45 protein-coding genes, 4 tRNA genes and 1 pseudogene are annotated in these 57,671 nt (G+C 38.9%); 28 read left to right on the forward strand and 22 right to left on the reverse strand.

Features of this window, described 5'->3' with window-relative positions; translation table 11 throughout:
• Positions 1 to 178: 178 nt before the first annotated feature.
• The 8 genes from tuf to murB form a co-directional block, all read right to left on the reverse strand.
• Positions 179 to 1,363 (reverse strand): elongation factor Tu, encoded by a 1,185-nt coding sequence (tuf, locus tag QL995_RS11610; protein WP_024589451.1) that lies wholly within the window; start codon positions 1,361 to 1,363, stop codon positions 179 to 181.
• Between the two features lie 128 nt (positions 1,364 to 1,491).
• Positions 1,492 to 1,567, reverse strand: a tRNA-Thr gene (locus tag QL995_RS11615).
• Positions 1,568 to 1,578: 11 nt separating this feature from the next.
• Positions 1,579 to 1,653, reverse strand: a tRNA-Gly gene (locus tag QL995_RS11620).
• 44 nt (positions 1,654 to 1,697) lie between these two features.
• Positions 1,698 to 1,782 (reverse strand) — tRNA-Tyr (locus QL995_RS11625).
• 40 nt (positions 1,783 to 1,822) lie between these two features.
• Positions 1,823 to 1,898 (reverse strand) — tRNA-Thr (locus QL995_RS11630).
• Between the two features lie 126 nt (positions 1,899 to 2,024).
• Positions 2,025 to 2,735, reverse strand: coding sequence for a type III pantothenate kinase (locus QL995_RS11635; RefSeq protein WP_290294220.1), 711 nt, complete (start codon positions 2,733 to 2,735; stop codon positions 2,025 to 2,027).
• Positions 2,732 to 3,724, reverse strand: a complete 993-nt coding sequence (gene birA, locus QL995_RS11640; protein ID WP_290294221.1) for a bifunctional biotin--[acetyl-CoA-carboxylase] ligase/biotin operon repressor BirA — start codon at positions 3,722 to 3,724, stop codon at positions 2,732 to 2,734. The genes QL995_RS11635 and birA overlap by 4 nt, the downstream gene beginning before the upstream one ends.
• Positions 3,721 to 4,731, reverse strand: coding sequence for a UDP-N-acetylmuramate dehydrogenase (murB, locus tag QL995_RS11645; protein ID WP_169061283.1), 1,011 nt, complete (start codon positions 4,729 to 4,731; stop codon positions 3,721 to 3,723). The genes birA and murB overlap by 4 nt, the downstream gene beginning before the upstream one ends.
• A gap of 143 nt (positions 4,732 to 4,874) precedes the next feature.
• Between murB and QL995_RS11650 the strand changes: the two genes are divergently transcribed.
• Positions 4,875 to 6,716 (forward strand): M1 family metallopeptidase, encoded by a 1,842-nt coding sequence (locus tag QL995_RS11650; RefSeq protein WP_165729507.1) that lies wholly within the window; start codon positions 4,875 to 4,877, stop codon positions 6,714 to 6,716.
• 59 nt (positions 6,717 to 6,775) lie between these two features.
• Here QL995_RS11650 and QL995_RS11655 read toward each other — a convergent pair whose 3' ends face one another.
• Positions 6,776 to 7,375: a DUF2057 domain-containing protein gene (locus QL995_RS11655; protein ID WP_282115063.1), complete on the reverse strand. Its 600-nt coding sequence runs from the start codon at positions 7,373 to 7,375 to the stop codon at positions 6,776 to 6,778.
• Positions 7,376 to 7,467: 92 nt separating this feature from the next.
• Here QL995_RS11655 and QL995_RS11660 point away from each other — a divergent pair, with 92 nt between their 5' ends.
• From QL995_RS11660 to QL995_RS11670, 3 genes are all read left to right on the forward strand, one after another.
• Positions 7,468 to 7,836, forward strand: coding sequence for a histidine triad nucleotide-binding protein (locus tag QL995_RS11660; RefSeq protein WP_007579887.1), 369 nt, complete (start codon positions 7,468 to 7,470; stop codon positions 7,834 to 7,836).
• 220 nt (positions 7,837 to 8,056) lie between these two features.
• A complete protein-coding gene (locus QL995_RS11665; RefSeq protein ID WP_004334929.1) occupies positions 8,057 to 8,713 on the forward strand; it encodes a response regulator transcription factor in 657 nt (218 codons plus the stop codon).
• A 167-nt stretch (positions 8,714 to 8,880) separates the two neighbouring features.
• A complete protein-coding gene (locus tag QL995_RS11670; protein WP_290294223.1) occupies positions 8,881 to 11,037 on the forward strand; it encodes a response regulator in 2,157 nt (718 codons plus the stop codon).
• 30 nt (positions 11,038 to 11,067) lie between these two features.
• On the opposite strand, the gene QL995_RS11675 is transcribed toward QL995_RS11670, so the two are convergent.
• The 3 genes from QL995_RS11675 to QL995_RS11685 all read right to left on the reverse strand — a co-directional run bounded on the left by QL995_RS11675 (position 11,068) and on the right by QL995_RS11685 (position 14,462).
• The gene (locus QL995_RS11675) at positions 11,068 to 12,483 is read right to left on the reverse strand and encodes a mannose-1-phosphate guanylyltransferase/mannose-6-phosphate isomerase (protein ID WP_290294224.1); all 1,416 of its coding nucleotides are present in this window, start codon (positions 12,481 to 12,483) and stop codon (positions 11,068 to 11,070) included.
• Positions 12,484 to 12,558: 75 nt separating this feature from the next.
• Complete coding sequence (locus QL995_RS11680; protein WP_290294225.1) at positions 12,559 to 13,332, reverse strand: amidohydrolase; 774 nt, start codon at positions 13,330 to 13,332, stop codon at positions 12,559 to 12,561.
• Complete coding sequence (locus tag QL995_RS11685; protein ID WP_290294226.1) at positions 13,320 to 14,462, reverse strand: methionine aminotransferase; 1,143 nt, start codon at positions 14,460 to 14,462, stop codon at positions 13,320 to 13,322. Before QL995_RS11685 ends, QL995_RS11680 begins: the two co-directional genes overlap by 13 nt.
• A gap of 108 nt (positions 14,463 to 14,570) precedes the next feature.
• On the opposite strand from QL995_RS11685, the gene QL995_RS11690 reads away from it, so the two are divergent.
• The 4 genes from QL995_RS11690 to QL995_RS11705 all read left to right on the forward strand — a co-directional run bounded on the left by QL995_RS11690 (position 14,571) and on the right by QL995_RS11705 (position 17,616).
• Positions 14,571 to 15,200, forward strand: a complete 630-nt coding sequence (locus QL995_RS11690; protein ID WP_007579878.1) for a methylthioribulose 1-phosphate dehydratase — start codon at positions 14,571 to 14,573, stop codon at positions 15,198 to 15,200.
• Complete coding sequence (gene mtnC / locus QL995_RS11695) at positions 15,197 to 15,883, forward strand: acireductone synthase (RefSeq protein ID WP_290294227.1); 687 nt, start codon at positions 15,197 to 15,199, stop codon at positions 15,881 to 15,883. The genes QL995_RS11690 and mtnC overlap by 4 nt, the downstream gene beginning before the upstream one ends.
• Complete coding sequence (locus QL995_RS11700; RefSeq protein ID WP_290294229.1) at positions 15,880 to 16,422, forward strand: acireductone dioxygenase; 543 nt, start codon at positions 15,880 to 15,882, stop codon at positions 16,420 to 16,422. The genes mtnC and QL995_RS11700 overlap by 4 nt, the downstream gene beginning before the upstream one ends.
• Before the next feature lie 129 nt (positions 16,423 to 16,551).
• A complete protein-coding gene (locus QL995_RS11705) occupies positions 16,552 to 17,616 on the forward strand; it encodes a RelA/SpoT domain-containing protein (RefSeq protein ID WP_007579871.1) in 1,065 nt (354 codons plus the stop codon).
• On the opposite strand, the gene mtnA is transcribed toward QL995_RS11705, so the two are convergent.
• The gene (gene mtnA, locus QL995_RS11710) at positions 17,605 to 18,633 is read right to left on the reverse strand and encodes an S-methyl-5-thioribose-1-phosphate isomerase (protein ID WP_290294230.1); all 1,029 of its coding nucleotides are present in this window, start codon (positions 18,631 to 18,633) and stop codon (positions 17,605 to 17,607) included. The two genes, QL995_RS11705 and mtnA, sit on opposite strands and share 12 nt — an antisense overlap.
• Before the next feature lie 129 nt (positions 18,634 to 18,762).
• Between mtnA and mtnK the strand changes: the two genes are divergently transcribed.
• A complete protein-coding gene (gene mtnK, locus QL995_RS11715; protein WP_290294231.1) occupies positions 18,763 to 19,980 on the forward strand; it encodes an S-methyl-5-thioribose kinase in 1,218 nt (405 codons plus the stop codon).
• 49 nt (positions 19,981 to 20,029) lie between these two features.
• Here mtnK and QL995_RS11720 read toward each other — a convergent pair whose 3' ends face one another.
• Positions 20,030 to 21,496: an FMN-binding glutamate synthase family protein gene (locus QL995_RS11720; protein WP_198551148.1), complete on the reverse strand. Its 1,467-nt coding sequence runs from the start codon at positions 21,494 to 21,496 to the stop codon at positions 20,030 to 20,032.
• Between the two features lie 112 nt (positions 21,497 to 21,608).
• The gene (locus tag QL995_RS11725) at positions 21,609 to 23,387 is read right to left on the reverse strand and encodes a DUF885 domain-containing protein (protein WP_290294232.1); all 1,779 of its coding nucleotides are present in this window, start codon (positions 23,385 to 23,387) and stop codon (positions 21,609 to 21,611) included.
• 358 nt (positions 23,388 to 23,745) lie between these two features.
• On the opposite strand from QL995_RS11725, the gene QL995_RS11730 reads away from it, so the two are divergent.
• The 14 genes from QL995_RS11730 (at position 23,746) to mdoH (ending at position 40,257) form a co-directional block, all read left to right on the forward strand.
• Entirely contained in the window at positions 23,746 to 24,732 is a 987-nt protein-coding gene (locus tag QL995_RS11730) for a GGDEF domain-containing protein (protein ID WP_007579862.1), read from the forward strand.
• An 83-nt stretch (positions 24,733 to 24,815) separates the two neighbouring features.
• Positions 24,816 to 25,571, forward strand: coding sequence for a bifunctional demethylmenaquinone methyltransferase/2-methoxy-6-polyprenyl-1,4-benzoquinol methylase UbiE (gene ubiE, locus QL995_RS11735; RefSeq protein ID WP_024589468.1), 756 nt, complete (start codon positions 24,816 to 24,818; stop codon positions 25,569 to 25,571).
• Between the two features lie 11 nt (positions 25,572 to 25,582).
• Positions 25,583 to 26,266: an SCP2 sterol-binding domain-containing protein gene (locus tag QL995_RS11740; RefSeq protein ID WP_290294233.1), complete on the forward strand. Its 684-nt coding sequence runs from the start codon at positions 25,583 to 25,585 to the stop codon at positions 26,264 to 26,266.
• A gap of 9 nt (positions 26,267 to 26,275) precedes the next feature.
• The gene (ubiB, locus tag QL995_RS11745) at positions 26,276 to 27,880 is read left to right on the forward strand and encodes a ubiquinone biosynthesis regulatory protein kinase UbiB (RefSeq protein ID WP_290294234.1); all 1,605 of its coding nucleotides are present in this window, start codon (positions 26,276 to 26,278) and stop codon (positions 27,878 to 27,880) included.
• A gap of 80 nt (positions 27,881 to 27,960) precedes the next feature.
• Positions 27,961 to 28,209 carry a Sec-independent protein translocase subunit TatA gene (gene tatA, locus QL995_RS11750; protein ID WP_007579853.1) on the forward strand — a complete coding sequence of 83 codons (249 nt, stop codon included), beginning with the start codon at positions 27,961 to 27,963 and terminating at the stop codon, positions 28,207 to 28,209.
• Between the two features lie 5 nt (positions 28,210 to 28,214).
• Positions 28,215 to 28,547 (forward strand): Sec-independent protein translocase protein TatB, encoded by a 333-nt coding sequence (gene tatB, locus QL995_RS11755; RefSeq protein WP_010554869.1) that lies wholly within the window; start codon positions 28,215 to 28,217, stop codon positions 28,545 to 28,547.
• A gap of 48 nt (positions 28,548 to 28,595) precedes the next feature.
• A complete protein-coding gene (gene tatC / locus QL995_RS11760) occupies positions 28,596 to 29,336 on the forward strand; it encodes a twin-arginine translocase subunit TatC (RefSeq protein ID WP_290294235.1) in 741 nt (246 codons plus the stop codon).
• A 1-nt stretch (position 29,337) separates the two neighbouring features.
• A complete protein-coding gene (locus QL995_RS11765) occupies positions 29,338 to 29,853 on the forward strand; it encodes a hypothetical protein (protein WP_290294236.1) in 516 nt (171 codons plus the stop codon).
• Positions 29,853 to 30,638 (forward strand): TatD family hydrolase, encoded by a 786-nt coding sequence (locus QL995_RS11770; protein ID WP_024593821.1) that lies wholly within the window; start codon positions 29,853 to 29,855, stop codon positions 30,636 to 30,638. Before QL995_RS11765 ends, QL995_RS11770 begins: the two co-directional genes overlap by 1 nt.
• A complete protein-coding gene (locus QL995_RS11775; RefSeq protein WP_290294237.1) occupies positions 30,638 to 32,491 on the forward strand; it encodes a diguanylate cyclase in 1,854 nt (617 codons plus the stop codon). The genes QL995_RS11770 and QL995_RS11775 overlap by 1 nt, the downstream gene beginning before the upstream one ends.
• A gap of 12 nt (positions 32,492 to 32,503) precedes the next feature.
• Positions 32,504 to 33,514 (forward strand): porphobilinogen synthase, encoded by a 1,011-nt coding sequence (hemB, locus tag QL995_RS11780; protein WP_007579839.1) that lies wholly within the window; start codon positions 32,504 to 32,506, stop codon positions 33,512 to 33,514.
• 128 nt (positions 33,515 to 33,642) lie between these two features.
• On the forward strand, positions 33,643 to 36,375 hold the full coding sequence (locus QL995_RS11785; protein ID WP_165736334.1) for an ExeM/NucH family extracellular endonuclease: 2,733 nt from the start codon (positions 33,643 to 33,645) through the stop codon (positions 36,373 to 36,375).
• A gap of 329 nt (positions 36,376 to 36,704) precedes the next feature.
• The gene (locus QL995_RS11790; protein ID WP_290294239.1) at positions 36,705 to 38,324 is read left to right on the forward strand and encodes a glucan biosynthesis protein G; all 1,620 of its coding nucleotides are present in this window, start codon (positions 36,705 to 36,707) and stop codon (positions 38,322 to 38,324) included.
• Entirely contained in the window at positions 38,296 to 40,257 is a 1,962-nt protein-coding gene (gene mdoH / locus QL995_RS11795) for a glucans biosynthesis glucosyltransferase MdoH (RefSeq protein WP_024593824.1), read from the forward strand. Before QL995_RS11790 ends, mdoH begins: the two co-directional genes overlap by 29 nt.
• An 855-nt stretch (positions 40,258 to 41,112) precedes the next feature.
• On the opposite strand, the gene fusA is transcribed toward mdoH, so the two are convergent.
• Together fusA and QL995_RS11805 are read right to left on the reverse strand one after the other, a co-directional pair.
• Positions 41,113 to 43,197 carry an elongation factor G gene (fusA, locus tag QL995_RS11800; RefSeq protein ID WP_010554859.1) on the reverse strand — a complete coding sequence of 695 codons (2,085 nt, stop codon included), beginning with the start codon at positions 43,195 to 43,197 and terminating at the stop codon, positions 41,113 to 41,115.
• Between the two features lie 206 nt (positions 43,198 to 43,403).
• Positions 43,404 to 43,552: pseudogene (locus QL995_RS11805) on the reverse strand (two-component system response regulator); the annotation flags it as partial.
• A 299-nt stretch (positions 43,553 to 43,851) separates the two neighbouring features.
• On the opposite strand from QL995_RS11805, the gene QL995_RS11810 reads away from it, so the two are divergent.
• Entirely contained in the window at positions 43,852 to 46,830 is a 2,979-nt protein-coding gene (locus QL995_RS11810) for a DUF3857 domain-containing transglutaminase family protein (RefSeq protein WP_290294242.1), read from the forward strand.
• 657 nt (positions 46,831 to 47,487) lie between these two features.
• Here the strand turns inward: QL995_RS11810 and ylqF are convergent.
• Positions 47,488 to 48,432 (reverse strand): ribosome biogenesis GTPase YlqF, encoded by a 945-nt coding sequence (gene ylqF, locus QL995_RS11815; RefSeq protein ID WP_024589485.1) that lies wholly within the window; start codon positions 48,430 to 48,432, stop codon positions 47,488 to 47,490.
• A 91-nt stretch (positions 48,433 to 48,523) separates the two neighbouring features.
• Between ylqF and QL995_RS11820 the strand changes: the two genes are divergently transcribed.
• Positions 48,524 to 49,060 (forward strand): YaeQ family protein, encoded by a 537-nt coding sequence (locus QL995_RS11820; RefSeq protein ID WP_165729128.1) that lies wholly within the window; start codon positions 48,524 to 48,526, stop codon positions 49,058 to 49,060.
• Between the two features lie 183 nt (positions 49,061 to 49,243).
• Entirely contained in the window at positions 49,244 to 49,849 is a 606-nt protein-coding gene (locus QL995_RS11825) for an alpha/beta fold hydrolase (RefSeq protein ID WP_010554854.1), read from the forward strand.
• Here the strand turns inward: QL995_RS11825 and QL995_RS11830 are convergent.
• The gene (locus tag QL995_RS11830; RefSeq protein WP_007579816.1) at positions 49,846 to 50,055 is read right to left on the reverse strand and encodes a hypothetical protein; all 210 of its coding nucleotides are present in this window, start codon (positions 50,053 to 50,055) and stop codon (positions 49,846 to 49,848) included. The genes QL995_RS11825 and QL995_RS11830 overlap by 4 nt on opposite strands.
• Before the next feature lie 334 nt (positions 50,056 to 50,389).
• Here QL995_RS11830 and QL995_RS11835 point away from each other — a divergent pair, with 334 nt between their 5' ends.
• Complete coding sequence (locus QL995_RS11835) at positions 50,390 to 50,863, forward strand: Dps family protein (protein ID WP_004334993.1); 474 nt, start codon at positions 50,390 to 50,392, stop codon at positions 50,861 to 50,863.
• Between the two features lie 283 nt (positions 50,864 to 51,146).
• On the opposite strand, the gene QL995_RS11840 is transcribed toward QL995_RS11835, so the two are convergent.
• On the reverse strand, positions 51,147 to 54,089 hold the full coding sequence (locus QL995_RS11840; RefSeq protein WP_007579812.1) for a TonB-dependent receptor: 2,943 nt from the start codon (positions 54,087 to 54,089) through the stop codon (positions 51,147 to 51,149).
• A 238-nt stretch (positions 54,090 to 54,327) separates the two neighbouring features.
• Between QL995_RS11840 and QL995_RS11845 the strand changes: the two genes are divergently transcribed.
• Positions 54,328 to 55,080 (forward strand): response regulator transcription factor, encoded by a 753-nt coding sequence (locus QL995_RS11845; RefSeq protein WP_007579810.1) that lies wholly within the window; start codon positions 54,328 to 54,330, stop codon positions 55,078 to 55,080.
• Between the two features lie 22 nt (positions 55,081 to 55,102).
• Here QL995_RS11845 and QL995_RS11850 read toward each other — a convergent pair whose 3' ends face one another.
• A complete protein-coding gene (locus QL995_RS11850) occupies positions 55,103 to 55,501 on the reverse strand; it encodes a hypothetical protein (protein WP_007579808.1) in 399 nt (132 codons plus the stop codon).
• 60 nt (positions 55,502 to 55,561) lie between these two features.
• Positions 55,562 to 57,637 carry a S9 family peptidase gene (locus tag QL995_RS11855; protein WP_290294243.1) on the reverse strand — a complete coding sequence of 692 codons (2,076 nt, stop codon included), beginning with the start codon at positions 57,635 to 57,637 and terminating at the stop codon, positions 55,562 to 55,564.
• Between the last annotated feature and the right edge of the window lie 34 nt (positions 57,638 to 57,671).

Below are 57,671 nucleotides of genomic sequence, written 5' to 3' on the forward strand. Positions count from 1 at the left end.
ATGCCCAAAGCCGCCTTATTTGGCAAATAATACCACAAAGAACTTTCCCTCGGGTTTCGTAAAACTCCACCCAAGCTACGGCAATAAAGCTATACCTAGGAGCAAATCACTTTTCTCCAGGCATTAAAAAAGGCCACCTGAGTGACCTTTTTCTAACAATTAACTTTAAAGTTAATTATTACGCTACGATAGTTGCTACAACACCAGCACCTACAGTACGACCACCTTCACGGATAGCAAAACGAAGACCTTCATCCATCGCGATTGGTGCGATTAGAGTTACTGTCATCTTGATGTTATCACCAGGCATTACCATTTCTACGCCATCTGGTAACTGTACGTCACCAGTTACGTCAGTTGTACGGAAGTAGAACTGTGGACGGTAACCTTTGAAGAATGGAGTATGACGACCACCTTCATCTTTCGAAAGTACGTATACTTCTGAAGTGAATGTAGTATGTGGGTTGATTGAACCAGGCTTAGCTAGTACTTGACCACGTTCAACGTCTTCACGTTTAGTACCACGTAGAAGTGCGCCGATGTTTTCGCCAGCACGACCTTCGTCTAGAAGCTTACGGAACATTTCAACACCAGTACAAGTAGAACGAGTTGTATCATTGATACCAACAATTTCTACTTCGTCATTGATTCGGATGATACCAGCTTCAACACGACCAGTTACAACTGTACCACGACCCTGGATTGAGAAAACGTCTTCGATAGGCATGATGAATGGCTTATCAATGTCACGCTCTGGCTCTGGGATGTAAGTATCAAGTGCGTTTGCAAGCTCAACAATCTTATCTTCCCACTCTTTCTCGCCTTCTAACGCTTTAAGCGCAGAACCAGCAATTAGAGGTAAGTCATCACCTGGGAAATCGTATTCTGAAAGAAGTTCACGAACTTCCATTTCTACTAGTTCAAGTAGCTCTTCGTCATCTACCATGTCACATTTGTTCATGAACACGATGATGTAAGGAACGCCAACTTGACGAGAAAGAAGGATGTGCTCACGCGTTTGTGGCATAGGGCCATCAGTCGCAGCAACTACTAAGATCGCGCCGTCCATTTGAGCAGCACCAGTGATCATGTTTTTAACATAATCGGCGTGACCAGGACAATCTACGTGTGCGTAGTGACGTGAAGGAGTATCGTATTCAACGTGAGACGTTGAAATAGTGATACCACGTTCGCGCTCTTCAGGAGCGTTGTCGATTGATGCGAAATCTTTAGCAACACCGCCGTATACTTTTGCAAGTACGTTAGTGATTGCTGCAGTTAGTGTAGTTTTACCGTGGTCAACGTGGCCGATTGTACCAACGTTTACGTGCGGTTTTACGCGTTCAAACTTTTCTTTTGCCATGACGGAACCTATCAGTTTTGTGTATCTAAATTACATATGAAAATAATCCACCAGAGGTAGATTAAGTTAATTTTTTCAAATAGTATTTTCTGACAGATAAAGGAAGTAATCAAGGAGATTCTTAGGACTGGTGCTGATAGGCAGAGTCGAACTGCCGACCTCACCCTTACCAAGGGTGCGCTCTACCAACTGAGCTATATCAGCAACACAAGAACTGGAGCGGGCAGCGGGAATCGAACCCGCATCATCAGCTTGGAAGGCTGAGGTAATAGCCATTATACGATGCCCGCATAAAAATCTGTTCTTAAACTACCTCTAACCGTCAAGAATAAAGTGGTGGAGGGAGCTGGATTCGAACCAGCGAAGGCTGAGCCGTCAGATTTACAGTCTGATCCCTTTGGCCGCTCGGGAACCCCTCCACGATAATTCTCTACTAATTCACTTCCGGTAAAAGGAAAGTGGTGCCGACTAACCGAGTCGAACGGTTGACCTACTGATTACAAGTCAGTTGCTCTACCAGCTGAGCTAAGTCGGCACTGCTTTAGTACGGGGCGAGATATTAGAGTAAGGTTTATTGGGATGCAACAATAAAATTAAAAAAAGTGTAAATTTTTAGTTTAAATGCTCAATATTCACGCGAAAACGCGTTTTTTGCACTTTTTTATACTATTTCGGTTAATTCGTACCAATAATTCAATCCCTTCATTACGAGCAATGAATCAAAAATACTTCCTGCAAATTGCTGCTGCAATAGTGAGCCATAGCCACCAGCAAAAATAATTTGTGTTGCTTGTTCTGTTTTTTGAGCCGTTAAATTCAGCTTAGCTTGCTCAATTGCCCCGATGGTTGCCACTAAGGCACCGTTTTTTAAACCATTTGGCGTGTTTTTACCCAATTCATTAGTAAACGGTGTTTTACCGTCATCAAAAACACGCTGAGTATTTTGTGTGAGTGATGAGGTCATTAAATCAAGGCCAGGTAAAATCCAGCCACCCAAATGTAGGCCTTCACTATCAAGCACATCAATTGTTGTCGCAGTACCCGCATCAACAACAATACATGCTTTATTTGGATATAACGTAAAGCCTGCAATAAGCGCAAGCCACCTGTCTATGCCTAAGTTACCCACATGCTCGTAAGCGCATACAAGATCTCCGAGCGTTTTGGTTACCTTGGCTTCAAAGCAAGTAATATTATTGCTAGCCGCTTGCGCAAGAATATCGTTTAGTAAATCACTGCGCCCTACGCACGCATAAATCACTTCGGTTATTTGCAACCAAGGTAGGTTATTTATATCTGCTGGTTGTGCTTGCTCGTTATGCCACAGCACAGCTTTTAGTGATGTATTTCCTACGTCGATCAGTAATCTCATACTTGCGCCTTTCTGAGGGAGACTTCCCCACCGTAATAACTTTTTACTTCACCATCTTGGCGAATTCGTATTCCACCTTGTGGGTCAATACCTTCGCATATTCCACGCCAGCTTCGGTGTCCTGTATTTAGCTCAACATAATCGCCAGCAAACGCATTAAGCGAATTCCATTGCTCATACATAGTTTGTAAACCAGTTTGACGATACTTCACTAAACGCTGCTCTAAATGATAAGTAAGTGACGCCACCAGCTGGTTTTTATCAAGCTTTTGAGTATGTTGATTTAAGTCGGTCCACGCTTGGTCTATATGTTGGCTAAAACTCTCAGGCATTTGTAAATTAATACCTATACCAATCACTAACTGACAAGGTCCTTGCGGTTGACCATCTAATTCAACCAATACACCTGCAAGTTTTTGTTTATTTATATAAATATCGTTAGGCCATTTAAGCTCTACGTCAATTTGATATAACGCTTTAATTGCATCATAAACAGCAAGGCCTACCGCAATTGATACACCCATTGCAGCTTGAAGCCCGTCATCTAAACGCCAAAAGTAACTGTAATACAAATTAGCGCCAAATGGGGATTGCCAAACACGGCCGCGTCGGCCACGCCCTGCTTGCTGCATTTCAGCAACAATAACAGTGCCAGACTCAAGCGCTGTTTTAGCCTGTATACGGCGCATAAGCTCGCTGTTGGTCGAATCAATAATAGGGTGCACTTCTACATCGGCAGTATTAGCACCTAGCGCTTTGTAGTGCTGATCAATTTGCGTTTTATTTAAAAGGCCCACTTGGTTATTTAAGCTATAGCCTTTGCCAGTCACTTTAAAAATGTCCAAGCCCATTTCTTGTAACGTTTTGATATGTTTACTCACCGCAGCTCGGCTAATTCCTAGCTTTTCACCCAAGGCTTGGCCAGATACAAAGCCCCCTTGGTTAAGTGCATTTAAAATAGCGAGTTTGTTTCCATCAGGTGCTTTCATTGCTCAGGCTCCGCGTTAATATGGCATTCGCTACGCGCATCTATTAAACGCACTTCGTGCTCTAACATAATGCTGTAACGCGTATAAACCACTTGCTGAATGTGTTTAATCATTCTTATTAGGTCAATACCTTCACTATTTCCGTGATTAACAAGTACTAATGCTTGTTGTTGATGCACTTCTATACCGGCCTCGCGGTGCCCTTTTAAACCACTTTGATCGATTAGCCAACCTGCCGCGACCTTGTGATGACTTTGCCCATATTCGTAATGAGGTAAATCCGCAAATTGCTTTAATAGTTCAGCTAACTGCTGGTTGGTTATTATTGGGTTTTTAAAAAAGCTACCCGCATTGGCAAGTGTATATGGGTTAGGTAATTTGCTATTGCGCGTTTTTATAACCTGATCGAATACTGCTTGCGGAGTAATAATATCTAGCTGCTGCAAAGGGCCATAACTTAATACTGGTTGCCATTTTTTTGGGAGCGCTAAATGCACTTGCGTGATCACTGCTTTATTTTTGAGAGCATTTTTAAATATTGAGTCTCTGTAAGCAAATTCACATTGCTCGTTATTCAATGAATGCATAGTTTTAGTGGTTATATCAAAGTACTCTACCAACTCAACAAATTTAGCTATCTCAACGCCATAAGCACCAATATTTTGTACCGGCGATGCGCCAACAGTGCCCGGTATAAGTGCTAGATTTTCAAGCCCGGGTATATTTTCCTTTAATAAATAACTGACTAGTTGATGCCAGTTTTCGCCTGCAGCAATACTTATTAGTGTGTCGCTCTCACGCTCGGTGATTTTAATACCTTTTAAGGCTATTTTTATAACCGTACCCATGTAGTCATTTAAAAATACGGTATTACTGCCCTCGCCTAGCAAACAAAACGGTGCACTAAAACTTTGCGTTTTAAGTTGCTCAAGCTGAGTAATTTCAACAAAATTTTGGCATTGGCTGTTTAATGCGAATGTATGTAAGGAGTGTAATGAATGCGCCACAAAGCTCTCTAAAAATACCGGTAACTAATCGCAATAGTTTACCTCATCGTCGCAAATGTGGCACTAGATTGTAAAAATCACTCAACCCACCGTGTCAATCGTGATATAAAACCAGCACTTTTTTATTTGTGTTCAGAGTAATGATGAAAATTAAACCTCTTTTTTTAAGCCTCGCTATGGCGGGTATGTGTTCGCAAGCAATGGCTAATGCGATTGACCAAAACTCGTATGCTAACCTTGATGATGTTGTTACTACTCACTTAAACCTTGATTTAGATGTCGACTTTGCCGACAAGCAGTTAGAAGGTTTTGTGGAGCATACTCTTCAGTGGAACAACAGCAAAAGTAGAACTCTCGTACTTGATACCCGCGACTTAGACATTGATAAAGTAATGTACAAAGATCAAAGTGGTAACTGGAAAAAGGCGACTTTTGATTTAGCTAAGCGAGATGACGTTAAAGGTTCAAAGCTTACTATTGTGTTTAAAAACCAAGCTGAATTAGTTCGTATTTACTACAACAGTCGTCCAGAAGCATCTGGCCTGCAATGGTTAACACCAGAGCAAACGGCAAGTAAAACGCATCCATTTATGTACAGCCAATCGCAAGCAATTCATGCACGTAGTTGGATCCCAGTGCAAGATACACCCGCAATGCGTGTAACTTACTCTGCACGAATTCATACACCAAAAGATATACGTGCTGTAATGAGTGCCGACAACAAAGATGCGCTTTATAAAGATGGTGACTACATTTTTGATATGCCACAAGCAATTTCACCTTACCTAATTGCTATTGGTGCAGGTAACTTAGAATTTAAAGCAATGTCGCACCAAACGGGCATATTTGCTGAGCCTACAATTTTAGATGCCTCAGTTGCTGAATTTGACGACACCCAAGCCATGATCGACAAAACAAACGCTATGTACGGCGAATATGCATGGGGTCGCTACGACTTATTAATGCTACCGCCAAGTTTTCCGTTTGGTGGCATGGAAAACCCACGCTTGTCATTTATAACCCCAACGGTTGTTGCCGGTGATAAAAGCTTAGTTAACCTTATTGCCCATGAGCTTGCTCATTCTTGGTCAGGTAACTTAGTAACTAACGCAACGTGGGAAGATTTATGGTTAAACGAAGGTTTTACCTCGTACGTTGAAAACCGCATTATGGAAGAAGTATTTGGTCGTGACCGTGCGGTTATGGAACAAGCACTTGATTCAGCATCTTTACGCGCACAAATTAAAACAATTGATGCACCAGATACACGCCTTAATTTAAAACTTAATGGCCGCGACCCAGACGATGCGTTTAGCTCAGTGCCTTACACTAAAGGTCAGTTATTTTTAATCTATCTAGAAAACAAATATGGCCGCGATAAGTTTGACCCGTTCGTAAAAGCGTACTTTAAAGAGTTTTCGTTTAAATCACTTACTACCGCGCAATTTGTTACTTACTTAAAAGCTAACTTAATTGAGAAGTACCCTGGTGTTGTAAGTATGGATAAAGTAAACGAATGGATTTTTGAGCCTGGCTTACCAAGTGATGCGCCAAACCCTACGTCTGATGCATTTGATAAAGTAGATACTGCTACAGCAGCATGGTTGAAAGGCGACACAACAGCAGCTCAACTACCAACGGCTGATTGGTCTGTGCATGAGTGGCTACACTTTTTAAATAACTTACCACGCGATTTAAGCATAGAGAAAATGAGCGAGCTTGATAGTGAATTTAACCTAACGCAATCAACTAACGCTGAACGTGCGTTTGCTTGGTTTATGCTAGCAGTAGGTAATGGTTATCAACCAATTTATCCTGCGCTTAATAAGCACTTATCAGGTATTGGCCGTCGTAAGTTAATTGTGCCGTTATATAAATCACTTATCACTAACGGTAAAAAAGACTGGGCACAAAGCGTGTACTTAAAAGCACGCCCTGGGTATCACCCTCTTGCGCAAGGTACTATTGACGCATTATTTGAATAAATAGTGTTAACTAGACACTAAAAAGGGCCAAATTTGGCCCTTTTTGTTTTTCTGTTATTTTACTTTGTTACTTTTTCTAAAAAAGCTTTACGCTCTGTAGTTGTGGCTTGTTGCCACCAAAAATCAAGCATTTGCGGCGCACTTGGCATGCCTTTACCTGTAATTGGTGCTATCGGCTTTATTGGCTGACTAGGACGTGAAGGTCCTGCAGGCATTGTATTTTGCATTACCGGTTTATTGCTTGCTAGCTGCGTGTTAGAAATAACACTTAAAGGCTTAGCAACAGCGCTACTTTTTGCTTTTAAACTAACTTGTGGTGCTTCTGCAAATACTTTTGCAGATACTGCATTTTCAGCACGATTAAACACTAAGGTATAATCTTTACCTGCTTCAACAGTTACACTTACCCAAAATGGTTCCGACTCCACAACTTCATGCGTGTCATAATCATCTTCATATAAATCGGTGTACTTTAGCCTAAGCTGATAAGTTCCGGGGGCAAGCTCTACATCATCAATACGACTAAACAAAGAGCTTTCTAGCATTTTATCGCCCACTTGCAGTGGTACAAATTCTTCTGGAAAGTGAATATTCTCAGCATTAGCCGAAAAACTAAGTAGTAATGCAACTGCACTACTTATTAAAATTGGTTTAAGCATATTAACTCCTTTATTTGATTTCAGTTTGACACTGCTTTGAAAGTTTGTCATTAGTGAGCTTAAAATTCACAACTCTTAATTAGGAACACACTATGAGCCAAGAAACTATTTTTACCAAAATCATTAATCGTGAAATTCCAGCAGATATTATTTACGAAGATGAAAACACTCTCGCATTTAAAGATATAAACCCACAAGCGCCATTTCATGTGTTAATTATCCCAAAAAAAGCAATTGCTACTATAAATGATATAAATCCTGAAAACTCACATTTAGTAGGCAACTTATACGTAGTTGCAGCTAAATTAGCTAAGCAACATAATTTTGCTGAGGACGGATACCGCGTAGTTATGAACTGTAACGAACATGGTGGGCAAACTGTTTATCACATACATTTACACATGCTTGGCGGTAAAGAAATGGGCTGGCCACCTTATCAAAATGTAAAAAAAGTAAAATAATTAAAAGTTTTTATTAAATTGTTCCACTCAATTAATTAGTTACAAATGTTATGATTTTTCATAGTTATAAAGAATAAATAGTTACTTATTTGCAACATTTTGTGTTTAAATAATCGTAATATCGTATTTGTTATTGAGTACATCAGCGATTTTCTAATACAAAAGGTGTGGAAGTCGTGGTAAACTTAGTCAGTCAGCTTTATAAAAGAGTATAAAAAACATGAGCAGTTCAGCCTTTTTGTTATTAGATCAAGAGCCAATTAACACTATTGGTATTAACGTTTTAGAACCTTTGTTAAAAACGCAAGGCCTTGACGTAACCACAGGTACTAATATTTTAGACATACCTGAAGGGACTCGACTTTTGTTTATTGAAACATCAAGCAAGGATGCATGGGGAAAACTAAAAGAACAACTAGTAAACCTACGTATTAAATGCGATATCATATTATTTAATTTAGACGAAAACCCTGAACTTGCTAATCGTGCATTGTTAAGCGGTATTCGTGGCGTATTTTACACAACAGATAACGCCGATGTATTAATGAAAGGTATTCGCTTACTACTTGAAGATCAACTTTGGTACCGTCGCGATATTATGTGTAATGCATTAAATCGTATGCTGCAATTTAATAAAGATGCGCTGCATAAACTAACCGAAGGGGATATTGAGCCTGTTAAACTTACTAAGCGAGAAAAAGCAATAATCTCACTAATGAGTAAAGGTTCGAAAAATAAAGAAATCGCAGAAGATTTAAGTATCAGTCCACACACAGTTAAAACACATTTATACAGCGCATTTAGAAAAACCAAATGTCGTAACCGTATTGAACTTCTATCGTGGGCACAACAAAATATCCCTGATGAAATTCGTTAATCAAATATTTAGTTTAAATTTAAAAGCAGACACTTAGGTGTCTGTTTTTGTATGTGCTATATACTTATCTAATAACAATTAGCTTAATTAAGTAATCTGTTTTGAGGATTGGTATAAGTGTATACTTTTGATAACTTTAGTTTAATAGCTACTTTGCTGGAATATTAATGCTCGACTCCTTCACTCTTTATTTTGCCAGCATCGCCATCATGGTCGTAATGACCTTACTTAACTTTTTGACATGGCGAACAAACAAACAAATATCGGGCACGCTGCTATACATTTTCTATCCCATATTGCTATTAGGCTCTGTTATTGGCTTTACTCTTGTTGGTGATACACATAATTTAGTAATTATTAGCGCTGCCAGTAGCATGATGTTTGCCGCATCAATAGTGCACTGCCTTTCACTTAGTCAGTTTTTAAATTATCGCGGTATTGGTTTTAAATTACTCTGCTCAATGACCGCTTTTTGCACTGTAATGCTTGGCTATTACACCTTTTTTGACCCATCTTTACACGAAAGAGTGATTGCATCCGATATACAACACATAGCAGAAGCCGGTTTTTTACTGTTTATATTTATTAAGTGTGCACGCAAACCCTATCCTAATGGCAGTATTGTATACATAACCATTTTAACGCTTGTTGCTTTAAGCTTTATTGGCCGCTCGTTATTTATGGATAACATTGAACAAAAAAATCTTTTAGTAAACGGCTGGTTTAGCTCTTTGCTATTTTTAAATGGCGTGATTGCACCCATGTTTTATGCTGCAGGTATGGCGTTATTATGTAATGAGCGCAGAGAGCAGCACCTCAATAAATTAGCCGATAAAGCACAAAAAGATTTAGAAATACGCGGGCTCTTTTTATCAACTATAAGCCACGAAATTCGCACCCCGCTAAACGGTATTTTAGGCAGCGCCCAACTTGTTATGAACCAAACAAGTGATACCCGCAATAAAGCCTATTGCGAAGCGATTATAAATTCTGCCGAATCACTTAACTTATTGGTAGATAAGGTCCTTGATTACGCGAGCCTAGATCAAAGTGACGAAGCGCTTTACGAAGAAGATGTAGAGTTTAAAACATGGCTTAATAATTTATGTTTATTACTCAGTCCTCTCGCCGAGCAAAAGCAACTCAAGTTTGAACTAATATGTAATATTCCTGAGCAAGCCTGTTATTACTGCGACCAGCAAAAACTTAGGCAAATAATTATTAATTTAGTAGGTAATGCCATTAAGTTTACAGACCACGGAACCGTTAAAATTCAGGTTGATTTAGTATTAGAAAAACAACTTGAGCACACTATAAAAATTAGTGTCAAAGATTCAGGGCCAGGTATAGAAAATGATGAGATAGCCTACTTAACAGAACCTTATGTACAAAGTAGTGCAGGAAAAGAGAAAGGCGGAACCGGCCTTGGTTTAGCTATTACCAGTCGCCTGCTTGAAAAGCTCAGTAGCCGACTCGAAATAGCCAGCCAGCTTGGTACTGGTAGTGTATTTAGCTTTACCGTTACTTTTACTTTAGGTGAATTAAGCCTTGTAGAGCAGCGCCATCAAACTAAAGATTACTTAACAGGTCTTGATGTACTACTGGTTGAAGATTTAGATTTAAATCAAAAAATTGCTATAGAATTTATGGCCGACGATGAACACAAAATTAAGCTCGCAAAAGATGGGAAAAGCGCCATAGAGCTCATGCAAGCTCACCACTTCGATGTTGTTTTGCTTGATATGAACCTACCTGATTTAACAGGCCAAGAAGTACTAAAACGTCTAAAACGCATTGATCATAAAAATCAACGAACTCCAGTACTCGCATTTACTGCAAGCCTTAGCCCTGACGAAGTAAAAGAGTATTTAGAATTAGGAATAAAAGACATTGTAGGCAAGCCTATTAAGCACGAAAAGCTTCGCCAAGCACTTAGCGACTCTCAATCTAATCAAACTGCGAGTATTGCAGTAGAGCTTATTGATACGTTGTATGACAAAACAGCGGCCGAAACACTCACCAGCTCGTTTAGTGAAGATGAAGTATCGTCGATTTATAATGAGTTTGTGCTTTCGGCGCGTAACAAGCTAATTCGCTGTCAAAAGCTTATTGATCAACAACCAGAGCAATGCATTAAGCTTTTACATCGCCAAGCAAGTACCGCTCTGCAACTTGGTTTTAATCGCTATGGTATTGAGCTGAAAAAAATAGAACGTCGTTTACTCGATAAAAAGCCACACAACGATATGCTTGATGAAGCGTTAGATCTGTGGCAACGAAGCTTAGAGCAATATTTAAAGTTTGTGCGTGGGCAGTTAGAGTAATAGTGTATTAGCTTTAAAAATAGCTAATTATTAGCCTCTTCCATATTTATCATCAAATCGCTCTATATCGCTTTCATTAAGTACAGTGCCGGTTTGCACTTCAATGACAATTAACGGCTCTTTTTGATTATTAGCCAAGCTATGAATTTGCTTTGCGGCGATATAACACGATTGGTTGTGCGTTAGCGTATGTACTTGCTTATCAATACACACATCTGCAATACCCGAAACCACAACCCAATGTTCAGCGCGATGCTGATGGCGCTGCGTCGAAAGCTTAGCACCACTGTTAACAGTAATTTTTTTAACTTTAAAGCCAGCGCCTTCAACCAAAGTACGGTAATTCCCCCATGGGCGAAAAACCACTTGATGATGATTAAGTTTATCAGCCTGTGTTGTAGCAATTTGCTTAAGCAACAAAGGCAAAGAATCTAGCTCATTTTGGTTTGCAATTAACGTGGCATCATGAGTATGAATAATTGCTAAATTGCTTACTCCAAGCGTGGCAATAGTGTGTTCAGCCTCGTTAATAACTAAGTTATTAGTGCTTTTTTGAGCCATATAATTAGCATTTAAACTATTACCGTTTTCATCTTTTTTTGTAAGCGCATCAAGGGATGAAAAACTACCTACATCACTCCATTTTAAATCAACAGGTATAACAACTACGTTATTACTGCGCTCTAAAATGGCGTAATCAATTGAATTGCTTGGGCAGTGCTCAAGCGCACTATTGCTTGGGCGGGTAAACCCTAAATCTTTGGTAAATTGTGCCGCTGCAGCAACACTCGTTGCTATTTTTGGCGCAAACCGTTCTAGCTCTTTTAAATAGGCCGCAGGGGTAAATAAAAACATGCCGCTATTCCAGCTATAACCACCTTGAGCTAAATAACGGTTCGCTGTATCTAAGTCAGGCTTTTCTTTAAATTGAGCAACATCGTAACAACCCGTACCGGCAATAGCCGCGCCTTGTTTTATATAGCCATAGCCAGTATGCGGTTTTGTAGGAGTAATAGAAAATGTAACTAGCTTTCCTTGCTCAGCAAGTTTTACAGCTTCAGGGAGCTTAGCCGTTAATACATCAAAGTTTTTAATATGATGATCGGCAGGCATCACTAATAGAGGACCGGTAATCCCATTTTGCAGTGCATAGTGGGCGGCTAATGCGATGGCAGGAGCGGTGTTTTTACCTTTGGGTTCGAGTAATAATGCAGTAGGAGTTGAGCTTGCAGCTTGCTCGGCGGCAATAAATCGGTGCTGTTCGTTACACACTAAAATAGCATTATCAAACAACTCATTAGAAACACGCGCCAACGTACTTTGTAGCAATGACGTGTTTTCATTTAGTAATGGTAAAAATTGTTTAGGCATTGCTTGGCGAGAAAGCGGCCACAAGCGAGAGCCTATGCCACCAGCTAAAATTACAGGAGTGATTAAAGTGTTCATAATGTATATTAGCCGCCAACAAAAATATCAGCGACTATTTTAGCACTTTATTGGCTCTGCGCTAAATTAACGTGTCTATATTAATGTAAAAGGGTCTGCATCTAAATAGGCAGGAAACGCTGCTTTAAACTCATCCAGTGGTGCTTTTTCAAGCGTGATAGTAACTAGTTGCTCTGCGTCATCTTGCGCTTTAGTTAACGCATCGCCTTTGAAGTCGTATACTGCGGTACCGCCATTGTGCTCCACACCATTACCGTCGTCACCCACACGATTAACGCCTACTACGTAACACAGGTTTTCCATTGCACGCGCCATAAGTAACGTATCCCAAATATGGCGGCGCACAGCAGGCCAGTTTGCTACGTTTATCATTACATCGTAGTCGTTATTATTACGTTGAAATACCGGAAAGCGCAGGTCATAGCATACTTGCGGTAATAGTTTAAAACCATTGATTTCAAAAACTTTGCGCGCTTGCCCTGCTACAACGTAATCGCCCTCGCTGCCTAAGCGAAATAAATGGCGTTTATCGTAATAACTCACCTCACCATCGGGCTTTACCCAATAAAACCGATTCGCTTTTTTATCGCCTTGTGCAACAAGTACCGAACCTGCAATAACCGCATTATGTTTATGAGCCAGCGCCTTTAACCACGTCAGTACTTTACCGTTTTCAGGCTCTGCACAATCTAAATTAATAGCAAAGCCAGTCGAGAATGTTTCGGGCAGTAAAATAAGATCGGGCTGATGCGTAATTGCTTCAAGCTGTTTATTAAACATGGCTAAATTAGCATCTTTATCAAGCCAATAAAGCGAGCTTTGCAATGCTGTAATGGTTAAAGTTGACATAATATTTGCGCAGCCTCTATGAGAGTGTTGTCGTTTTTAGCAAAGCATAAACGAATGACTTTATCGGTTGGTGGATTTTGATAAAAAACACTTAACGGAATAGCCGCAACACCGGCTTGCTCAACTAACCAATGGCAAAATTCAACATCGTTTAAATCCGATACATCACTGTAATCTAATAATAAAAAGTAAGTGCCTTGGCTAGGTAAAATTTTAAAACGACTGTTACTTAAATGGCTCGCTAATAAGTCGCGTTTTTGCTGATAAAACCCACTTAGCTCATCTATATGCTCGCCTTGCTGCTCGAGCATATCGGCAAGCGCATGCTGTGCGGGGGTAAAACTTGAAAACGTAACGTACTGATGAATTTTTCTAAATTCGACAGCTAAATCGGCAGGTGCAATACAGTAACCCATTTTCCAGCCCGTGCTGTGAAACGTTTTACCAAAACTCGATACAACAAAGCTTTTGGCAAATAATTCATCATCGCGTAATACGCTTAAATGCGGTTGCTGATCAAACGTAATGTGCTCATATACCTCATCGCTTATTACATACAAATTGTGAGTACCAACTAACTCTTTAAGCGCTTTTATATCTTGTGGCTGTAATATTTTACCGCTTGGGTTATGAGGCGTATTAATAATAATTGCACGGGTATTTTTAGTAATTGCTTGGCTTACTACTTGCCAATCAATAGTGTAATTTGGCGCACTTAAAGCAATGTGCACCGACTTCCCACCAGCGAGTTCAATTGCGGGTTGGTAGGAGTCATATGCAGGGTCAAATACAATCACTTCATCACTGGGGCGCACAATTGTTTGAATGGCTACAAACAATGCCTCTGTTGCACCCGAGGTAACAGTAACTTGATCAGCTGCGTTTATATCAGCTGCATATTTGCGCTTTGCTAAATCAGCAATTTGTTGCTGTAATCGTGGTACACCACTTGAAGGTGAATATTGATTAACGCCCTGCTGCACATAATAATTTAACTGCGTTTTTAAAAGATCAGGAGCATCAAACTCAGGAAAGCCTTGAGAGAGATTAATTGCCGAAAACTCATTAGCCAACCCGCTCATTTGGCTAAATATACTAACGCCTAAATTTGGTAATTTACTTTCAAACACGTGATGCCCTTAATGATGGTTTTGCGCTTAAAGCGATGCTATCATTGCTTAAAACAGAAGTATAGCCGTCTAAAAACAATTAACTTTACGCTCATTAGTGAGGAATGTATGCAAAACAATACCGCTATTTCACAACTTATTGAAGCCGGAAAATGGGTTAGCCAAAAAGGCTGGGTACCCGCAACAGGTGGAAACTTTTCAGCTCGTACTAGCACTGGCTTTGTTGTTACAGCAAGTGGGCACGATAAAGGCTCTCTGACGCAAGAGCATTTTTTGCAATTAGATCACCAAGGCGAGCGCCTAGCAGGAGCTGTAAAGCCATCGGCAGAAACACAATTACACCTAAGTTTGTATCAGCTTATACCTGATGCGCAGTGTGTTTTGCATACTCATTCTGTAGCCGCCACCGTACTGTCGCAAATTACCCAAAGGCATCAGCTTGATTTAACAGGCTATGAAATGCAAAAAGCACTGAGCGGCTTTACTTCGCATTTAGAAACGCTGAGCATTCCTATTTTCGATAACGATCAAGATATTGACCGATTAAGCCTGCTGGTCAGTGACCATCATTTACATACACCTATAGAGCATGGCGTACTGATACGTGGTCATGGCTTATATGCTGTAGGACGCAATATTGATGAAGTTCGTCGCCACTTAGAAGCCTTAGAGTTTTTATTTAGTTGCGAACTAGAGCGCCTAAAAATAGTAGGTATTCAAGCGGGAGTAACTAAATGATTAAAGCTATTTTAACCGACATCGAAGGCACAATAACCCGCATCTCGTTTGTTAAAGAGGTGTTGTTTCCTTACGCGGCAAAGCAGTTACCTACCTTTGTACGTGCCAATGCTAATAAGCCAGATGTAGCCGAGCAAATTAGTGCCGTAAAAGCGCTTATTGAAAAGCCAAACGCCAATATAGAAGAAGTCATTAGCACTTTACTTACCTGGATTGATGAAGATAAAAAAATCACTCCACTTAAGCAGTTACAAGGCTTAATCTGGCAAACAGGGTATGAACACGGTGATTTTAAAGGGCATTTATACCCAGATGCATTTGATTTTTTACAAGCTCAACACAACAACGATATTACTTTGTATGTGTACTCGTCAGGGTCGGTAAAAGCGCAGCAGCTACTTTTTAAATACAGTGATTATGGCGACATTCGCAGCTTGTTTACTGACTTTTTTGACACCAAAGTTGGCGCAAAACAAGAGCAAACAGCCTATAACACTATTGTTGAGTTGTTACCGTTTAAAGCAGCAGAAATACTCTTTTTAAGTGATGTAGCCGGCGAGCTTGATGCCGCACAAGCTGCGGGCTTAAAAACACTACATTTAATTCGTGATGGGCAAGCAAGCACTAAAGCACACCCTTATATTAATGACTTTAGCCAATTTAAATTGGAGCAATTAGTATGAGCCAATTAACAGTGTATGCCGACAACGATGCAAACAAAGCACTTGTAAGCACATCAGATGCTGATGATATTGCAAAGCAACTAGCTAAAGTAAACGTACGCTTTGAACAGTGGCAAGCAAATGCAGATATTAATGAGCACACCACCCATGAGCAAATTATTAGTGCGTACAAAAACGATATAGATCGATTAAAAATCGAAAATGGCTATCAAACAGTAGACGTTATATCTCTAGCTAAAGGCAACCCTGCCGCATCAGAGCTGCGCAAAAAGTTTTTATTTGAACATACTCATAGTGAAGACGAAGTACGTTTTTTTGTAAAAGGCCAAGGGTTATTTTGCCTACATTTAGGCAATAAGGTTTATCAGGTACTTTGCCAACAAGGCGATTTAATTTCAGTGCCTGAACTTACCCCACATTGGTTTGATATGGGAAGCGACCCTGAGTTTACTGCCATTCGCTTATTTAACAATACAGAGGGCTGGGTAGCAAAAAGCACTGACTCGTCTATTGCAGAGCAATTTCCCTTGCTCGATTAATAAAGCTCAGTGCACGCATGCCTAAACTATATTTTCTATAAGCGTATTTATGCTATTTGCAGGATGACTTCAATCACTTAACTCTGTAATATTATTTTAGCAATGCAGCTGATAAAGAGTAACTTTCTAATGGTGAACGAACAATATCAAAAGTCTAAACAACAACTAGCCTACTCACGTAAGCAAGTTGAAAAGGCTGGTCGTATTTTTCGTAAAAATGAAGGTGATTTTGACTTTGCAATAGAGGTTGTACAGAACTATCGTGCAGCACATTTATATCCGCTGACTATTATTAAAAACCTCGTATGGAAACATGTAAAAAAGCTTCATTTGCTAGAGTCGGCGACTATAGTTAGACGCTTAAAGCGCTTGCCAACTATTATAGATAAGTTACAAAGAGCCTCGTTAGATGGTAAAAGTGAAAACGCAATAAATCTGAAGCGAATGCACGATATAGGTGGCTGCCGAGTAATCTTAGATAATCTAGAGCATCTATATCAACTCAACGCCAGTTTAGACTCGAGTAGAGCTGTTCATAGCGTTAAGTCATATGATTATATTGAAAACCCAAAAGCGACGGGCTACAGAGGTATTCATCGTGTTTATAAAAGTTATAACAATTTAGAATCTCACGATTATAAAGGCTTTCAAATTGAAGTTCAGTTGCGCACTAGGCTTCAGCACCTTTGGGCTACTACTGTTGAAATTGTAGATATTATTGAAAAAGAAACACTAAAAACTAATCCCCAAGCAGCCGACACAGATTGGAAGCGATTATTTTTTATCATGGGTGAGTTTCTTGCAGTCAAAGATGGTTCAAATCAATTAAGTTCACAACAATCGCAGGCCTTTGTTGATGAGCTTTCGGCACTAAATAAAAAGCTAGCCGCATTTCATAAGCTTGATGCATTTAATCGCGCATTCCAAGTTGACGAAATTAAAAATAAATCGAAAGATACAGGCTTTGCTTTACTCGTTCACAACACAGAAACACAAATGGGTCGAGTCTTTTTATATGCAGAGAATAAAAAGCAAGAAGCTCTAACACATTACGCCGAACAAGAAAAACAAACTCACAATAACGTGCTTCTGGTAGCAGGGAGCGACTTGAAATCAATAGAAAAAGCCTACCCCAACTACCTAAATAGTACCTCTGAGTTTCTTTCAGAATTCAGTCGCATATTATTGAGTTAGCTCTTTAAGTTTACCCATTAATACTTGTTGCTGGTTATACACACCCGTATCTAACACCCACCCTGTGACCAGTTTTGCCGGCGTTATATCAAATGCAGGGTTATACACATTAGCATTAGTGGGCGCCCATAAAGCCTCACCAAAGCTACCGCTAACTCCGCGCACTTCTTGAGGATTACGTTGCTCTATTTCTATATCATTACCACACGCGGTGTTGGTATCAAGCGTGGTAATAGGCGCAACTACATAAAATGGAATGTTATGAAAATGCGCTAGTACGGCTAAATTATAAGTACCCACTTTATTAGCAAAATCACCATTGGCAGCAATGCGATCAGCCCCTACCACTATTTTATCCACCTTACCTGCAGCCATTAAACTCGCCGCCATATTATCGCAAATTAATGTGTAAGGTATTTTCCAGCGCTCAAGCTCAAAGGCAGTTAAGCGACCGCCTTGTAATAATGGTCGTGTTTCATCAACCCACACATGTATGTTGCTATGCTTTTGCTGCGCTTTATAGATAACACCTAGTGCAGTACCAATACCAGCGGTTGCAAGCGCCCCTGTATTGCAATGAGTTAATATGTTGTCGCCACTATTTATAAGTTCGGCGCCACGGCTTGCCATTCGCTCACACAGCTCAATATCTTCAATAAACAACCGCTCGGCTGTGGTAACAATACCGGTAACATAATCGCATTGCGTTAAAGCTTTACGCAATGCAGCCATACAATGCATTAAATTAACCGCCGTTGGGCGAGTGGCTTCTAGCTCATTGATTGCTTTTTCAAGCTCACTTTTAACTACCCCTTGCTCAGCTAAATACGCCACTAACAAGCTCGCGCTTAAACCAATAAGTGGAGCTCCACGTACTTTTAAACTAATGATCAGCTCTTTCATGGTTTCTACATCATGGCATTGATGCCATACCTGCTGGTGAGGTAGTAAATATTGGTCGAGCATACTAAGCGACCCGTTTTCGTATTTTACACTGCTTGCGATTAAATTTTGCATAATGCTTAAGGTATTAAAAATGCGTAACGTTATTTTACACCACTTTGAATAACTCTCAAGTTAGACTTGTAGACATCTAAATATTTAAAGGTATAGAATGCTTAAAAGCTGATTTTTGAGATTTAAACCATGACTAACTATGTTGCTTTTAATGCACAGCGCGCTATCGATTATGTATCGACATTAATTGAATCTAAACAATGTAATTTTTTTGCTCCCGGACAAGCCTTATCGGCATATGAGTTTGGTGATGGCAATCTTAATTTAGTATTTAGAATTACTGATGAGCAAAAAAATAGTGTTATTTTAAAGCAAGCTCTGCCTTATGCGCGTTGCGTGGGTGAGTCGTGGCCATTAACGCTTGATAGAGCTCGTATAGAAGCACAAGTTTTGCTTAATCATGGCGCTATTTGCCCAACCTATACTGCTAGGGTTTTACATTATAGTGAAATGCAAGCACTGACTATTTTAGAAGATTTAGGTAATTTACAAATACTGCGAACTGCACAAAATAATGCTGAGCAATTTCCTAAATTAGCGCAGCACGTAGCGACCTACTTAAGCCATACTGGTTTTTATAATTCAGATTTTTATTTAACCGCACAAACTAAAAAAGCGCTCGTTAGCCAATTTACTAACCCTGAGCTTTGCCAAATCACTGAAGACTTATTTTTTAGCGATCCGTACATTGAGCACGAACGCAATAACTACCCAAAGCAACTACAAAGCGAAGTTGATGCAATACACAAAAACAGCGCATTAAAGTTAGAAATAGCAAAATTAAAAGCTAATTTTTTATCTAACCCGCAAACATTACTCCATGGTGATATGCATAGCGGCAGTATTTTTGTTGATTGTAATAATACAAAGATGATCGATCCTGAGTTTGGTTTTTTTGGTCCTGCTGGGTTCGATATTGGCTCTTTTATTGGTAATTTACTTTTAAATTACTGCGCACAATACGGGCATATTGAAGATTTTGTGACTCGTCGTAATTATCAAACCCACTTATTAAGCACCCTTGTTGAATGCTATACCTTATTTGAACAACATTGGCTTACGCTTATAAATGAGCATACTACTGAAGGTGCGCTAAAGGTTACAGGCTACAGTGAATACTTTATAAAAGGCGTATTACAAGACGCCATTGGTTACTGTGGTGCTGAGTTAATTAGGCGCACCATAGGGCTTGCACATGTAACCGATATAGATAGTATTGGTGATGATAAGGCGCGTCTTATAGTGCAAAAACAAACATTAGCACTAGGCGAGCAACTTATTTTGAATGCCCAAACATGCAACAACAAAGAAGCATTTTTTAGTTTATTAATAAGCCAATTAAATTAAAAAACATTAAAAAAGGCGCTATTAGCGCCTTTTTTAGTTAGTTAAAAACTTACTTATAGTTTTCGTAAATTTTATCGAGCGGCTCTGATAAACCACTTTCTTGCACTATACGTACATGTTCACGTTTTAATTCGCGTGCACTAGTCACACCACAAGAATGGGCTATTAGCCCAGCTCCGTAATGAATGTATTTATTATAGTTAGCTACTCGTTGCGCTTTATCAGCTACATTTAAGCCGCGTTGCAAACGCTCGTTATGCGTAGTGATACCCGTCGGACAGGTATCTTTATTACATTGCATTGCCTGAATACAGCCCAGTGCAAACATATGCCCTCGAGCCGATACAACAAAATCAGCACCGAGCGCTAACGCCCAAGCCACCTTTGAAGGAACAATTAATTTACCTGAGGCGATTATTTTAATACGATCTCGCAGCCCATGTTTTTCAAGCATATTAACTACAAGCGGTAAACTTTCACGAAGTGGTAAACCCACTGAATCCATAAGCGGTTGTGGTGCTGCGCCCGTACCACCATCAGCACTATCTATGGTAATAAAGTCAGGTGCAGACTCTATACCACGGTGGTTTATTTCAGCGAACAACGTTTCTAACCATCCGTAAGCACCAATTACCGCTTTAAAGCCTGTAGGCTTACCTGTCGCGTTACGTACAGTGGCAATCATATCGAGAATATCGGCTGGGTTTTTAATTTCAGGATGACCATTGGGGCTAATAGAATCTTGTCCTTCTGGTATGCCCCTAATTTTAGCTATTTCGGCGTTAACTTTGCGCCCTGGTAACATACCGCCTTTACCTGGTTTTGCACCTTGGCTCATTTTAAGTTCAAACATTTTTACTTGTTCGTGAGCCGCTATTTCTTTTAGCTTTTCGGTACTTAAACTTCCATGCTCGTCTCGTGCACCATATTTAGCTGTACCAATCTGAAACACTAAATCGGCACCACCTTCTAAATGATAAGGACTTAATCCCCCTTCACCGGTGTTCATCCAACAACCCGCTAGTTTTGCCCCTTTTGATAAGGCTCGTACAGCTGGCTTTGAAAGCGCACCAAAACTCATACCAGATACATTGAATAACGAGTTGGTCGTGTAAGGTGTTTTACAGTATGGACCCAAAGTAACATTACTCGGGTCGAGCGCTTCTTCGTCTAAAGTAGGAAATGCACAGTTCATAAACATAACCGTACCTGTTACTTCTAAGCTTTGCGTGGAGCCAAATGCAGCCGTACGGTCAACATCTTTTGCTGCACGATAAACCCAACTACGCTCAGCGCGGTTAAACGGCATTTCTTCTCTATCTTGAGCAAAAAAGTACTGTCTAAAAAACTCACCTTGGCGTTCAAAAAAATATCGAAAGCGACCAATAACAGGGTAATTACGTCTAATTGCATGCTTGGTTTGTGTTACATCTCGAATATAAAAAACGACAACGATTAAAACCAATAACCCTAAAACAACAATAAACATACTTGCAAATACATCAATACTAAACATTATAAAATTACTCACCCAAGGCCCCTTGATGACTGTTTTTAAAATAAAAAAGTGCTATACCACCAAAATGACATAACACTTTTATTTGTTCAAGGCTTTAACTGCCTTATATCTAATTCTGTTGTTTAGCTAACTCTGCTTTTATATATAAACGCACTTGCGTTTCAAGTACCGATAAAGGCACTGAACCATGGCGTAATATTTGATGATGAAATTCACGAATATCAAAGCTTTTTCCTAGCGCTTGCTCTGCTTCAATGCGTAAACGCTTAATAGTAAGCTCACCTATTTTGTACGAAAGCGCCTGTGCAGGCCATGTAATATAACGATCGGTTTCGGTTTTAACGTTATGCAACGAAAGCGCTGTATTTTCGCTCATAAAGTTCATGGCACGCTCGCGACTCCAGCCATACATATGCATACCTGTATCAACAACTAAACGCGCTGCTCGCCACATTTCATACGTTAAACGACCAAAACGGCTATATGGGTCTTGATAAAAGCCGGCTTCTAAACCTAAATATTCAGAGTAAAGCCCCCAACCTTCGCCAAATGCCGAGAGGTAAGCATCACGGCGATAGCTCGGCAGATTTTCAAGCTCTGCATTAAGTGATATTTGTAAATGATGGCCAGGCACGGCTTCGTGCAGCGTTAATGCTTCTAAAACATACAAAGGGCGCTTATCTAAAGCGTAAGTATTTACCCAATAATACCCTGCTTCATCATCTCGATTAGAGCCTGAATATCGACCGGTTGTGTATTTAGGTGCAATACTAGCCGGTACAGGTGCTACACCATAAGGTTTGCGCGGTAAGGTATGAAATAATTTAGGCAGTTGTGCATCCATTTTTTTAGCAATATAAGATGCTTCTTTTAAAAGTTGCTCTGGTGTTGTGGCGTAAAATTGTGGATCAGTGCGTAAAAAGTGGATAAATTCGGCAAACGTGCCTTTAAAACCTACCTCTGCTATTACGTTTTCCATTTCACTACGAATTCGCGCAACTTCTTTTAAGCCAAGTTCGTGAATCTCTTTTGGTGTCATGTCGGTAGTGGTGTAATGCTTAGCACGGTTTTTATAAAAAGCTTTGCCATTAGGGGTTTCTGAAATACCAATACTTGTGCGAGCGCCCGGTTGGTATTGCTGCGTAAAAAACACTAAGTAATCTTTATAAGATTTTATAACCTCTTTTTTTATAATGATTTTGGCTTTTTGTTGTAGCGCTTTAAATTCACTGTCGCTCAAACCCGCTGTATTAGTTAAAAAAGGTTTATAAAACTCAGATGTAGTTACATCGTCAACAATGTAGGCATTAATTGAATCTTCATAACCTTCCAACACAGCTTTAGGTTGAGTAAGCCCTGTCTCAAGCCCTTTTTTCATCCAATACATGTTTTGCTCAAAAAAGCGTGGAACTTGCGACAATCGTGCAAGATACACTTGATAGTCTTCCGGGTTTTTATATTGAGAACTATTTATTATGTACGACAAACCAGAATGAAACCCATATTCAGAGGTGAGCGGCATATAGTGCGCATTAAATACATATTCATCGACACTGTTTTGTACTTGAGCTCGAATAATATCGAAGTTAATTTGATTTTCGTCGCTTAGCTTTTCAATATTAATAGTGTCTAATTCAGCAAGTAATCGCGTTTTATTTTTATATTCTTGCGCTAAAAATTCAGAGGATAAATTTGGTAATAAATAACCTTCAACACCACCTACACTATCGTAAGGGTTAATGCTTTCTCTATAATCAACAATACTTTGCGCTACTTGAGTAAATTGTTGATCTGAATTTTGCATGGTCATTTGGCATGCACTTAATGAGCACAAAACCGTGATACCAAATAATGATTGGCGAAGGGGCTTAATTAAAAAATGATTCATTATAATGTAACTTAGCAGTGTTATTAATTTCATAAAGCTATCGTAGGGTAAATAAATAGCAAGTAAATGAGACCAACCTCATAGTAATAATCCCTACTTATACCAAGTGTATTAATACGTTACATACATTAAATGAAGTAAAAACCAGCCTAATTGATGAGAAAAACAGCGATTAAGCTGCTAAAGCAAAATTTAAGTTCCCTAACTATCGTTTTTGCTTTTAAATAGCTCGGATAATGATTACTGTATAAAAAAATAATAAAAAGCTCGGACGCATAACCGCCTCATGGAATGAGATATTTTAAAATTTGCACTTATGCGTACTTAGTTGGTATTTAAAATGATGTTCCATGATTCCATGGCTATTGCACAAGAAAAAATGACCAAAGTGTGTGTTTTTTTAGAGCGTTATACGCTCCCACCTACGCCGCTGAATTATCAAGTTATTTATGCTTATACCAGTCAAACTAATCTCAAGCTAAATAAAGCTTTAGACCGTGCTATCGCTGTTGAAGACAATATAGATAGCGTTTTAATTGAACAACTACATTCTGAGTTTTTAAATACTGGCCACAAAGCGCAAGTCAACATGATTCAAAATGTTGATGGTGTTATAAACTCACTTTCTCAAAATTCTCAAGCTACTGAAAAGCAAATAATTCGCTTTGCGGGTCAAGTGAGCGAATGCGTACATTCGCTAGATGAGAACAACATAGAACAAAGCCGTCAAGCGCTTGAAGTTCTTCATAATCAAACCGCCGAATTACTCAACCAACATAAGCAATTTAAGCAAGAACTAAGCAAAGCCAAACAACTACACGAAAAAACACAAAAGCAGCTAACTCAACTTCGTAAACAGCATATTATTGATAGCCAAACAGGGCTTTATAAGCGCCATTATTTAACGCAACAAACCCAAGTGTGGACTAATCAACAAAAATCTATTTGCGCAATAGCGATTCAAATAGACAACCTTGATCACTTTACTAAAAATTATGGTGATATTATTGGTGAAGTCATTTTGAGTAAAGTTGCTAAGCAAGTGCAAAAATATGTTTTTCAAAGTGGCTTACCTGGTCGCACAGCAAAAGATCAATTTACTGTTCTCCTCGCCGACATAGACCCAGATACAGCTAATGTTATTGCCGAAAAAGTACGAAATGGGGTCGAAAAGCTACGCTTTGTTAGTTCAAAAACAGGTATCAAGCTACCAAGTATTGGCTTATCACTAGGAATTGCTCAGCATCAACAAGAAGATGATTTTAATCAGTTAGCAAAAAAAGCATCTCATGCGGCTTTTAAAGCACGTTCATTAGGTCAAAGTAGTTACACTGCAGGGCAATAAATCACCTGATAAATCATATTCAAATTGCACCTACTGTGTACAATAAAGTACACTAACCTCTATTGTCACGATAGAGATTAATCATGAACGAAACCGAACAAAAGACCACGCATTTTGGTTATAAAACAGTAGCCGAGAACGATAAAGCTTCTATGGTTGCTGATGTATTTCACTCAGTAGCTGCAAAATACGATGTAATGAATGATTTAATGTCTTTTGGGGTGCATCGTTTATGGAAACGTCAAACTATTGCAAGCTCAGGTGTTCGTAAAGGCCATCATGTACTCGATTTAGCCGGCGGCACTGGCGACTTAACGGCAAAGTTTAGCCAATTAGTGGGCGAAACGGGTCAAGTTGTTTTGGGGGATATAAACTCATCTATGCTTAAAGTTGGTCGTGAAAAACTGCATAATCTTGGATTAGTGGGCAATATCGACTACGTACAAATGAATGCAGAAATGCTACCGTTCCCAGATAATAGCTTTGATGTGATCACTATTGCCTTTGGCTTACGTAACGTTACCGATAAAGACAAAGCATTACGCTCTATGTACCGCATTTTAAAGCCAGGTGGTCGTTTACTTGTTTTAGAGTTTTCAAAACCAGAGCATGACGTACTTAGTAAAGCTTACGATTTTTACTCATTTAATTTATTGCCTACAATGGGTAAGCTAGTTGCTAACGACAGTGAATCGTATAAGTATTTAGCTGAATCTATTCGAATGCATCCAGATCAAGACACGCTAAAAGCGATGATGGAAGATGCAGGCTTTGAGCAAACAACATACCAAAACCTCACAGGCGGAATTGTTGCGCTGCACCGTGGTTTTAAATATTAAGGCTAGCAGTTATGGCGCTTGAGAAAATAACAAAAAATAATAATGATGCAATGCCATCTGAATTTTTTATGTTACCTAATTTTGTACTTTCGCTTATTGAGCGTGTACTAAATCAAGCACTTAGCCTTGACCCACAATTATCCCAAAAGCTAAGCGCCGTTAAACATCAGCGCTTAGTGGTTGAAGTAAGAGATTGGCAACAAAGCATCCAACTTGTTTATAGCGCTGAGCAATTACACTTATACAGTGCTCAAAATAATGAAAACGCAGATTGTATGATCAGCGCAGACATAGACACGCTTTTAGCGCTTAAAAACCCAGCTATGCTTACCCAGTTAATTCGCCAAGATAAGCTCGACTTACAAGGCGATTTAAATATTGCGCAAACTTATAGCAATGCGTTTTCAGGCATTGATATTGATTGGCCTGAACAGCTCTCTAGATACATTGGCGATACCCCCGCTCAGCAGTTATATCTGCACTTAAAAAAACTAAAACAAAAGAGCAGCAAAACCAACACTAAAATAAGTACAATGCTTACAAGTTTATGCCAAGATGAGCTCGCAATTACTATTCACCCATTGGAACTTGAGCAATTTAGACAAAAAAATAGAGAACTCAAAGGCCAAGTCGCTGCTGTTGAGCAGCGTATAAATACCTTGTTAAACTCTTTTTCACCTTCAAACACCCGCTAAGGATTTTTTGTGTCGACTGCACGTTTGTATAACATCACCAAAACATTACTTAGCTATGGGTTAGACGAGCTAATTCCAAAACATAAGATCCCTTGGTTTGGTAAAGTAGCTCGTGGCAGTTTGTTTTGGCTGCGTAATCAGCACAAAGAAAAACCTGCAGGGCTACGCTTACGTTTGGCACTACAAGAGCTTGGTCCTGTTTGGATTAAATTTGGCCAAATGCTCTCAACTCGTCGTGACTTACTCCCTCATGATATCGCTTTAGAGCTTGCGTTTTTACAAGATCAAGTTCAGCCATTTGAAGGCGCACTTGCACAAGAAATTATAGAAAAAGCCCTAGAAATTAACGATATAAGTGAGTTGTTTAGTGAGTTTTCACAAATTCCACTGGCCTCAGCATCTATAGCGCAAGTACATACAGCAAAGCTTATTGATGAGCAAAGCATTGAGCAAGATGTAGTAATTAAGGTTATTAGACCCAATATTTACGAGCAAATTAATGCCGACTTAGCGTTAATGGAAAAGCTCGCTAAGGTACTTGCAAAAGTCCATAACGAATCAAAACGTCTACGCCCCGTTGAAGTGGTTAAAGAATACAAAAAAACACTCCTAGACGAGCTCGACTTAATGCGCGAAGGTGCCAATGGCATTCAACTAAAACGCAATTTTGAAGGCTCTGATTCATTATATATCCCTGCAGTTTACAGTGATTACAGCCGTAGCAATGTGCTGGTAATGGAGCGTATTTACGGTATACCTGTGTCTGATACGGATGCATTACTGGCGCAAAACACTAATATGAAATTACTTGCTGAGCGCGGCGTAGAAGTGTTTTTTACGCAGGTGTTTAGAGACAGCTTTTTTCATGCCGACATGCACCCTGGTAATATATTCGTCTCTCGCGAGCATCCTGAAAATCCAATGTATATCGGTATTGATTGCGGTATAGTTGGTACGTTAAGCAAAGAAGATAAACGCTATTTAGCTGAAAACTTTATCGCCTTTTTTAATCGTGATTATCGCCAAGTTGCACAGCTACACGTAGATTCTGGTTGGGTACCACCAGATACTAGCATTGAAGAATTTGAATTTGCGATTCGCACAGTTTGCGAGCCTATATTTAATAAACCTTTGGCTGAAATTTCATTTGGTCACGTACTCGTAAATCTATTTAATACTGCACGTCGTTTTAACATGCAAGTACAACCGCAATTAGTATTGCTACAAAAAACCTTATTATACGTTGAAGGATTAGGGCGTCAGCTTTACCCGCAACTCGATTTATGGAAAACAGCCAAACCCTTTTTAGAAGATTGGGTGAAGCAGCAAGTTGGACCGCTATCAGTACTGAAGCAAATGTATGCTAACTTGCCATTTTGGGCTGAAAAAATGCCTGAACTACCTGATCTAATTTACCAAAATTTAAAGCGTGCACCACACGCTCATCAACCTCAAGAACAAAAGGTATCTCATAAACCTTTAATATTGAGTTTATTTGGTAGTGCTACAATGATTATGGCAACACTTTGTTATTTACAGCACGATTTAGTAGCTGCAAGCATTGCAATAGCCTTATCTGCTATTAGCTTTATTGCAGCATGGCGCAACGCATAAACTGAGTGCTATTTGCGCTATTGGGCGTATAATTAGTATTTAAAATATACATTTAACCGTTTTATATATTGGAGAAAACCATGGGTTTTGGTGGTATTAGTATTTGGCAATTATTAATTGTTTTAGCGATCATAGTTTTACTTTTCGGCACAAAAAAACTACGCGGTATGGGTGGTGATATTGGAGGCGCTGTTAAAGGCTTCAAAAAAGCAATGTCGGACGACACAGCGAGTGAGCAAGAAAAGTCAGAGCAAATTCAACAATCAGAAAAAAGCACCGTTGACGACTCAACCAATACTGAAAAAAACAAAGATAGCAATAAGGTTTAATTAGTATGGGGATGTGGGAACTTGTTGTTGTTTTTATTGTTGGCTTAGTGGTGCTCGGCCCTGAGCGCTTACCTGTTGCTATTAGAACAGTGAGTAAATGGGTTAAAACCGCTAAATCACTTGCCAACTCGGTAAAAGCCGAAGTAAGTGAAGAACTGCGTATTCATGAACTTCACGAAAACCTTAAAAAAGCAGAACAACAAGAACTAAAAGACTTAAGCCCTGAGCTACAAAGTTCATTAACGGAGCTACAAAAAGCGGCTGAGTCAGTTACTCACAGCTACAAAAAAACACAACCTGATACATCAAATAACCAACAACTTGATGAAAAAAAGTGAAATTTATCTCTCACTTTGTGGTCAACTCACTACATGGTATAAAAAATAATGGTTGAGGAAGTAAAATCGGGGTTTGTATCTCATTTAATTGAGTTACGTGATCGACTGATAAAAGCGCTATTGAGCATTTTATTATTTTTTATCGCGCTGTTTTATTTTAAAGATAATATTTACGAACTTATAGCTGCACCATTAGTGGTTCATTTACCTAATGGCGCGACCATGATAGCTATAAATGTGAGTGACCCTTTTATAGTCCCTATGATGCTTACTTTTTTTGTTGCGGCTTTATTATCTACTCCATGGATACTTCATCAAATTTGGGGGTTTATAGCTCCTGGCTTGTACCAAAATGAAAAAAAAATGCTAATACCTATACTAATCTCAAGCGTTGTCTTGTTTTATGGGGGTATCGCTTTTTGCTACTTTGCAGTACTACCAATTATATTAGGTTTTTTTACAAGTACAGGTCCCGAAATGATGACTCTAGCACCCGATATCGCTAGCTATTTAGGGTTTGTATTAAAACTATTTTTTGCATTCGGTATCGCTTTCGAAATTCCAGTAGCTATTATGCTGCTATGCTGGAGTGGCGCAACAACAACAAAAAGTTTAAAAGAAAAGCGCCCTTATATCGTCGTGGGTGTTTTTGTAGTCGCGATGTTTTTAACACCGCCTGATGTTTTATCACAAACATTATTAGCATTTCCGATGCTTCTTTTGTTTGAACTAGGTTTAATTTTAGCAAAATTTTATACCGCCAAACCACAAAAAGAATCTGAGGAATAAAATGAAAAAACAACTACTCTCACTATTGGTTTTATTAAGTGCGCCTACTTTTGCTGCGCAAACTGAATTTAATACTCAAGCGTTACAGGCATGTAGCTTTATTGAAAATGACTTTAACCGATTACTTTGCTATGACAATACAATTGCTGGTAAATCACTAACAAAGCCAACAATAACAAAAACGCTCACTCCACCAACGGCTAACAATGTACCTCAAGTCGTAGTTGCTGCACCAATGCAAGCAAAGGCAAAAGCTGACGATTTTGGCTTAGAGCACAAAGAATCACAGGTAGAAAAAGAGACTGAAGTTAAAGCTATGGTTACTTCAGTGAAAGAAGCAGCTTATGGCGAGTTAATTATTTCGCTAGATAACGGCCAACAATGGCGTCAAATTGGCTCTGACAGCATGCGTTTAAAAGAAAACGATACAATTGTAATCAGCCGTGGTGCATTCAACTCCTTTTTACTGAAACAAGACGGTAAAAACCGCTCTATTCGCGTTAAACGTACTAAGTAATGTCATATACGTTAATTGATGCTGGAGTTAACTTAACTAATCATCAATTTGATGACCAGCATTATGATGTAATTACCCGTGCAAGCGAAGCCGGTGTTACAAATATGCTTATTATAGGTTGTGATATTGCGAGTAGTCAGCAATCACTTGAACTTGCGATAAAACATCTCCAATATTCTACGGCGGGTGTCCACCCACATGATGCTAAATCGGCGACAAATGAATTAGAAGCACAATTAACTGCACTTGCAAACAATAAGCAAGTCATAGCGATTGGTGAATGCGGCCTTGATTATAACCGTGACTTTTCGCCTCGCGATGTACAGCGTAGTGTTTTTAGACGCCACCTAGCACTTGCCGAAAAATTAGATTTACCTGTTTACTTACATGAACGTGATGCAAGTGACGACATGCTAAGTATTTTAAAAGAGTTTAATATTCGCGGTGTACTCCACTGCTTTACGGGTAACTCAGCAGCTCTAAAGCAATATTTAGATTTAGGTCTGTATATTGGTATAACGGGTTGGGTATGTGATGAAAGGCGTGGTAAAGATTTACAACAACTAGTGCCTAGCATTCCTCTAGATCGATTATTAATAGAAACTGATGCACCATTTTTAATTCCACGAACAGTTAAGCCAAAACCTAAATCGCGTAAAAATGAACCTGCACTGCTTCCTTATATTTGCCAAACAGTTGCGCAACTTTATCAAATAGATGAAGAAGTTGTGGCCCGCAAAACTACAGAAAACTTTTACAATGTTTTTGGTTTAAAGAGCTGCTAATGGCGTGCGCAAAAGCATTACTAAGTCTATTGATGCTTCTTTGCACTTTTTGCTCTTTCGCAAGCCCTGTAATAATAAAACATGATTTTAACTCCCAAAACATTAATAACCTGCATTACTCTTTTGAACCAACTTCGCTATTAGATGCACAACAAAGTAGCCATATACAGTGGCAAAAAAACACAGGTAAACCTTTTAACCTAGGTCTTGAGCAGCGTTCTGTATGGATGAAATTTAAAATAAAAAACACGCTTAGTTATAATACCGAACAACTGTTGTCACTAAACAACCCTCTGCTAAACGACGTTCAAGTATATCAGTTACATAACTCGCAATTAATTTCTCACACCCAAATTGGCGATGGATACCCCCTTAATAAACGTGCAATTAAGAGTGAATCTTTATTAGTTAAACTAATTAGCCCTGCAAATAGCGAAACCATTATTATTATGAGAGTGACGAATAGCTCCGGCTTGCGAGTCCCTTTAACGCTGTGGCAACCAGAAGCTTATTTGGCACATAAAGGTAAACTTAATTTACTCTATGGCTTATTGATTGGTTTTATATTTTCTTTAGGCGTGAGTTGCTTAGTTTTATATAGTTTTTCACGTAAACGTTATTTTGTTTATGCTGGATTAATTACCCTCACATTAGGTAGCTTATTAGCCTACATTTGTGGCTTTGGCCTAAAATATATTCACCCTAATTTGCCAGCGTTACAGCAAGTTATGATCCCTATATTACTTATGCTTATTGCTTTAATGTTTTTGCCTTTACAAAAGCAAATTTGCCATCCAAAGCCCTCTTTTTTACTAACGGTTCAAAAAGTGATAGTTAATGCATTAGGTGTCTCGTTATTGTTTATTTGGCTATTTCCAACCCATATAGTGACACTATTTTGCTTAACTACTATCCCAATCGTTTTAGGCTTTTATATTGCAACTACACTTATGTGCATACGTTTATCACCTTCTAAACCTAATAAAGCGCTACTGCTCGTATTAGTTTTTTTCTTGGTGGTGATGCTTTATTTTATTATTGCAGTAATAGGGTTATACGCCTTTGACAGAAGTACATTAGCATTTGTATTTACATGCTTTTTTAGCTGCACATTTTGTCTATGCTACAGTGTAATGAAGTTATTTATTTTGCAACGTGATGAAGAAGTAATTGCTCAGCAAACCTTGATTGCTGAAAATGCAGCTCAAGATACGCTACTTAAAGAGCGCTTAAAGTTACAAGAAAAAACACGCCAAGAACTCGAATCACAAGTCGACGAACGCACCTTTGAATTACAAGTTACACTCAGAGAACTTGAAGAAAAAAACCGCTCACTTGAGTTACTCAATACCGAAGACGCTTTAACCGGAATAAAAAACAGACGCTTTTTTGATAAAAAGCTAATAATGGAGATTCGTCGGTCTCGCCGAGAACAAACGCCGCTTAGTATTGTTATGCTTGATATAGACCGATTCAAAAGCATTAACGATACATACGGACACATAATTGGCGATCAAGTTATTAAAGCAGTATCTGACCTTATAAAAGATCATTTAAAGCGACCACTCGATGAAGTTGCTCGTTATGGCGGTGAAGAGTTTGTGGTGCTATTACCTAATACCCCCAGCGAAGGTGCACAAGACATAGCTGAAAAAATACGAGCAGCTATCTCAGCCAGTACAGTAACGGTTGCCAATAATGATATTCAATTTACAATTAGCGCTGGTGTATACACCAGCATTGCTGATGATGTTAGCAACCCTCAAATTTTTACTGAGTGCGCCGACAAAGCACTTTATTACGCAAAGCAACATGGCCGTAATCAAGTAATCACTTTTCCATTACCACAGTAGGAGCATATTAATATGGCCCAATCAGGATTAGACCTTTTCCCGTATACTCGCATGCGCAGAATGCGCCGCAGCGACTTTTCTCGCCGCTTAATGGCCGAAAACCAACTTAGCGTAAACGATTTAATTTACCCTGTATTTGTACTAGAAGGTAAAAATCGTCGCGAAGCAATTGAATCAATGCCTGGTATTGAACGTCTATCGATAGATTTACTATTACTTGAGGCAAAAGAACTTGTTGAGCTTGGCGTACCTGCCGTTGCTATTTTTCCGGTAACCCCTGCGGACAAAAAATCACTATTTGCCGAAGAAGCATATAATGACGATGGCTTAGTGCAACGCACTGTTCGCGCTTTAAAAGAAGCCTTTCCTGAGTTGGGTGTAATTACTGATGGTGCACTTGATCCATTCACGACGCACGGTCAAGACGGCATTATTGATGACACAGGCTATGTAATAAACGACGTAACCACCGAAATTTTAGTTAAACAAGCACTCTCGCATGCAGAAGCGGGCGCTGATGTAATTGCCCCTTCGGACATGATGGATGGCCGTATTGCTGCAATTCGTGAAGCACTTGAAGCTGATGGGTTTGTGCATACCCGTATTATGGCCTACTCAGCTAAATATGCATCTAGCTACTATGGCCCATTTAGAGACGCAATAGGTTCTGCTGGGAACTTAAAAGGTGCCGATAAAAAAACCTACCAAATGGACCCAGCAAACTCTGATGAAGCAATACGTGAAGTCGCATTAGACTTACAAGAAGGCGCTGATATGGTCATGGTTAAGCCTGGCATGCCTTATTTAGATATTGTACGTCGTGTTAAAGACGAGTTTGGTGTACCTACTTTCGCATATCAGGTAAGTGGCGAGTATGCAATGCACAAAGCAGCTATTGATAACGGTTGGTTAAGTGAGGAAGCTACTATAATGGAGTCTTTACTTGCATTTAAGCGTGCAGGCGCTGATGGAATATTGACCTATTTTGCTAAGCAAGCCGCACAATACCTAGCTAAAAAGTAAGGTTTTTATAAAAAGGCGGTTAAACCGCCTTTTATTTACATTCGTTTACATTTTTGTATTATTTTCGTCATATTTATTCTCTAAACTGGTGTCCCATTTTGGGATTAATACACGGGAATAATAAAAAAATGTTTAAAACAAAAATAACACCACTCGCACTTGTTATAGCAAGTCTCAGTGCGCCAGCCTCCGCAGATCTAATCATTTCAGAATACATAGAGGGAAGCAGTAATAATAAAGCAATTGAGCTTTATAATAACTCGTCATCTCCACTAACTCTTGATCAGTACTCACTAAGTTTGTATGTAAATGGCAAAACTACAATTCAATCAACTCTTGATTTGTCTGGTACTTTGGCAGCTAACAGTACCTTTGTTGTTGTTAATTCAAGTTCAAATGATGCACTAAAAGAAAAAGCCGATTTAGAACATGGTGTTGCTAACTTTAATGGTGATGATGCGTTAGTTCTAATGCAAGGTAGCACTGTAGTCGATAGCTTTGGCCAGCGCGGTGTAGATCCCGGTTCGTTTTGGTCTGAGGGCGCAGTACAAACACAAAATAAAACACTTCGTAGAAAAGATAGTATTACCGCAGGTAGAACAACACCTGACGCAGAGTTTAACCCGAGTGAAGAATGGGTACAGTTTGACCAAGATGACTTTGATGGCTTAGGTTCACATGCAGGTAATGGTGGAACAACACCTGAACCAATTCCAGAACCAGAACCACTTGAACCACTTGTTTGTGGCGCAGAAAAAGTACTAATTAACGCTATACAAGGCGATAGCTCTGCAAGCCCGCTTGTTGATACTTTAGTAGAGTTTGAGGGTATTGTAACCGCAGACTTCCAAGATGATGATCAATTAAAAGGCTTTTTCGTTAGCTCACTTGCTGCTGACATAGATGCAAATCCTCTCACCTCTGAAGGTGTATTTGTTTATTTTGCAGATATTGACGTAAACGTAGGCGACCATGTACGTGTACAAGGTACTGTAGAAGAATATTTTGATGCAACACAAATTGGCAGTGTTAGCCAAGTTGCCATATGTGGCACTGGTTTAGCTGCAGCAGCTACAAAAATCACTTTACCTTTAGCTGATACAACTGATTTAGAAGCTTTTGAAGGTATGTTAGTTACATTAGAACAACCATTAGTAGTAACTAATAACTTTGGCCTTGGTCGATATGGTGAAGTTGAATTAGCAACAGAACGCTTGTATCAAGGTACCCAAGTTGCATTACCTGGAGATGCAGCTAATGCAGTTGAAACTGAAAATCTACTTAAAAAGATTTTACTAGATGATGGCTCTACAGTACAAAACTTAGACCCTACAGCCTACCCAACTCCAGGCTTATCAGCAGAAAATACATTACGTACTGGCGATACAGTTAATACGGTTACGGGGGCACTTGCTTATAGCTTTAGCCTTTACAGAATCCACCCAACTGTAGCACCTTCGTTTATTGCAACAAATGCACGTGAAAATGCGCCTGAACTTAATGCTGAAGCAGATTTACGTGTAGCTAGCTTTAACGTACTTAATTACTTTAATGGTGATGGCCAAGGCGGAGGGTTCCCTACAGCCCGAGGTGCAGATTCAGAAGCTGAATTTACTCGCCAAGAAGCTAAAATTGTAAGTGCCATTAGCGCTATCCAGGCCGACGTTGTTGGTTTAATGGAAATTGAAAATGATGGTTTTGGCGAATTTAGTGCAATTGCAAGCTTAGTAGATGCATTAAATGACGCTGATAGTGCTAACAACTATGCATTTGTTGATTTTAACGTAGATCAAATTGGTACCGATGCAATTACTACCGCACTTATCTATCGTGCTAACAAAGTAGAAGAAGTAGGTACTGCTGCTATTACGACTGAGGCTCCATTTGATTTTAGTAACCGTGCTCCAATTGCACAAAGCTTTAAATCATTAGAAACTGATGAAGTATTTACTGTTGCTGTGTCACACCTTAAATCTAAAAGCTGTGGTAGTGCTTCTGGAAACAATGCAGATTCAGGTGATGGACAAGGCTGTTGGAATGAAATACGCACAGAAGGTGCTAATGCATTCGCAAATTGGCTTGATAGCAAACCAACCGGTGTTGACGACGAAGATACTATTTTAGTCGGCGATATGAATGCTTACGCAATGGAAGATCCTATACGTGCATTTGCTGATAAAGGCTACAAAAATGTAGTTGCAGAAATTGATGGTGATACGCTTGGTTATTCTTACAGCTTTTCTGGTCGCGCTGGTAGTTTAGATCATGCAGTAGCTACCCAATCACTACTTAGCAAAATTGTCGCAGCAACAGATTGGCACATCAACGCAGATGAACCTATTTCTCTTGATTACAATGTAGAGTTTAAAAGCGAAGGTCAACAATCTAGTTTGTACTCTGAAAGTGCATACCGCGCATCAGATCACGACCCTGTAATTATTGATATTAAATCTGAAATCACTTTAACACCTGAAGAGCAAACGCCAGTTATTAAAGCTGATCAAGTTTTTGCAGTCGATGAAAACAGCGCAATTGGCACAATTATCGGCACACTCGATTTTAGTGATCCAAATGCCGATGAATCACCAGTTGTTAAATTTATTACATCTGATAATGACAGCGTTTCTATTAACAATCAGGGGCAGCTAATTGTTGCTGGAGAGATTGATTACGAATTTGAAAATCGTATTACTTTAACAGTGCAAGCTCAGGATAGCGTGGGTAACTTATCTAACGTTGAAAAAGTAGCCGTGAAAGTAAATAACTTACGCTCAGATGATGATAATGATGCAGGTTCATTATTATGGTTATCACTTCTTTTAGCACCACTATCAATAGTGCGTCGATTTAAAAAGAAATAACTAAGTTAAATCTAAACATTTAAAAGCCGCTCTTGCGGCTTTTTTATTTTATACAAATGTAATTCAGACAAGCTTCATTAAACCCCCCGTAATATGTTCAGACGATCTGTGAATCTTCTAGTAATTAATCAGTAACAACTACATACATTTGAGTGAATTTTACACAACAAAACCTCAGTGAATTATGTATATAAATATTACCTATTGAAAAATATGAACTTTTATTAAGGTTTAAATTTTGCTCTAAGTTATTTAGAAGATACTTACAAAATAAAATCAATATTTACCCTAAACGTAAAAATAAGTCGTGTTTTTATAAAGGAATGAGAATGAAACAACTAACCCAAAATCTGCCTAAATGGCAAAAGAAGTCAGCACCACTACTGGGTCTACTTATTATTTTTTCGACTTGGGGCAATAGCAACCAAGCGATTGCTGCAACCGTTGATGTAGCAATCCCACAAAGTAGCTTATTTGACGTAATTAGCGCCCGCGCTAAAAAGTTAGCAAGCGAAGAATACGTGGCGCCTAAAAACATTGAGCTTGAAGCACTTAACAATATTGATTATCAAGATTACCGTTCAATTCGATTTAAAAAAGACAAAGCAGTATGGAAAGATGAAGGCCTGTACGAGCTGCAATTATTCCATCCTGGTTTTTTATATAAAACACCTGTGACAATAAATACCGTTGATAGCGACTCTAAACGCAGTCGCTTACCTTTCAGTACTGACTTTTACCAATACGATGGCACTGCTGCACCACTACAAGAAGAAATAGCTAAAAGTGTTGCGGATACTCAACTAGGCCATGCTGGATTTCGTGTGCATTACCCGTTAAATACTAACGAGTATAAAGACGAAGTAATGGTATTTCAGGGAGCATCGTATTTTAGAGTTGTTGGCCCTCAGCAAGTTTATGGATTATCAGCTAGAGGCCTTGCCATTGATACTGCAGAAAATTCAGGTGAAGAATTTCCAATGTTCAAAGAGTTTTGGTTAGTTAAACCAAAGGCCGACCAAACACAAATTACCATTTTTGCATTATTAGATAGCCCATCTATATCGGGTGCATACAAGTTTAGTGTTGACCCTACAACTAATATGCTAGTTGATGTTGATATGCAGATATTTGCACGTAAAGACATTAAAAAGCTCGGCGTAGCTCCATTAACGAGTATGTTTTACCACGGTGAAAACAGTACCAAATTTTTTGATGACTATCGCCCTGAAGTTCATGACTCGGATGGCCTATTAACTCAATCTGCTGATGATAAATGGGTATGGCGCCCTCTTAACAACCCTTCACAGCTAAGTGTAACTTCGTTTTCATACAATAATCCAAAAGGTTTTGGGTTAGCTCAACGAGATCGAGATTTTAATAACTATCTGGACACAGAAGCACATTACCACAACCGCCCTAGTCTATGGATTGAACCACAAGGTGAATGGGGAAATGGCCGTGTAGAGCTTGTAGAGATACCTACTGACACAGAAACTAACGACAATATCGTCAGTTACTGGGTACCAGAAAAGCCAATGAAAGCCGGTGATTCGTTAAAGCTAAGCTACAAAATGACGACCTTTAATGCAGCTTTAACTCAGCACGAAAAAGCGAGAGTACTGCGCACAAGAATCGGTAGTGCTGCTTTACCTGGTGAGGACAACCCTCCACCAAAAAGCCATCGCCAATTTACTGTTGATTTTACTGGGTCAGAAATAAATCAACTCTCTGAACAGTTAAAGCTAGATGCCGACATTCAACTTACAACAGGCGAAGTAACCGACGTGAATGTACAAAAACTGCCTGATTCACGAGGATGGCGTGTAGCCTTTAAAATTGCACCACAGGACGATCAACCCGTTGATATGCGTTTATCGTTAAAACTACGTGATAAAGAAATTAGCGAGGTATGGAGTTATGTTTGGTACCCAAATGACATCAAGTAATAAAGGTAAGGGCACTCCAATGCCATTCAAAACATTAAGAGTTTGGCTATTTGCTATTGCAGCGCTTGGCACATCTGGCTACGGCATATCTATTATGTTTGAGATTTTAAGCTCAAACGGTATGACATTACTTGAGTATGCTCTTTTAGTATTATTCTCAATCACTTTTGCCTGGATTGTAACGGCATTTTGTAGTGGAACAATCGGCTTTGTATTACAGCTATTACGAATTGACCCACTTACGCTAAAGCGTATTAAACCAATTGAGTTCAATAGTGAGGCAATTAACGCCCAAAAAACCGCCGTTGTAATGCCTATTTACAACGAAGACACCCACCGTGTTATCGCGGGCTTTGAAGTTAGTCTGCAATCGTTAAAAGAAACAGGTCAACTTGCAAACTTTGATTTTTACTTATTAAGCGACACGCAAGACCCAGAAATAGCTAAAAACGAGCTAAGTGCATGGCATGCATTGTGTGAACGTTTAGGTGATACGGCTAAAAACGTTTTTTATCGTCGTCGCGAAGATAACAAACACCGTAAAGTAGGTAACCTAACCGACTTTTGTGAGCGCTGGGGCAGCCAGTACGACCATATGATTGTGCTTGATGCAGATAGCGTAATGACCGGGAAATGTATGCTAGAGCTTACTACAAGTATGCTCAACAACCCACAAGCAGGCCTGATCCAAACTATTCCGATCCCTGTTCGTCAAGATACCTTTTTTGGCCGCTTTTTACAGTTTGCGTCAGTGCTATATAGCCCAATGCTCGCTACTGGCTCAGCTTTTTGGCAAACTGATAAAGCCAACTACTGGGGTCATAATGCAATCATTAGAGTTGAAGCATTTATAACGTGCTGTGGCTTGCCAACACTAAAAGGTAATGCACCTTTTGGCGGCGAAATTTTAAGTCATGACTTTGTAGAAGCTTCACTACTTCACAGTGCTGGTTGGGATGTATTGTTGCTATCAGATATTGAAGGTAGCTATGAAGAAGTACCAAGTAACATTCTAGACTACGCTGTACGCGATAGACGCTGGGTGCAAGGTAATATTCAGCACTTAGGTTTACTATCGTCATCCAAATTAAAATTAATGAGTAAGCTACACTTTTTACTCGGTGCCACAGCCTATATTTCATCACTAATTTGGCTCTCAATGCTAGCGCTAAGCACTATTGATGCAGTAACGCGCGCATTAAATAGTGATGTGTACTTTAACCGTGTTTATCAATTATTCCCTACATGGCAAATAGCTAAAACCGATCTGATTGATTCACTCTTGTATTTAACTATTGTTATTTTATTAATGCCTAAACTAATGGGCATAATAGTCACCTTAATACATAGAAACAAACGCTTTGGTGGTTCAATTAAGCTCATACTAGGTTCAATCATTGAAACCGTATTTGCTATTATTGTTGCCCCATTAATGATGGTATTTCATGCTTACTTTGTACTTTGTGTGTTTTTAGGTAAAAAAGTGAAGTGGGATGCACAACCGCGCGAAGGTCGTATGGTTCCGTGGAAAGAGGCGTTTGGTTATACGTTATTCTCAACTATTGTGGCTATTGCATGGGGTTGTACGGCTTACTACTTCACACCAGTATTCTTTTGGTGGTTATCACCTATATTGCTGGGCTTAGTATTAGGCGCTCCGATTATCCGCTATACCAGTAGCATTAAACTCGGTGTACAACTAAGAAAGTTAGGTATATTTATTTGCCCTAGTGAAGTTGATAACGACTCAACTCTAGAAGCACTTAAAATACATCTAAAAGAAATTTCGGTACCAAAGGAAGGTGCTTATCCACAAACAATACCGGCACTACCACAAGAGCAGTTGGTAACAATGCCTATCCAGTCTTTTAAGAAGCCACGCAGGCTAAAGATGAAAGCGCTAAAAGCTAAGGCTATAAAAAAGTTTAATTAGCGCGTTATAAAATACAAAAACAAAAAAGGAGCGATTAATCGCTCCTTTTTGCTATCTAAATTAAAGATCAAGCATTGCATTTATCGCTAATATTTTCAATTTTGTTAGCTAACTTATTACAGTACATTTTAGAAATAGCTGATTGCGTTTCATCATCAAGTTGCCAGTTATAAAAATGGAACGTTTTACCATTATCTAACTCCACCTTAAAAATGGTGAAAAGAAAAAACGAACTAAATGATACGCAACTAATTTCCTCGCTATTGATATAACGCTTTGTGCATAAACGCGTATAACAAATGCCTGCTTTATAACAATGTAAAAAACGAAGATGAAGAATATTAAAAGTAGTAATAATCAGTAGAGCTGGCATTACAGTGAGAAAAACAATTTTTAGGTTCACAGAAAATATAATATGAATTAAAAATATTAAGCTGAATGCTAAAACGCATTTTGTAAATTGTAGCCACCAGTTTGGTGCTAATTTAATAGATTTCATGATTGTTACGTCTTATATAGAATTAATAGCAAACGTCTCTGCTGCGGAGACTTCCTTATCTGACTTTAGAGCTCTAGTCTAAAAGTGCTAGTATTCTACATTACGTATATAGATGCATCAATAGAAGTTCTTAAAATTCATACAGTTACATTTACTTTACAATTAACTTCTTATAAACCAACCAATTAAGTAATTGAGGTAAATAAATTGCTTTCTAGTACCTTTTTATTAATTAGTAACATAGGACTAATTAATAATAAAAAGTAGTTATAAACAACTAAAAAAATAAAATCAAATTATAGGCAATAAAAAACCCGCAACATGTGCGGGTTTTTTTTAAAGAGTTAAAGAGCTAATTACTTAGCAGCTTTTTTCTCTTTTTCTGCAGCGATTACTGTATCAGCAACGTTTTGCGGACATGCAGCGTAGTGTGAGAACTCCATAGAGAACTGACCACGACCAGATGTCATTGTACGTAGTGTACCGATGTAACCGAACATTTCTGATAACGGTACGTCAGCTTTAATACGGCTGCCTGTTAAACCAGCTTCTTGGTCTTTCATCATACCACGACGACGGTTAAGGTCACCGATTACGTCACCAACGTGATCTTCTGGAGTGAACACGTCAACATTCATGATTGGCTCAAGAAGTTGTGCGCCCGCTTTAGGGATCGATTGACGGAAAGCGCCTTTAGCAGCGATTTCGAACGCGATTGCAGATGAATCCACGGCATGGAAACCACCGTCGAAAAGTTCAATTTCAACGTCAAGTACAGGGAAGCCAGCTAGAACACCAGTACCCATCATTGACTTGAAGCCTTTCTCAACTGCAGGCCAGAATTCTTTAGGTACGTTACCACCAACTACTGATGATTTAAACGTGAAGCCTGAAGCAACTTCGCCTGGCTTGATGCGGTAGTCAATTTTACCGAACTGACCAGAACCACCAGATTGTTTCTTATGCGTGTAGCTATCTTCAATTTCTTTAGTGATAGTTTCACGGTAAGCAACTTGTGGTTGACCAACAATAAGGTCTACGCCGTAAGTACGCTTAAGGATATCTACTTTGATATCTAAGTGAAGCTCACCCATACCTTTAAGGATAGTCTCGCCTGAATCTTCATCAGTTTCAACTTGGAAAGATGGATCTTCTGCAACCATTTTACCGATAGCAACACCCATTTTCTCATTACCGCCTTTATCTTTAGGCTGTACAGCAATCGAGATTACTGGAGTTGGGAATACCATTGGCTCAAGTGTTACTGGGTGCTTAGGATCACATAGAGTGTGACCAGTTTGCACGTTTTTCATACCTACGATAGCAATGATGTCACCAGCTTGTGCGCTAGTTAATTCGTTACGATCATCTGCTTGCATCTCAACCATACGGCCAACACGCTCAGTTTTACCAGTAAACGAGTTAAGGATAGTGTCACCCTTGTTTAGTTTACCTGAGTAAATACGTACGAATGTTAATGCACCAAAACGGTCATCCATTATTTTGAATGCTAACGCTTTGAAAGGTTCGTCAGTAGATACTACTGCGAACTCGCCATTTTCGTTACCTTCTTCATCCATAAGAGGTTGAGGATCAACTTCTGTAGGACATGGTAAGTAATCAACAACAGCGTCAAGAATAAGCTGCATACCTTTGTTCTTAAACGCAGAACCACAGTATGTTGGGAAGAAAGCAAGGTCACGAGTACCTTTACGGATACAACGTTTGATGTCTTCTAAAGAAGGTGCTTCACCTTCCATGTAAGCTTCAAGTAGTGCATCGTCTTGCTCAAGGGCAGTTTCAACAAGCATTTCATAATACTCGTCAGTTTTATCTACCATGTCTGCAGGAATGTCTGTGATTTCGTAGTTTTCAGGAAGACCAGTGTCATCCCAAACGTATGCTTTTTTAGTTAAAACATCTACAACACCAACAAACTCATCTTCAATACCAATTGGTAAAGTCATGATTAGTGGAGTTGCGCCAAGTACTTTACGTACTTGCTCAGTTACACGGTAAAAATCAGCACCCATACGGTCTAATTTATTTACGAAGATAATACGTGCAACTTCTGAATCATTAGCATAACGCCAGTTAGTTTCTGATTGTGGTTCAACACCACCAGAACCACAGAACACACCGATGCCGCCATCTAGTACTTTAAGTGAACGGTAAACTTCAACTGTGAAGTCAACGTGTCCAGGAGTATCGATAACGTTAAAGCGGTGATCTTTCCAGAAACAGCTTACAGCCGCAGACTGAATAGTAATACCGCGCTCAGCTTCTTGTTCCATGAAGTCAGTAGTAGATTCACCATCATGAACCTCACCAGTTTTATGGATTTGACCAGTAAGCTTTAGGATACGCTCAGTAGTCGTGGTCTTACCCGCATCAACGTGCGCGAAAATACCAATGTTTCTGTACTTCGATAAATCTGCCATTAATTTTGCTCTTAATAAAGTCGATAAATTATTCCGCAGGAGTATAACATCACTTAAAGCGAACATCACCATACAAGCCGCTTAAAATGCAATCAATTCAACATATTTTTTTTATCGTCAGTATCTATTAAATATCAAACATAACAAAAAAAACGTAAGACACTGAAATAAATGAAATTTAATATTTTAGCATCAGGTACACAAAGTTACTTCGCTATTTTATAGCAACGTTCAGGGCGGCCAATACTGCCATAACTTTGATCCGCTGTTAACTTACTGATTCAAGCAAATACTCCAAGTAACGGCGTGCTGTAGAGCGACTAACACCAACCAAATCGCCCATTTGCTGAGCGGTAAATGCAGTGGTTGCGTGCTTTATAAAAGCATAGTGTATTTTGCAAAGTAAAATGTGTGCCGAGCAATAAGACAAACAGCAAAGCCATTTTTAGAGATAATTAAATACCTTTATGCTTTCATTGTATTTATAACCTATCCATATAAATACTAAGCTAAATTGAGCTGAACTTATTCATTATCATAATTATAGATATAAATATGTGGATGGATTCAATTAACATCTCATTGTCAAAAAAGCCTGAATTTGGTACATTATTCCTTCAATAGTATTTATAAAAACAACTATAAGACCCTACAATGAAATGGAACTTCCTTCGACTCAGCTCTTGGCTAATTGCACTTACCTTATTAATTTCCTCTCATAGTATTTTTGCGCAGCAATATAAAATAGATAAACCAGCTAATTGGGTTAATACACATATTATTGAGCAACCCAAGCATTCCGACATAACCAAAGTACGTGACGGCACACTTTATTTGTTACTCGATAACCAATCCTATATACCGAGCAGACAAAAACAGCAACGCTATACGCGTTTGGTTATGAAAGCTTTAAATCAAAGTGGTGTTGATTATATAAGCCAGCTTAATCTTGATTTTGATCCAAGTTATGAGTCGCTAACACTAAACAGCTTAACGATTATTAGAAATAATGAGCGTATTGATAAGCTTGGCAGCGCGAGAATGACGGTTATACAAGGTGAATCTGAGTTAGCTGATCGTATTTATAATGGTAGCTTATCACTCAACATTATTATTGATGATATGCGCAGTGGCGACATACTTGATTACAGCTACACAGTGGCAGGTAGCAACCCTATATATGCTAATAAATTTAGTACAAGACGCACGCTAAACTGGTCGGTACCCGTAGTGCAACAAAATATGCGTGTACTTTGGGGTAAACAAACGCCTTTACATATTAATACAATAAACGGCACAGCAGATATTCAAGAAACGCTTAACAAATATGGCAAAGATTATTCTATAACTCTTTTTGAAGAACCCTTACTCGAGCAAAATTCTCAAACCCCAACGTGGTACGACCCATATACACAAGTTTACTTTTCTGAGTTTGACGATTGGGGTCAGGTAGTTAACTGGGCATATCCACTTTATCAATCAGCCATAGAAACCCCAAACAGCATTTTGGATGTAGCTGAAGAAATAAAAGCAAAACACACAAAAACATCAGACAAAATTGCCGCAGCACTGCGCTTTAGCCAAGACGAAGTTCGATATTTAGGGCTTGAAATGGGCACTAACTCGCATCAACCAACGTCAGCTTCAGAAACGCTTTCGCTACGATATGGCGATTGTAAAGATAAAACAGTACTGCTTATCTCGTTATTAAAAGCGATGGATATAGAGGCCTTCCCTGCGCTAGTTGATACAGAGGAAACCAAACGTTTAAAAGAACTTCCACCTTCTGCAAGTGTATTTAATCACGTAATTGTTACACTTAAACAAAACGGAAAACGCTACTGGCTCGATCCTACGGTTAGCTACCAACGAGGTACTCTCGAATATTTAGCACAGCCTGATTATGGCTATGCCCTAATTATTGATAAAGGTGAAACCACTTTAACTTCAATGGCGCAAAAGCCTGTACATACAAATGTATCTGTAGAAGATAACTTTTTTATTGCTGAAAAAGTATCTGAGCCATCACGTTTTGAAACCCAGTACACTTATGCTGAATTTGAAGCTATTAACCGAAGAAGCAGTATAGCCAGCAGTGGTCTAAATAGCGTTGCTAAATCTTATTTCGAGTATTACCAAGGCTTTTTAAAGGGTCTATCAATCAATGAAGCAATGACTATTAGTGAACAAGAACAAACGGGTAAACTAATAACCAAAGAATCGTATTTAATTAGTGAATTTTGGGAAAAAACAGACGAAGGCTACGAAGCTAGTTTTTACGCGAATGAAATACAAAATAGCGTTTACGAACCAAAGCAGGTAAATCGCACCGACCCACTCTACTTTGGCTACCCCAATATAATTAACACCACAATAAAACTACATTTTGCAGAAAAAGGTTGGGGATTTGATAGCGATCAACAAGAAATTGATAACGACTACTTCAATCTAAAAACAACTACTGAATTTAATGATAACGTTTTAACACTGAGTTATGACTATTACGCAAAACAAGATCATATTAAAGTCGCTCAAATAGATGATTATTTAGCACAGCGTAAAAAGTTAATATCAGCAACCCATTACCCTATTCTAAAATACGCGGAAACGACCGAAACACCTCAAACAGCAGCTGATGTGCTAGATAGCTTTGGTTATAGTTGGCTTAAATATGTGTTGGCTGGCTATATTTTAGTACTCATATTCTTTTTTGCCGATTGGCGATTAGAGTCAGCAAAAAAAGTGAAATTTGAAGATAGTCCATTTTATGCAGTATCTGTAAGTAAGTTTATTATTTACAGTATTTTAAGTTTAGGCATATTTGTTAATTATTGGAGTTATCGTAACTTTAAAGCCATTAAAGAGCGCGATAACTCAAGTATTATGCCTATTGCTCGAGGTATATTTGCATTTTTATGGTATTACCCTTTGTATCTCGCACTTGCAGAGCACAGCCAACAACAGTTAAACAAAAATAGAGTAATGCCTAACTGGACTGCCTTAACACTCTGGCTAATGGTACTCGCCAGCGTCTTTGCTTATCGTATGGACGAATACGCAACCATAGTGATTTGTATAATGCCATTTTTATGGTTGCCTCTAGTTAGTTACATTGAACAAACCGATACAAGTAAAGAAGCCCTACATTACAACTCGTACTGGCGAATTAGACAGTATTTAATCTCGCTTGCGTTTGCACCTCTATTATTTTTAGGCGTACTTCAAGAAGTAAATATTTTACCCAATGCCGCAATTATAAAAGGCGATAGTTTATGGTCTTACCAAGTACACTTTTTAAAACGTAATCGCCTAACACCTGAAAACGAAGAAATACTTTATTTTTATAGCGATGCAGTATTTGATTACCGAGAAGACGGTAACGGAATAACCGAGAACTATATTTTTAGTTACTACAAAAACGATGACGGCAGGCTTGAATCGGATCTTAGTCACTTTAAAGACATAGAAAAAATAGAAACCACCTACGGTAAAACCAAACTTGATAACACAAGCATTAAAGTAATAAAAACTGACGGTAGTGATTTCTTGCTCATTGTAGGGCGTCTAAACAAGCAGGATAAAGTACTAGTGGAGCAGATTAATTTACGTATAACAGCAAATAAAGTGCGTTAGTGGCTTAAAATATCCAATTAAGTACGAATATTTTTAGCCACTAATTAAAGGCTGTTGATCTTTGGGGGTTAAGATTTTATAAGAGACTATTTTATTTGATATCAAAGCAGTCGCTGTCTTGGAAGGCGATAAAATCATTCCTAGCTTGAATTTATTTTAACTTTGAAAGATTAATACTTTTATAGTAAAAATTCATATCAAATTATTCAATAAGCATTAAACATCTATTCTTAATTGTTTAACCAAGATAAGCATTTTTATGAAATGGCAGTGCTAACTAGCCGATTTATATATGAATAAAAAACAAGCGCCACAATAATAAGAATTATTTGCATTTAGATGTTGACAGATAGTTAGATCTAACTGATAATCAATATCAACAAGACGGATTGCATACCACTTGTTAAGGAATGAATTGATTTGTTTCTCGACCCTGAAACAACGTGTGGCGCACGTAAACAGCTATGGTTACTTGTTATGAACCGCAACGCCCCTTGATGTTGATGATGAGTAACCGCCCTACTATTTTACTTGCTACATTGCTCATATCGGTGACGGTAGATATGAAACTAAAAAGGCCCTTACGGGCTTTTTTTATGTCTGTAATTTAGTAAAACTAAATCTCTTTAATTAAATAACCTGAACTCTGGTTAAATATTAACGACGGTTTTTACGAGCTCGCGCTCGGCGTTGAAGCTTTTCTTCTTCTTTAGCTGCTTTTTTAGCTTCTGCAGCGGCGCGTAAACCAGCAACCATTACTTCTTCTTCCTCACGCATTTGCGGAGTTTCCATCGTAATACGGCCAATAATACCGTCGCGTAATTCGTTGATTAGTATTTCAGACATTTTATATGTGTCTATTTGATTACCACCACGAATACAGCCGCGTTTTTTACCTGCCATTTCAACAAATTCCCAATCACTTTCTGGTAATTCGTCTATTTTATAACGCGCTTTTAAAAGCTCAGGGTATGCACGCAATAAGTACTCAGCTGTATAACTTGCTACTTCTTCATACTCAAGCGCCGTATCACGAATGGCACCGGTAGCGCCTAAGCGATAACCTGAGTTTTCATTCTCTACTTTTGGCCAAAGCATACCTGGCGTATCGTAAAGCATAATACCGTCTTCAAGCTTAATGCGTTGTTGTGCTTTGGTTACCGCAGGTTCATTACCTGTTTTTGCAACTATACGTCCAGCCAGTACATTAATTAACGTAGATTTACCCACGTTAGGAATACCCATTATCATGGCTTTAATCTGCTTATCGGCACCCACTTTATGCGGCACTAACTTTTTACAAAGCTCATTTATACGACTTACTTCAGCTGCTTTATCGTGACCAAAAGAAATCGCTTTAACACCGTTTTCTTGCTCAAAATAATCTTTCCAGATTTGAGTCATTTTAGGATCAGCTAAATCAGCTTTGTTCAAAATTTTGATGACCGGCTTACCTTCACGCAAGGTTGCCACCATCGGGTTTTCGCTACTATAAGGAATGCGCGCATCAAGCACTTCAATGATCACATCCATTTGTGGCATTATTTCTTTAATTTCATTGCGGGCTTTATTCATATGCCCAGGGAACCACTGGATAGCCATTTTTAACTCCTAACGTATAATTAACCGCTATTTTAACTGGCAATTCATTTAATTGCGCTATACTGACGCAAATTTTTTCAGATTAGTTGTTATGGCTCTTAAATCCACCATTATGAAAGTGCAGTTATCGCTTAGCGATATGGACCGCCACGTTTATCAAGATTTTAATTTAACCTTGGCTCAACACCCTTCAGAAACAGATCAACGGTTGATGATTCGCTTACTCGCTTTTGCGCTAAATAGCTGTGATGGTTTAGAATTTACTAAAGGATTAAGCGCTGATGATGAGCCTGAACTTTGGCATGTAAGCTATAGTGAAGAGATAGAGCTGTGGGTTGAGCTTGGCTTACCAGATGAAAAACGCCTTAAAAAAGCCTGTAATAAATCTAAAAAAGTGGTGCTATATACTTACGGTGAAAACAATCAAGCAATTTGGTGGCAAAAACACCAACCTAAATTGTATGAATTTAAAAATCTAAGTATTTTTAGCCTTGATTATGCAGCAACACAAGCACTTGCTGCTTTGGTTGATCGTGGAATTAAGCTCGCCATTACCATTCAAGATGGTGAAGTATGGGTAAATACCGATACAACCAATATTGAAATAAAACCACAGCAATTGATGTAACTAAGATAGGTTATACCAATTGCATTAAATTAGTTATCTATTATAGCGACAAGGAAATAAGTCGATAACAAGGCGAAATTATGACATATAGTTGTTCTATATAAATAATTTTTAACGCAGGTAGCGGGTTATTTAATACGCTAGAATGATCATGTTTTTAATAAAATTGGTATTAGGGAGCATATGAAAGTTAAACACGTTATTGTTTTACATGGCTTGTATATGTCTGGCTTTGTTATGCGCCCACTTTGTTCACGACTTGAAGAATCGGGTATGACGGTATTAAACATTACCTATAATACGCTCGACCCTCACCGCGACACCATATTTGCACAAATTGATGAGTGTATTTCTAACGAACCTGCAGCGCTTGTATGCCACTCAATGGGAGGGCTTATTGCACGTGCTTACCTAGAGGCAAACTCCCCTGCTAGCCAGAATGTTACGAAGGTAATTACACTGGGTACTCCACATAAAGGCAGCCATATAGCGCAAAAAATGAAGCAAAAAGGGTTTGAATCATTTTTAAAAAATAGTGTTGAATTTTTACTCACTAAAAATGGTAATTGGCCTTTTAAAGCTAAGCTTTACAGTATTGCGGGCGATTTACCTATTGGGCTTATGCCCTTAATAGTTAAAGGTAGCCAGTCAGATGGCACTGTATTACTAGATGAAACCAAACTTAAAGGTATGGCCGAACATAAAGTGTTTCATTTAAGCCATACCAGTATGATTTACTCGCGCCAAGTACTCGATTACATTTTAAAGTGCTTAAACGAGAAAGATTAATCCTCAGCATTGGCTGCTATTTTATAACTAATTAAAAATACCACTGCCAATATAAGAGGAATCGGCGCCGCAATGTAGCCAAAAAAATCTGAGTTCGCAAAGCTTGCACCCGCTAAGTGCGCTACTAACCCAAGTACAAATGCGATGACTGCAATTCCTACCACTATTAACTCTGCTTTATTTTGTTTCGCTGTTTTTGCATGCATGTTATCTCTCCTAATTATTTCGACAACATTATTATGCGCCGTTAGGGTGGATGATTTTTGACCTGCATCAATAAAAAAATAGCTAAGTTATTACCTTGAATAAAGTTTGTTTTAGATCATGATTTATATACTTTTGAGGTTTATTTACTTTTGAGGGGTAGTATTTTTATTAATCAGACCCACTTCTATTAATAGTCTAAAGTGAATATAGGTATCAAAAACAGCTAATAGGTTAAAACTATTAACTAGATACATTTAAACGATTTTACTAATTTATCGAAATTAGTAATACTTATCACAAGTTCACAAACAAACGGTTATTCAGGAGCAAGTTATGTCACATGTAAACGCAATTGGTCTAAACAGCGCAAAAAGCGAAGACATCATAAAGTCACTCAATACATTATTGAGTAGCTACCAGATTCAATACATGAACGCGCGTGGCTTTCACTGGAATATTAAAGGCCGTAACTTTTTTGAACTACACGTTAAGTTTGAAGAGATTTATAACTTACTACTTCTAAAAGTAGATGAAGTTGCAGAACGTATTTTAACGTTAGATGGCGCACCTCTACATGCATTTTCTGATTACCTTGAAGTAAGTAAAATCAAAGAAGCTAAAGGTATTAGTGATGGCGTTACAGCCGTAGAAAACCTACTTGCTGGTTACAGCACATTAATTCACATGCAGCGTGATATTTTAAGCCAAGCTGGTGATGCAGACGATGAAGGTACAGCCTCACTAATGAGCGATTACATCTCAGAGCAAGAAAAATTGGTTTGGATGCTAAAGGCTTACTTAGACTAAACCAGCAAAAAAAAGCCCTCAATGAAGAGGGCCACAAATAGGGATAAATCGTTAAATAATCAAGCGATTCGGTTACTATATTAGTCTCCCCCCAATACTAAACAACGCCCCTGTTACCAGTGGCGTTGTTTTTGGTTTAAGTGGGCACAATGCTTATATATTGGGATAAACAATGTATAAGCATTACTGCTCTTATTATTTTTTCCAATAAAAAAGCCCCAGCGATACTGAGGCTTTGTGAACGTAACTAATTAAGTAACTATATTAGTGTCGTTATTGTTGGTTAGAATTTACTTCTAAAACCTATGTAGAATGATTGACCAATTGGGTCGTACGTACCAGCATCAGTTTCAGTACCAGTACTTGAACCGCTCACACCCGATAAAATGCGTGGTGGCTCTTTATCAAATAAGTTACTTGCACCAGCGTAAAGCTCTGTTGAATCGCTGATATGGTAACTTGCTTGAACATCATGATACGTTACTGAACCAATCCCTACTCCACCTGGAGCAATACCAAAACCACTTAAGAATTGATCATCAAAGTCTGCAGCGCCAATGTAAGTTAAGCTCCAGTTAAAATCAAAGTCGTTAAGTTTATAACCAAAGTTCCAGTTAGCTTTATGCTCTGATGCACCAATTTCTCCAGCAAACTCATCTTTATCAGCGCCTGGAAGTGGGATGCTATAACCATCGATTAGGTAAGTATAAGCAAGGCGAGTTCTAAACGCACCAGGACCAATATCAGCAGAGTACGTTAGTGTTAAATCAACACCTTCTGTACCTAAACCACCACTGTTAGATACACCACTGTCGATAAATTCTAGTGAACCAGCACTATTATTACCTGATGGCGCACTACGACGAGTTACAAAGTCACAAAAGCTTGTATCGCCGCCGCCATAGCATTGGTCAAGAATAAACTGACGAGGTGTTGATACGATTGCATCTGTAATTTCGATATCAAAGTAATCAAGCGTAATATCTAGTCCTGATATTAGGTTTTCTGGTGTAAATACTAAACCTACTGTTACAGAGTCACCAACTTCTTCTTTTAAATCTTGGTTACCACGGTTAAAGCCACTAATGCCTTGTAAGTCAGACTGGTTAAGCGTGAACTCACCATTTGAAGCGATATTAGTTGTAACACCACCATCTGTTCGACAAGCATCACCAGCAGCACCACCGCCACTATTAGTAACACCTAAACATGGATCGTTTAAGCCACTTGGGAAAGTTTGTGAAGGCGGAGAAAATAGTTCATCGATATTTGGAGCCCGTGTTGAACGAGCACGAGTAGCACGTAAACGTAAGCTATCCATTACTTCCCAATCAACACCCACATTCCAACTTTCAGTGCTACCTACAGTTGAATAATCAGATAAACGAACTGCTGCATTCATCGTTACAGAATCAAGCACTGGGATATTTGCTTCTACATAATACTCAGTTACATCAAACGAGCCTTCTGTTGCTGGGATTGCATTACCCGCATTAAGACCTGCTTGCTGTAGTGCATCAAATTCACTGCGTGAAAATTCTTCGCGGTATTCAAAACCAGCTGCAATACCTACCGTACCTGCTGGTAAATCAAATAAATCACCTGAAATATTACCACCAATGATTTCTTGCTCAACCGACGTTGAAAGCGAACTAGGTGCACTTACAAAATCAATAGCACCTTGCGATAACGAATTAAAACCATAAATGTCTACTGGTGCACAATTAAAGCCACGTGCTGTCGCATCGATACAGATAGCCTCATCAGTAATACCATCACCATCTAAATCTTGGCTATCGATCACAGCTTCTAAACCTTGACGGAAGCTTTGTACATTAACTAGACCGCCTGAAACTTGTTGCTCTTTTGTTTTACCGTATACATAGTAAGTATCGTAAAACCAACCATCGGCTATTTCACCTTGAAAACCAAGTGCTAAACGGAATGTATCACGCTCTGCTCGTGCTCCACGATTACCGATATCACTTAAACGTTTTGCAAAGAAGATATCTCGTGCGCCATCACCGTCGGTATCGGTTGCTGCGTTATATATATCGTCTGGAACAAACGCGTTACGTAAAAGCTCACCATTTACATTAAATTCAATTGGTACCTGGCCATTTGCATAAATGTCGTCAGAGGCAAAAGGAAATGGCTCTAATTCAGAAACGGTTGTTGTTGCAGCGTAAGTGCCTTCATAAAAAAAGCTATGCTTGTCGCTTAACTCGTAGCTACCATTTGAGGCGAATAAGTAACGCTCTGTAGGTATTGCTATTGTACGTACACCGCTTCGGTTAAAACCATTTGCAGCTACGCCATCGCCGCCATTAGTACTAAATGAGTTTTGTAGGTTGTTTGCATCATTAAATGTAAATGTTTCATCCCCAGCGCTAAAACGACCTTGTGGTGGAAATGAAGATAAAAACGGGCTTACTGCATCAAATACAGAACCTGGATTTGCTACTGGATCATCTTCGAAGAAAATACCTGAAAATTGGTCTACCGCTGAGCGATCACGGTCACGTGAGAAAACAGCGCCTTGATCAGAGTAACCAAGGTGAAACATTGCGTGTCCTTTACCATCTGAGCTTGATAAGCCTGAGGTAAAGTTAAATTGGCGTGACTCATCATCACCTTCACTCGATTCACCGTACTGACCATCAAACTCAACGCCTTCAAAGTCATCTTTTAAAACAAAGTTAACTACACCAGCAACAGCGTCAGAGCCATAAACAGATGAAGCACCACCTGTCATAATTTCAACACGTTCAATAAATTGGCTCGGAATAGTGTTTAAATCGACAGCAGAGCTACCTGGTACACCTGATACATAACGACGACCGTTAACTAATACCAATGTACGGTTAGAACCTAAATTACGTAAATCTACAGTCGCAACACCTGCACTAGCTGTACTAAAGTTTGAGTTAGTACGACTGATTGCCGGTGAACCAAATGCTGGATTATCTAGTAGTAAATCTTGAATATTTAATGAACCAGATGCGTCGATTGCTGTGCTATCTACAACTTGAATAGGCGCTGATGACATCGCCTCAGCTGAACGAATGCGAGAGCCTGTAACTTGTACACGTTCTATTTTAGTAATTTCGTCATCTTCTGCAGCCACACCTTGAAATGAAATGCTTGCAAGTATCGCGCTGCTTAGCGCAACTGTTAACGACGATTTTTTAAATAATCGCGCGCTACCTTTGTTAGTTAATGTCATATAATTCCCCTGAATTGTTATTTTTGTAACTAAATAGTTACTTCGCGGATTACAGTAAGGGGATTTATATAAACACTCTACGTACGTTATTTATTAGGCGTAATCTTTGGTATGAATAGCTAGTTTGATGGGATGAATCAGTACGTCACAATTATTTTATAAATATATTGTACTTTTCATAACAGTTTTTCCGCTAAGCACGGTCTTTATTATTATATACAGCAAGAGATATAAAATAATGGTCGCTTCTTTTCATGCATTAACTTTTGTTAGTAACACTAAGTTTGCAACATTTTTAACAAAGCGCGTGCAAGAGCACCGACACTTTGAATCTCAATCTTTTATTCAGGCAAACAGATTAGATCAGATAGATACAGATCAATACAACGTACTGTTTTACGAACTAACTAATCTGGCAGACCCTATGCAAATAGTGCATTTAACAGAGCTAGCTAAAAAGCTTAAGTTAGTCATTATTGCCCAGTCGGGTCATTTTGCGAGTTTTGCTTTTGAAGTTGGCGCTGTTGATTTTTTAATAGTAGATTCAACTGCACCACGTATCGATAAATGCTTTGATAAACTGATTCACCTTTGCCCGATTGCAAGCGCGGCCGAACGTCAATATCAACAAAGCACACAAACCGAAAAACCATCATCACATATCGTAGTTAAAGATGTAGGTAAGGTAAGGCTAATTGATATAAAAGATATTATTTGGATTAATGGTGCGGGCAATTATGTAGAGCTGCATTTTACCCAAGGTAGTACACCGGTATTACACCGCGAAACCATGAAAAATATTGAACAGCAGCTAGAGCCAGAAGGGTTTATTCGTATTCATCGCTCAACGCTGGTAAGAAAACAAGCTATCTGCGAACTGATGCCTACTGACAGTGGCGATTATAAAGTCAGACTTAAAAACGATATGTGCTTAAACCTTTCAAGGCGCTATAAAGGGTGTTTAGAGAGTATTATAAGCCCTCTTCAGTAGCGGTTTATAATACTCATATTAATTACCAGTTCTGTTTTATATAACTATCACTTGGATGCACTAATAAATAGCTTTCAGTATCTTTATAAAAATTAACTTCTACATCGCTATTTTTCCATACTTTTTCAAACATGTTTTTAGCTATGATATTAATGTTTATATAGTCAACTCGTTGATAGCCACGTTCTTTTACACCCGCAAAATAGGCCTCTAACGAATCAAGACTATCTAAAGTTAACAGTTCAAACTCTTTTAAGTTAACAATCACAAACTTAATCGTATTTTCAGGGTGAGTGCTCAATTCTTGAATAACACCATTAGTTAATGATGTTATACCTTCATTGTTAAAGCTCCCCTTCAATTTTAAATACATATGAGGGGGCTGTGAACAAATCTGAAATTCGCCATGTGCTCCAAACATAAATTACCTTATATATATCAACTTCTATATATAGAGTAATACAATTTTCCGATTTTGCAGTTAATTTAACAGCGCAATAAAAAAGGCCATTTCGAGGGCTTTTTCTTCTAAGCTTTTAAAACGACCTGATGCACCGCCATGACCTGCATCCATATCGGTTTTAAATACTAAAATATTACTGTCTGTTTTAAGTTCACGCATTTTTGCAACCCACTTCATAGGCTCCCAATACTGTACTTGTGAGTCATGAAGACCGGTAGTAACGAGTATGTTCGGGTAGTTTTGTGCGCTAATATTGTCATAAGGTGAGTAAGCTTCAATTACATCATAAAATTGAGGCTCATTTGGATTACCCCATTCATCGTATTCATTTGTTGTGAGTGGAATACTTTCATCAAGCATTGTGGTTAATACGTCTAAAAATGGTACATGACAGCCAACACCGCAATATAACTCTGGTGCCTGGTTTACAACCGCCCCCATTAATAGGCCACCGGCACTGCCGCCTGAGGCAAACACCTTATTGCTATCACAATAACCTTGATCAACAAGCGCTTTTGTCACATCAATAAAGTCACTAAAGCTATTTTGTTTATGCTCTTTTTTACCTTGCTCATACCATTCGCGACCTAGCATTTCAGAGCCTCGAACATGCGCAATAACATAAACAAAGCCACGATCGAGCAAGCTCAGTGACGAACTAGAAAAACTAGGATCAATCGTATAGCCATAGGCGCCATAGCCGTATTGAAATAACGGATTTGTGCCATCTTTTTTAAAGCTGTCTTTTCGATAAACAACAGATACAGGTACTTTAACTCCGTCGCGAGCAGTTACCATTAATCGCTCCGACTGATAGTCATCGGCATTAAAACTACCGAGTACTTTTTGCTGTTTAAGTAGTGTTTTTTCGCCAGTTGCTAAATCAACATCATATAAAGAGCCTGGTGTTGTTAAACTTGAGTAATAAATACGCGCAGTGCGAGTGTCTGGCTCTGGGTTCATTGCTATTGCAGCATAATAACAAGGATCGGCAAACTCAAGTGCCATACGATCCCCTAGCCTATTAACAACTACAAATCGAGCTTGCCCTTGCTCGCGTTCACTCAATACTAAAAAGTCATTAAATAACTCTACACCTTCAAGTAGTACATTTTCTCTGTGAGCTGTATGCTCAAACCATTGTGTTTTATCAGCAATCGTTTCGTTTGTTGCCGTCATTAATCTAAAGTTTTTAGCTTGCCAGTTAGTCACAATATAAAATGTGTCACCTAGCTTATCTACGTCAAACTCGTGGCCATCTTCACGCGGCATTAATGCTTTAAATTCGTCAGTGGGCTTATTAGCATCAAGCACCCATGTATCGTTGGTCTCTGTCGATGCTAAATCAATAATAATTAAGCCTTCGTCGCGGCTTTTACCAAGCCCCATAAAAAAGCTGCTGTCTTGCTCTTCGTAAACCATTACGTCTTGGCTTTGCTCGCTGCCAAGCTCATGCCTAAATACTTGGTATCCTAGTAGCGTTTTTAAATCTTTTTTTACATAAAAAACAGTTTTATTGTCGTTAGCCCAAACAACCTGCCCTTCTGTATTTTCAAGTACATCAGGTAGCATTTCACCGGTCGTTAAGCTTTTAAAGCGAACATTATAAATACGACGACCTTCAGTATCTTCAGAGTAAGCCATAAGCTGCTCGCATGGGCTTAGTGCGACTTCTCCTAGCTCAAAAAACTCAAATCCCTCAGCTAATATATTCACATCGAGTAAAAGCTCTTTATTATCAGCCCTTATGCTCGTGCTTCTATAATGGCGAGAGTACTCATCATCACCACGAACTTCTGAGTGATACCAGTATTTCCCGTCTTTAACGGGTACCGAGTTATCATCTTTTACAATGCGTGCTTTTAACTCTTCAAAAAGTGTATTTTGGAGTGGCTTCATTGCAGCTAACTGTTCATCGCAATACGCATTTTCAGCATGTAAATGAGCAAGTACTTGCTCATCCTGACGATCGTCATCACGCATCCAATAGTAATTATCAGTGCGTATTTTATTATGAGTACTTAATGTATGGGCTTGCTGTTTAGCAATCGGGAAAGTAGGTAATAAACTTAAAGAATAGTCAGGACGAGACACAACAAAACCAATTAAAAAAATAACGTGATTTACA

This window comes from Pseudoalteromonas sp. APC 3358 (genome assembly GCF_030408075.1).
Taxonomy (GTDB): Bacteria; Pseudomonadota; Gammaproteobacteria; order Enterobacterales; family Alteromonadaceae; genus Pseudoalteromonas; species Pseudoalteromonas arctica.

What these genes read in the sequence shown, in the direction of transcription:
- QL995_RS11700 (WP_290294229.1), top strand. Translation starts at nt 15,880, where the DNA reads ATGAGCCAATTAACAGTGTATGCCGACAACGATGCAAACAAAGCACTT.
- QL995_RS11665 (WP_004334929.1), top strand. Translation starts at nt 8,057, where the DNA reads ATGAGCAGTTCAGCCTTTTTGTTATTAGATCAAGAGCCAATTAACACT.
- tatC (WP_290294235.1), top strand. Translation starts at nt 28,596, where the DNA reads ATGGTTGAGGAAGTAAAATCGGGGTTTGTATCTCATTTAATTGAGTTA.
- mtnK (WP_290294231.1), top strand. Translation starts at nt 18,763, where the DNA reads ATGACTAACTATGTTGCTTTTAATGCACAGCGCGCTATCGATTATGTA.
- QL995_RS11670 (WP_290294223.1), top strand. Translation starts at nt 8,881, where the DNA reads ATGCTCGACTCCTTCACTCTTTATTTTGCCAGCATCGCCATCATGGTC.
- birA (WP_290294221.1), bottom strand. Translation starts at nt 3,724, where the DNA reads ATGAAAGCACCTGATGGAAACAAACTCGCTATTTTAAATGCACTTAAC.
- tatA (WP_007579853.1), top strand. Translation starts at nt 27,961, where the DNA reads ATGGGTTTTGGTGGTATTAGTATTTGGCAATTATTAATTGTTTTAGCG.
- QL995_RS11770 (WP_024593821.1), top strand. Translation starts at nt 29,853, where the DNA reads ATGTCATATACGTTAATTGATGCTGGAGTTAACTTAACTAATCATCAA.
- QL995_RS11850 (WP_007579808.1), bottom strand. Translation starts at nt 55,501, where the DNA reads ATGTTTGGAGCACATGGCGAATTTCAGATTTGTTCACAGCCCCCTCAT.
- QL995_RS11740 (WP_290294233.1), top strand. Translation starts at nt 25,583, where the DNA reads ATGGCGCTTGAGAAAATAACAAAAAATAATAATGATGCAATGCCATCT.
- ubiE (WP_024589468.1), top strand. Translation starts at nt 24,816, where the DNA reads ATGAACGAAACCGAACAAAAGACCACGCATTTTGGTTATAAAACAGTA.
- QL995_RS11775 (WP_290294237.1), top strand. Translation starts at nt 30,638, where the DNA reads ATGGCGTGCGCAAAAGCATTACTAAGTCTATTGATGCTTCTTTGCACT.
- QL995_RS11675 (WP_290294224.1), bottom strand. Translation starts at nt 12,483, where the DNA reads ATGAACACTTTAATCACTCCTGTAATTTTAGCTGGTGGCATAGGCTCT.
- QL995_RS11835 (WP_004334993.1), top strand. Translation starts at nt 50,390, where the DNA reads ATGTCACATGTAAACGCAATTGGTCTAAACAGCGCAAAAAGCGAAGAC.
- QL995_RS11810 (WP_290294242.1), top strand. Translation starts at nt 43,852, where the DNA reads ATGAAATGGAACTTCCTTCGACTCAGCTCTTGGCTAATTGCACTTACC.
- QL995_RS11820 (WP_165729128.1), top strand. Translation starts at nt 48,524, where the DNA reads ATGGCTCTTAAATCCACCATTATGAAAGTGCAGTTATCGCTTAGCGAT.
- QL995_RS11680 (WP_290294225.1), bottom strand. Translation starts at nt 13,332, where the DNA reads ATGTCAACTTTAACCATTACAGCATTGCAAAGCTCGCTTTATTGGCTT.
- tatB (WP_010554869.1), top strand. Translation starts at nt 28,215, where the DNA reads ATGGGGATGTGGGAACTTGTTGTTGTTTTTATTGTTGGCTTAGTGGTG.
- QL995_RS11830 (WP_007579816.1), bottom strand. Translation starts at nt 50,055, where the DNA reads ATGCATGCAAAAACAGCGAAACAAAATAAAGCAGAGTTAATAGTGGTA.
- QL995_RS11725 (WP_290294232.1), bottom strand. Translation starts at nt 23,387, where the DNA reads ATGAATCATTTTTTAATTAAGCCCCTTCGCCAATCATTATTTGGTATC.
- QL995_RS11690 (WP_007579878.1), top strand. Translation starts at nt 14,571, where the DNA reads ATGCAAAACAATACCGCTATTTCACAACTTATTGAAGCCGGAAAATGG.
- QL995_RS11730 (WP_007579862.1), top strand. Translation starts at nt 23,746, where the DNA reads ATGGCTATTGCACAAGAAAAAATGACCAAAGTGTGTGTTTTTTTAGAG.
- QL995_RS11650 (WP_165729507.1), top strand. Translation starts at nt 4,875, where the DNA reads ATGAAAATTAAACCTCTTTTTTTAAGCCTCGCTATGGCGGGTATGTGT.
- ylqF (WP_024589485.1), bottom strand. Translation starts at nt 48,432, where the DNA reads ATGGCTATCCAGTGGTTCCCTGGGCATATGAATAAAGCCCGCAATGAA.
- mtnA (WP_290294230.1), bottom strand. Translation starts at nt 18,633, where the DNA reads ATGCAAAATTTAATCGCAAGCAGTGTAAAATACGAAAACGGGTCGCTT.
- QL995_RS11845 (WP_007579810.1), top strand. Translation starts at nt 54,328, where the DNA reads ATGGTCGCTTCTTTTCATGCATTAACTTTTGTTAGTAACACTAAGTTT.
- fusA (WP_010554859.1), bottom strand. Translation starts at nt 43,197, where the DNA reads ATGGCAGATTTATCGAAGTACAGAAACATTGGTATTTTCGCGCACGTT.
- mtnC (WP_290294227.1), top strand. Translation starts at nt 15,197, where the DNA reads ATGATTAAAGCTATTTTAACCGACATCGAAGGCACAATAACCCGCATC.
- QL995_RS11840 (WP_007579812.1), bottom strand. Translation starts at nt 54,089, where the DNA reads ATGACATTAACTAACAAAGGTAGCGCGCGATTATTTAAAAAATCGTCG.
- QL995_RS11785 (WP_165736334.1), top strand. Translation starts at nt 33,643, where the DNA reads ATGTTTAAAACAAAAATAACACCACTCGCACTTGTTATAGCAAGTCTC.
- QL995_RS11790 (WP_290294239.1), top strand. Translation starts at nt 36,705, where the DNA reads ATGAAACAACTAACCCAAAATCTGCCTAAATGGCAAAAGAAGTCAGCA.
- QL995_RS11705 (WP_007579871.1), top strand. Translation starts at nt 16,552, where the DNA reads ATGGTGAACGAACAATATCAAAAGTCTAAACAACAACTAGCCTACTCA.
- QL995_RS11635 (WP_290294220.1), bottom strand. Translation starts at nt 2,735, where the DNA reads ATGAGATTACTGATCGACGTAGGAAATACATCACTAAAAGCTGTGCTG.
- QL995_RS11660 (WP_007579887.1), top strand. Translation starts at nt 7,468, where the DNA reads ATGAGCCAAGAAACTATTTTTACCAAAATCATTAATCGTGAAATTCCA.
- QL995_RS11655 (WP_282115063.1), bottom strand. Translation starts at nt 7,375, where the DNA reads ATGCTTAAACCAATTTTAATAAGTAGTGCAGTTGCATTACTACTTAGT.
- QL995_RS11765 (WP_290294236.1), top strand. Translation starts at nt 29,338, where the DNA reads ATGAAAAAACAACTACTCTCACTATTGGTTTTATTAAGTGCGCCTACT.
- hemB (WP_007579839.1), top strand. Translation starts at nt 32,504, where the DNA reads ATGGCCCAATCAGGATTAGACCTTTTCCCGTATACTCGCATGCGCAGA.
- mdoH (WP_024593824.1), top strand. Translation starts at nt 38,296, where the DNA reads ATGTTTGGTACCCAAATGACATCAAGTAATAAAGGTAAGGGCACTCCA.
- tuf (WP_024589451.1), bottom strand. Translation starts at nt 1,363, where the DNA reads ATGGCAAAAGAAAAGTTTGAACGCGTAAAACCGCACGTAAACGTTGGT.
- QL995_RS11720 (WP_198551148.1), bottom strand. Translation starts at nt 21,496, where the DNA reads ATGTTTAGTATTGATGTATTTGCAAGTATGTTTATTGTTGTTTTAGGG.
- QL995_RS11825 (WP_010554854.1), top strand. Translation starts at nt 49,244, where the DNA reads ATGAAAGTTAAACACGTTATTGTTTTACATGGCTTGTATATGTCTGGC.